Raw genomic sequence first — 43,730 nt, 5'->3', positions numbered from 1 at the left:
AAACGCCCGGTTACATTCCGAACCCGGAAGCTAAGCCTTACAGCGCCGATGGTACTGCAGGGGGGACCCTGTGGGAGAGTAGGACGCCGCCGAACTCCTTTTAGAGCTCTGGCTCTTGGGCATGCAGCCCAAGAGCCAGAGCTTTTTTGCGTTGGGGTAAGGTCAGGGGGCATCGTTGGCACGTTTTCCCACAGGAGGCCCCCGGGTGGAGGTCCAGGAGACCCGCGTCCAGACAGAGCGGGTGCTCACCATCCCGAACATCCTCAGCATGGCGCGCCTGGTCGGCGTACCCATCTTCCTGTGGTTGATCCTCAGGCCCGAGTTCGGTGGCCCCAAGAGCGACGGCTGGGCGCTTCTGGTGCTGATGCTGAGTGGGATCAGCGACTACCTGGACGGCAAGCTCGCGCGGCGCTGGAACCAGATCAGCAGTCTTGGCCGGCTCCTCGATCCCGCCGCGGACCGGCTCTACATTCTCTCGACTCTCGTCGGACTCACCTGGCGCGAGATTCTGCCAATCTGGTTGACCGCCGTACTGCTGGCGCGAGAGCTGGTGCTGCTCGTGGTGGTCGGCATCCTCAGGCGGCACGGCTATCCGCCGCTGCAGGTGAACTTCCTGGGCAAGGCGGCTACGTTCAACCTGATGTACGCGTTCCCGTTGTTGCTGCTCAGTGACGGAAGCGGCTGGCTTCCGTCACTCGCAGCGATTTTCGGATGGGCGTTCGCAGGATGGGGTACAACGCTCTACTGGTGGGCAGGAGTCCTCTACGTGGTACAAGTCCGCCGCCTACTGCGTGCGGACGCCATGGCCGACTGACCTTGCCGATTGGGCGGTAACAGTCGCTCGATGGCCCGTTGCGCAAAAGTGCGGGACAATCTGGACTGGTGAAGTCGGCTAGACCGTCGTCTCGCAGAGGAGGACGCTTCCGACATGAAGGCCGTCGTGATGGCCGGAGGCGAAGGCACACGCCTTCGCCCCATGACCTCAAGCATGCCCAAGCCACTGTTGCCCGTGGTCAATCGACCGATCATGGAGCACGTGCTCAGGCTGCTCAAAAGGCATGGGCTCAATGAGACCGTAGTCACCGTGCAGTTCCTGGCCTCGCTGGTCAAGAACTACTTCGGTGACGGCGAAGAGCTCGGGATGGAGCTCTCGTATGCCAATGAGGAGAAGCCACTCGGTACCGCCGGAAGCGTCAAGAACGCCGAAGAGGCGTTGAAGGACGATGCCTTCCTCGTCATCTCCGGTGATGCCCTGACCGACTTCGACCTCACCGAGCTGATCAATTTCCACAAGGAAAAGGGCGCGCTGGTCACGGTCTGTCTGACCCGGGTGCCCAATCCGCTGGAATTCGGCATCACCATCGTCGACGAAGAGGGAAAGGTCGAGCGTTTCCTTGAGAAGCCGACCTGGGGTCAGGTCTTCTCGGACACCGTGAACACGGGCATCTATGTCATGGAGCCCGAAGTCTTCGACTATGTCGAGGCCGACGTTCCCGTCGACTGGTCCGGCGATGTCTTCCCGCAGCTGATGAAGGAGGGCAAGCCGGTCTACGGCTTTGTCGCCGAAGGCTACTGGGAGGATGTCGGCACGCACGAGAGCTATGTGAAGGCGCAGGCCGATGTCCTGGAGGGCAAGGTCGACGTCGAGATCGACGGCTTCGAGCTGTCGCCGGGCGTGTGGGTGGCCGAGGGCGCCGAGGTGCACCCCGACGCGGTTCTCCGCGGGCCGCTGTACATCGGTGACTACGCCAAGGTCGAGGCCGGCGCCGAAATCCGTGAGTACACCGTCATCGGTTCGAACGTCGTCGTGAAGGCCGGGGCTTTTCTGGACAGGACCGTCGTACACGACAACGTGTACGTGGGTCAGCACAGCAATCTTCGTGGCTGTGTCGTCGGAAAGAACACCGACATCATGCGTGCGGCCCGGATCGAGGACGGCGCGGTCATCGGTGACGAGTGCCTGATCGGTGAAGAATCGATCGTGCAGGGCAATGTGCGGGTCTACCCGTTCAAGACGATCGAAGCCGGTGCCTTCGTCAACACGTCGGTCATCTGGGAGAACAGAGGCCAGGCGCACCTCTTCGGCGCACGCGGTGTGTCCGGGATCCTTAACGTGGAGATCACGCCGGAGCTGGTCGTCCGTCTCGCCGGCGCCTATGCCACGACCCTCAAGAAGGGGTCCACGGTCACCACGGCCCGCGACCACTCCCGAGGCGCTCGTGCGCTCAAGCGGGCGGTGATCTCCGCCTTGCAGACGAGCGCCATCGACGTACGGGACCTGGAGAACGTACCGCTGCCCGTGGCCCGGCAGCAGACAGCGCGGGGCAGTGCCGGCGGGATCATGATCAGGACCACTCCTGGTGTGCCGGACTCCGTCGACATCATGTTCTTCGACAGCCAGGGCGCCGACCTCTCACAGGGGAGTCAGCGCAAGCTGGACCGGGTGTTCGCGCGGCAGGAGTACCGGCGCGCGTTCCCCGGCGAGATCGGGGACCTGCACTTCCCGGCCAGCGTCTTCGACTCGTACACCGGGTCCTTGCTGCGGAATGTCGACACGACCGGGATCGCCGAATCCGGCCTCAAGGTCGTGGTGGACGCGTCGAACGGCAGCGCCGGGCTTGTGCTGCCCAGTCTGCTCGGCAAGCTCGGTGTGGACTCGCTGACGATCAATCCCGGGCTCGACGAGTCCAGGCCGACGGAGACCGCGGACACACGGCGGTCGGGGCTGGTGCGGCTCGGCGAGATCGTGGCCTCCGCGCGGGCCGCGTTCGGGGTGCGGTTCGACCCCGTCGGTGAGCGGCTCTCGCTCGTCGACGAGAAGGGGCGGATCGTCGAGGACGACCGGGCGCTGCTCGTGATGCTCGACCTGGTGGCCGCGGAGCGGCGCAGCGGGCGGGTGGCGCTCCCGGTGACCACCACGAGGATCGCCGAGCAGGTGGCGGCGTATCACGGGACGCAGGTCGAGTGGACGACGACCTCGCCGGACGACCTGACCAGGGTCGGGCGCGACGAGACGACCATCTTCGGCGGGGACGGCAAGGCCGGGTTCATCATCCCGGAGTTCAGCAGTGTCTTCGACGGCGCGGCAGCCTTCGTACGACTCATCGGACTGGTGGCGCGGACGCAGTTGACGCTGAGCCAGATCGACGCCCGGATCCCGCGGGCGCACGTCCTCAAGCGGGACCTGGCGACTCCTTGGGCCGTCAAGGGACTTGTGATGCGGCGGGTCGTGGAGGCCGCCGGCGATCGCTTTGTCGATACGACGGACGGTGTGCGGGTCGTGGAGACGGACGGGCGCTGGGTGATGGTGCTGCCCGACCCCGCCGAGGCGGTCACCCATTTGTGGGCCGAAGGGCCCGACGACGCCTCCGCGCAGGCCCTGTTGGACGAGTGGTCGGCGGTCGTGGACAGCGCCGGACGGTAAAACACGGAGCACGCGCGCGTGCCGGACATGTGTCCCCAAGGGGGCCTGTCCGGCACGCCGGTGGGGCCATTCGGAGGTACAGGCCACCACGTGCGACGATGTGCGGCATGCCGCAGCAGCCCCCCGTTCGGAGCACACCCACGCGCCCTGCGCGCCCGGACGCGTCTATGTCGCTGCTCACCAATGTCATGGACCACAGCCTCGACGACGGCTACGCCGAGGCGGCCGCCCGGAAGAAGGAAGCAGGCGAGAGCGGCATGTCCAAGACCCTCCGGGCGAAGCTCGGTCTCGCCGCCGGCCTGGTGCTGGCGGCCCTGGTCGTGACCGTGGGTGCGGCACAGGCGCGTGTGGCCGCTCCCGTGGTGGCCAAGGAGCGTCAAGAGCTGATCGACCGTATCGACAAGGAGACCACGTCGGCGGACAAGCTGGAGGGCTCCGTCGACACGCTCCGGGACGACGTGAGCGCGCGGCAGCGGGCGGCGCTGAAAACCAGCGGCGGCAGCGGGCAGGCCGACCTGGTGAGCATGCTGTCCGGTGCCACCGCGGTGCACGGCCCCGGTGTGAAGCTTGTCGTCGACGACGCGAAGGAAGCCAGCACCGGCGGGGGCGACAACCCGCGTGAGACCGCCGACTTCTCCGACACCGGGCGGGTGCGCGACCGAGACATGCAGCGCGTCGTCAACGGACTGTGGGCGACGGGCGCCGAGGCCGTCTCCATCAACGGGCAGCGGCTGACGGCGCTGTCCGCGATCAGGGCCGCGGGTGACGCGATACTGGTCGACAACAAGCCACTGGTACCGCCTTACACGGTGCTCGCGGTGGGCGACGGCCAACGGCTGAGCACCAGGTTCCAGAACGCTGCCGACGGGCTCTATCTGCACGCCCTGGAAGACAACTACGGCATCAGGGCGACCATCGCCGTGGAGAGCGATCTCCGGCTGCCCGCCGCGCCGAGTGTGATCGTACGTACAGCACAGCCGAGAACTGAGAAGGGCACATCGTGATCGCCGTACTGGGCCTCATCGTGGGAGTGGTGGCCGGAATCCTGGTCCGGCCTGAGGTGCCGGTGGTCGTCGAGCCCTATCTGCCGATCGCCGTCGTCGCGGCGCTCGACGCGGTCTTCGGCGGGCTGCGGGCCATGCTCGACGGCATCTTCGACGACAAGGTCTTCGTGGTGTCGTTCCTGTCGAACGTGGTCGTGGCCGCCCTGATCGTGTTCCTGGGCGACAAGTTGGGCGTCGGTGCCCAGCTGTCCACGGGTGTCGTGGTTGTCCTCGGCATCCGGATCTTCTCCAACGCCGCGGCCATTCGCCGGCACGTCTTCCGGGCGTGAGGTCGATGAGCAACGAGGACGAGCGGCCGGAACACCGGCTGCGCAGGGAACTGCCCGAAGAGGTACCGGCGTCTGCTTCCTCGGAGGCGCCGATCACCGAGGAGAAGTCCGGGCCCACCGTGACCGGTCGGCAGCGGCTGGTGCAGGGGCTGTGGCCTCCCCGCGCGAGCCGGGCCCAACTCATCGTCGCGGTGCTGCTGTTCGGCCTCGGTTTCGGGCTGGCCGTGCAGGTCGCCTCCAACAGCAACAGCGACAGCGCGCTGCGTGGGGCACGGCAAGAAGATCTTGTGCGCATTCTCGATGAACTGGACGACCGTACTCAGCGTCTTGAAGACGAGAAGCAGGGTCTGCAGAAACAGCGCGACGAGCTGGAGAACAGCTCCGACCAGGCCGAGGAGGCCCGCAAGCAGACGGCCGAGAAGGAGAAGCAACTCGGCATTCTGGCGGGCACCGTGGCCGCGCAGGGGCCCGGCATCACGATGACCATCGACGACACGAAGGGAACGGTCGAGGCGGACATGCTGCTCGACGCGGTCCAGGAGTTGCGCGCGGCCGGCGCGGAGGCGATCCAGGTGAACGACGTCCGGGTCGTGGCCAACACGTATCTGACGGACTCGGGCAAGAGCGTGAGCGTCGACGGGAACAAGATCAACGCCCCCTATCGTTTCAAGGTCATCGGCAAGCCGCAGGATCTCGAACCGGCGCTCAACATCCCTGGAGGCGTGGTGCAGACTCTTGAGAAGGAGCAGGCCACCGTTACCGTCGGGCGGTCGGCCAAGATCGTCGTGGATGCCTTGCGGGCGGCGAAGCAGCCTGACTACGCTCGGTCGTCCTCCCGGTGAACCGCGGGTGCATGGGGGCCGTTGCGCGAGGGCATGAGGTTGCGGGGGGTCGACGCACCGATTGGGTGGTGCGTGGTGGAAACTGTCTGGTGGATACGGACGTTGTGAGGATGTCCGGGTCAACCGGTGTGTTCAATCAGGGTTCGTCCTGCCCCACGGGCGGGTCTGTTTCGGTCAAGGGGAATCGCCCGTGAAGTTGTTTGCGAAGTTGTTCGGCAAGAGTGCGAAAGAGGGCAGCGACAACCAGACCGCTCGCCACCGCGCACAACCGGACGCAGAAGGCCAGCGCCCGCTGTTCCGCGACCAGGTCGCAGGCCAGGGCGCGCCGTCGGTTGACCCTGCGCAGTCCGGCGACATAGGTTTCGGGCAACCGTCAACCTCAAGTACGGGTGGAGGGTTTTCCCCTATGTCGGCCCTGGTGTGTACGAGGTGCGGTAACCGCAACGCGGAGAACAGCCGCTTCTGTTCCAACTGCGGTGCGCCGCTGCGCCCCGGCGCGACCCCGGAGCGTCCGTCCGAGACGACCTCCACGATCTCCATCTCCGGTCTTGAGGCCTACGACGCCGAAGTGACCGGTCAGACGCAGATGCCCACGCTCTCCCCGGAGGCGCAGGCCGCCGTCGACGCCCTGCCGTTGGGCTCGGCGCTGCTGGTGGTGCGGCGCGGTCCGAACTCGGGCAGCCGCTTCCTGCTGGACGGCGAGCTGACCACGGCAGGCCGTCATCCGCAGAGCGACATCTTCCTGGACGACGTGACGGTCTCGCGCCGCCATGTGGAGTTCCGGCGCGGCCAGGACGGCGCGTTCACGGTCGCCGACGTCGGCAGCCTGAACGGCACGTACGTCAACCGCGAGCGCATCGACCAGGTCTCGCTGGCCAACGGTGACGAAGTGCAGATCGGCAAGTACCGGCTGGTGTTCTACGCGAGCCAGCGGGGTTACTGACCCTCCCTCGGACTGGGTCCGGGGGGTTCCCCAGGAAGGTCCATGCTTCAAACACCGAGCGGCGGTGCCGGGCACGGTACCGCCGCCGCGGACACTGGGCTGATGAGCATCGGCACGGTGCTGAACGTGCTGCGCGACGAGTTCCCCGAAGTCACCATCTCCAAGATCCGTTTCCTGGAGTCGGAGGGCCTCATCGAGCCGCAGCGGACCCCTTCCGGGTACCGCAAGTTCAGCCCCGCCGACGTCGAGCGCCTCGGCCATGTCCTGAGGATGCAGCGGGACCACTATCTGCCGCTCAAGGTGATCCGCGAGCATCTCGACGCCATGGAGCGCGGTGAGGCCGCCCCCCTGCCCACGGTGGGGCGTCAGCGGGATGGCGAGGTCGTCCTGGAGCCCGTGGAGGGACCCACGGCGGCCCGGGTCGGGCGGGCCGAGCTGATGGCCGCCGCCGGGATCGGCGAGCAGGAACTCGACGAGTGGGAGTCGTACGGACTCATCGCGCCACTGCCGGACGGGGTTTACGACGCGGAAGCCGTCACCGTGGCCGGACTTGTCCTCGAACTCGGGCGGTTCGGGATCGAGCCGCGGCATCTGCGCGCCATGAAGGCGGCCGCCGACCGTGAGGCGGGGCTTGTCGACCAGGTGGTGGCCCCGCTCAAGCGCCACCGCAATCCGCAGACCAGGGCCCACGCGGAGGCCCGTACGAAGGAACTGGCGGGGCTCACGGCGAAGCTGCACGCCGCTCTGGTGCAGACCGCGCTGGGCGTGCGCCTGCCCTGAGACGGGCGGCTCCGCGGCTGCCTGATCGGTCACCCGTTCTCGGCCCGACTACCCAAACGTCCCGGGCACGGCCTAGGGTTGCTGTGTGAACGAGCTCGATGTCGTAGGTGTCCGGGTCGAAATGCCCTCCAACCAACCGATCGTGCTCCTGCGTGAAGTGGGAGGCGACCGCTACCTCCCCATCTGGATCGGGCCCGGGGAGGCGACGGCGATCGCCTTCGCGCAGCAGGGCATGGCCCCCGCACGACCGCTGACCCACGACCTGTTCAAGGACGTGCTGGAGGCCGTCGGCCAGGAGCTGACCGAAGTGCGCATCACGGATCTGCGGGAGGGCGTCTTCTACGCGGAGCTGGTCTTCGCCAGCGGCGTCGAGGTGAGCGCCCGCCCGTCCGACGCCATAGCGCTGGCACTGCGCACCGGAACGCCGATCTACGGCAGTGACGGTGTGCTCGACGACGCGGGCATCGCGATCCCGGACGAGCAGGAGGACGAGGTGGAGAAGTTCCGCGAGTTCCTCGACCAGATCTCGCCCGAGGACTTCGGCACCAACAGCCAGTGAGAGCCGCGGACGGCGCGAAAATGCCGGCATTTGCCACCGGCGAGTGAGAGCGTCCTGCGGCTCTCCGCGAGCGCATTCGGCTAGCCTTTCCCCGCGGTGGGACACGGGAAACCACTCCTTGGGTGATTATCACTCGGCGTGCCGAGTGTGGCGATCGTTGACGCACCCCTGGTGACTGCCTACCGTCGAGAAGGCAGGTCAAGGACGGAGGTCGGCGTGAGAAGCAGCGGCGACGGTACGGCTGGGGGTGCCCCGGAACGCAGTTTCGGGGACAGAGGCCCGTACCCGCTTCACGGCAGTACGGCCGATCGCATTCCGCAGCGGCCGGCGGCTGTGCCGAGCAGCGGAGGGGCGACGTCCATGGCGTCCGAGGAGATCGGCTACCGGGGCCCTACGGCCTGTGCGGCGGCCGGCATCACCTATCGGCAACTGGACTACTGGGCACGTACCGGGCTCGTCGAGCCCAGCGTGCGGCCCGCACACGGGTCGGGGACACAGCGGCTCTACAGCTTCCGGGATGTCGTCGTCCTGAAGATCGTCAAGCGGTTCCTCGACACGGGTGTGTCGCTGCAGAACATCCGCAGCGCCGTCCTGCACCTGCGGGAGTGCGGCTTCCGTGACCTGGAGCGCATGACGCTGATGAGCGACGGAGCGACGGTCTACGAGTGCACGTCGCCGGACGAGGTCCACGCGCTGCTCCAGGGCGGCCAGGGGGTCTTCGGGATCGCCGTGGGGGTCGTGTGGCGGGATGTCGAGAGCGCCCTGTCGCAGCTGCACGGGGAGCGCGTCGACACCGGTGAGACGCTCGTCGGGGCCAACCCCGCCGACGAGCTGGCCAGGCGGCGCAACCGGGCTGTGTGAGGGCCCGGCGGGAGCCGTAGCGGGGCATTGTCAGTGGCGTAGGGCAGCATCGGAGATGTGAGAAGCGCGCCCACGATCCTGCATCTCGACATGGATGCCTTCTTCGCCTCGGCGGAGCAGGCGTCCAAGCCGAGCCTGCGCGGGAAGGCCGTCGTGGTGGGCGGGCTCGGGCCGCGCGGGGTGGTCGCCACGGCGTCGTACGAGGCGCGGGTCTTCGGGGTGAACTCGGCGATGCCCATGGCCCAGGCGCGCCGGCTCGCTCCGAACGCGGCGTATCTGGTGCCGCGCTTCGGGTTCTACCGGGCGATCAGCGAGCAGGTGATGGGGCTGCTGCGGGCGCTGTCGCCCTTGGTGGAGCCGTTGAGCCTGGACGAGGCGTTCGTGGACCTGGAGGCCGGGGGAGCGGCCTGGGACGCGGAGTCGGCGCAGGTGACCGGGGCACGGCTGCGGGCCGACATACGGGCGGTCACAGGGCTCACGGGATCGGTGGGCCTCGCCGCCTCAAAGATGATCGCGAAGATCGCCTCCGAGCGGGCCAAGCCGGACGGACTCGTGATGATCGAGCCCGGGACCGAGCGGACATTGCTGGGGCCGCTGTCGGTGCGCACGCTGCCGGGGGTCGGACCGGCGACGGGTGATCATCTGCGGCGGGCCGGGATCACCACGGTCGACGAGATCGCCGAGGCGGGTGAGGACGAGCTCGTACGGCTGGTGGGCAAGGCGCACGGGCACGCGCTGTACGCGATGGCGCTGGCGCACGACGAGCGGCCCGTGGTGGCCGAGAGGGAGACCAAGTCGGTGTCGGTCGAGGACACGTACGACGTGGACATCCATGACCGGATCCGGGTGGGCCTGGAGGTGCAGCGGCTCGTCGACCGGTGTGTGCGGCGGCTGCGGGCGGCCGGGTTGTCGGGGCGGACCATCGTGCTGAAGGTGCGGCGGTACGACTTCTCGACGCTGACCCGGTCCGAGACGCTGCGTGGGCCCACCGACGACCCGGGGGTGGTGCGGGAGGCGGCGGCCCGGTTGCTGGACTCCGTGGACACCACGGGTGGGGTACGGCTGCTCGGGGTGGGGGTCTCCGGGCTCGCCGACTACACGCAGGAGGACCTGTTCGCACAGGCGGCGGGGGAACAGGCCGATCTTCTTGAGGAGGAGCACACCGAGGAGGAGGGAGGCGAGGAGCCGGCGGCGCCTGCCGAGCGGCACTGGCCCGCGGGGCACGATGTGCGTCACGCCGGGTTCGGGCATGGGTGGGTACAGGGGAGCGGGCTGGGGCGGGTCACTGTGCGGTTCGAGACGCCGGAGGATTCGGGGCCGGGGCGGGTGCGGACGTTCCGGACCGATGATCCTGAGCTGGAGTCGGCGGAGCCGTTGCCGTTGGTGGCGCGGCGTCCTGATGTGTTGCCGGGTGCGGCGCCTGGGTTGGTGGCGCGAGGTTCTGGTGAACCGTCGGAGGAACCGTTGCCTTTGGCGGGGCGGGAGCCGGGTGACTTGCCTGGGGAGCCGATGCCGACGCGGTTGGCGGCGCCAGGGCCCGACGACCGGCCGAGCGAGTCGTCGGCGTCAATCGCGCGGCGTCCGGATGTCCTGCCTGCGGCGGCGCCGGCGGCCCCGGAGGGCTGAGGCTACGGTGAGCCGTCTGTCGAGCTGCCACCGTCGCTGGGTGAGGAGCTGCCGTTGTCGGCACGGGGTCCTGGTGACTTGCCTGCTAGCCGTCGGCGTCGGCCGCGCGGTGTCCTGACGCCTTGCCTGCGGCGCAGACACCCCTGGACAGCTGAGGCCCCGACCAGCTGGCTGACGCTTCGCTGCCATCGGTTGCGCGGGGTTCTGGTGTCGGGCCTGCTGAGCCGGTGCGGTCGGTGGAGCCAGGTCCCGGTGTTCCGCGGGGCACGCCGCTGTCGTCGGTCGTGCCGAGCCCTGGCGTTCCGCGAGCCGAGCTGCTGCCATCGGTTGCGTGGCGTTCCGACATCGTGCCTTCCACGCTGAGGCCCTTGGCCGAGCCGGGCCCCGGTGTCCCGCAGAGCCAGCCGCCTGCTGTCGGTTGCGCGGGGTTCTGGTGTCGGGCCTGCTGAGCCGCTGCCGTCGGCGGAGCCGAGCCCCGGCGTTTCGCAGGTCGAGCCGGTGTCACCGGACGACGCGTGGCGGTCCAGCGTCGCGCTTGTTGTGCCGATGCCCTTGGTGGCGTCAAGGCCGGATACCCCGCCGCCGTATCAACGCCCCGGACACGTGACGCCCGGATACCCAGCCCGGCGCGTCAACGCCCCCGGAGACTCCAAGGCCCAGCGACGCCCCCGCCCGCCGAAGCCGGTCACGTGTCGTCGGAGCCCGCCAGTTTGCCGAAGTCGTGGTCCGGGAGCGATGGGGGCGGGCCCACGTCGAGGCCGTAGTGGTGGTAGAGCTGGAGTTCCTGGTCCGGGGAGAGGTGGCGGCCTACGCCGAAGTCGGGGGCGTCCTTGATCAGGGAGCGGTCGAAGGGGATGTGCAGGGTGCCCTCGATCAGTTCGCTGGGCTCCAGGGGGACGAAGGCGTCTCTGGAGAACAGGCCGGTGCGTATGGCCGCCCACTCCGGTTCGCCGGTCGCGTCGTCGAGGTAGACCTCGTCGATCGTGCCGATCTTGGCGCCGGTGCGGTCGAACGCCTTGCGGCCGATCAGGTTGCGCGGATCGATATCGGTCTGCACGGGCCCTCCTCCTGGTCGCAACTCATCCGTAAGCACTACAAAAGAGCACATTGGGCAAGGTGGCCACTCGAAAGCTCGGCTTCAACGCTCGCTGGTAGGCTGGCCATCGGCTGCTGACCCCGTGCGGGAGAGTCCTCCAGACTTCATCGGAGGCGCCGAAGGAGCAAATCCTCCCCGGAATCTCTCAGGCTCACGTACCGCACGGACGAGGTCACTCTGGAAAGCAGGGCGGGTGTCGTCGACAATGTCGACGGTTCTCGCTCTCACCGACGGTGAAAACCGGGTTCCTTCGGGATGCCCGGTGAAGCTCTCAGGTTGAGATGACAGAGGGGGAGGCCGTCCGGCACCCCGCTGTCGTGGTGCCCTCGAAGGTCGTGTCCGACCAGGAGGCCTCCCTAATGACTGCCCCTCGCATTCCCCTCTCCGAGCTCGAACAGGGCATCCCGTTCGAGCAGCGCCACATCGGGCCCGACCAGGAAGCGCGGGCCAAGATGCTCGCGCAGGTCGGATACGGCTCACTCGACGAGCTCACGGCCGCCGCGGTCCCGGATGTGATCAAGAACGCCGACGCTCTCGATCTGCCGGGCGCCCGTACCGAGGCCGAGGTGCTGGCCGAGCTGCGGTCCCTCGCGGATCGCAACGAGGTCCTCGGTTCCATGATCGGGCTCGGGTACTACGGGACGTTCACCCCGCCCGTGATCCTGCGCAACGTGATGGAGAACCCGGCTTGGTACACGGCCTACACGCCGTATCAGCCGGAGATCTCCCAGGGGCGGCTCGAAGCCCTGCTGAACTTCCAGACCATGGTCGCCGATCTGACCGGGCTGCCGACCTCCGGTGCCTCCCTGCTCGACGAGGGGACCGCCGCCGCGGAGGCCGTGGCGCTGTCTCGGCGCATGGGCAAGAACAAGAAGGGGCTCTTCCTGGTCGACGCGGACGCGCTGCCGCAGACCATCGCCGTGATCGAGACCCGCGCTGAGCCTGCTGGTGTCGAGGTCGTCGTCGCCGACCTCAGCGAGGGCATCCCGGCCGAGATCGCCGAGCGGGAGATCAACGGCGTGCTCGTCCAGTACCCGGGCGCCTCCGGTGCCGTACGGGACATCAAGCCGCTGATCGAGCAGGCGCACGCGCTCGGTGCGCTCGTCACCGTCGCCGCCGATCTGCTCGCGCTGACGCTGCTGAAGTCGCCGGGCGAGCTGGGGGCGGACATCGCGGTCGGTACGACGCAGCGGTTCGGGGTGCCGATGGGCTTCGGCGGGCCGCACGCCGGTTACATGGCCGTGCGCGAGAAGTTCGCGCGCAGCCTGCCCGGGCGGCTCGTGGGCGTCTCCGTCGACGCCGACGGGCACAAGGCCTACCGCCTCGCCCTGCAGACGCGCGAGCAGCACATCCGCCGGGAGAAGGCCACCAGCAACATCTGCACCGCCCAGGTGCTTCTCGCGGTGATGGCCGGCATGTACGCCGTCTACCACGGGCCCGAGGGGCTGAAGGGCATCGCGCGGCGGACGCATCGGTACGCTACGATCCTCGCCGCCGGTCTCACCGCCGGTGGTGTCGAGGTCGTGCACGGCGGCTACTTCGACACCGTGACCGCGCGCGTTCCGGGCCGAGCCGCCGAGGTCGTCGCGGCCGCCCGTGAGGACGGCGTCAACCTGCGCCTCGTGGACGCCGACCAGGTGTCCATCGCCTGCGACGAGACCACCACGCGTGCCCAACTGGCCGCCGTATGGACCGCGTTCGGGGTCGACGGGGACATCGAGGCGCTCGACGTGTCCGCCGAGGACACGCTGCCCGAGGGGCTGCTGCGTACCGACGCGTACCTCACGCACCCCGTGTTCCGGGACCACCGTTCCGAGACCGCGATGCTGCGGTACCTGCGTCGGCTCGCCGACCGGGACTACGCGCTCGACCGGGGCATGATCCCGCTCGGTTCCTGCACCATGAAGCTCAACGCGACCACCGAGATGGAGCCGGTCACCTGGCCCGAGTTCGGGCAGCTGCACCCCTTCGCGCCCGCCGAGCAGGCGCAGGGATACCTCACGCTCATCCGGGAGTTGGAGGAGCGGCTCGCCGAGGTCACCGGGTACGACAAGGTGTCGTTGCAGCCGAATGCCGGTTCGCAGGGCGAGTTGGCCGGGTTGCTCGCCGTACGCGGGTACCACCGGGCCAATGGCGATGAGCAGCGGACTGTCTGCCTCATCCCGTCGTCCGCGCACGGCACCAATGCCGCGAGTGCTGTGATGGCCGGGATGAAGGTCGTCGTCGTGAAGACCGCCGAGGACGGTGAGATCGACGTCGAGGATCTGCGGGCGAAGATCGAGCAGTACCGCGACGAGCTGTCGGTGCTGATGATCACTTACCCGTCCACGCACGGTGTGTTCGAGGAGCACGTCGCCGACATCTGTGCGCAGGTCCACGAAGCCGGCGGGCAGGTCTACGTCGACGGCGCCAACCTCAACGCCCTTGTGGGGCTTGCCAAGCCGGGGCACTTCGGCGGGGACGTCTCGCATCTGAATCTGCACAAGACGTTCTGCATTCCGCACGGTGGCGGTGGTCCGGGGGTCGGGCCGGTGGGTGTGCGTGCGCACCTCGCGCCGTATCTGCCGAACCACCCGTTGCAGCCGGCGGCCGGGCCCGAGACGGGAGTTGGGCCGATCTCGGCGGCTCCCTGGGGTTCCGCCGGGATCCTGCCGATCTCTTGGGCGTACGTCCGGCTCATGGGCGGCGAGGGGCTGAAGCGGGCCACGCAGGTGGCGGTGCTCAGCGCCAACTACATCGCCAAGCGCCTTGAGCCGCACTACCCCGTGCTCTACACCGGGCCCGGTGGGCTCGTCGCGCACGAGTGCATCATCGATCTGCGGCCGATCAGCAAGGCGACCGGTGTCAGCGTCGACGACATCGCCAAGCGGCTCATCGACTACGGGTTCCACGCGCCGACGATGTCGTTCCCGGTGGCCGGGACGCTGATGATCGAGCCGACCGAGTCCGAGGACCTGATCGAGCTGGACCGGTTCTGCGAGGCGATGATCGCCATTCGTGGGGAGATCGAGAAGGTCGGGGCGGGTGAGTGGCCGGCTGAGGACAACCCGTTGCGGAACGCGCCGCACACCGCGTCTGCGCTCGGCGGGAATTGGGAGCACGCGTACTCGCGCGAGGAGGCTGTCTTCCCGGCCGGGGTGTCCGTCGCCGACAAGTACTGGCCGCCGGTGCGCAGGATCGACCAGGCCTTTGGGGACCGGAACTTGGTGTGTTCCTGCCCGCCGTTGGATGCGTACGAGGACTGAGGTTTCGGAGCTTCGGCTGCGGGTCCGTTGTGGCTGGGCGCGCAGTTCCCCGCGCCCCTTTCGGGGCGCTGTAGCTCAGGTTGGATATGAGTGGGTCTGGGTTGCCTTCACCGCAGCCCAGACCAACGCGCCCTGGTGCAGGTTCAGTTCGGCCGCCGCTACCGTCGTGAGGTCGGCGGTCAGGGGGAGTTCGCCGGTCAGGTCTACGCGGATCTGGTCGCCGTGGGTTTCCAGGCCCGCTACCTCGCAGGGCCAGAGATTGCGGGCGCTGGCGGCGGTAGGGCGGTTGCCGTAGAGAGTTACGCCGCTCGGCGGGAACGCTACGAACACCTCGCCCTGGAGGTCCTCCATCGTCGTGATCGTGGGGCCCGTGTCGAGGGTGACCGTGTGGCCGTCGGATCGGCCCTTGTAGAGGTTGAGGCCTACGAGTTGGGCGATGTAGTCCGTGCGCGGGTGGCGGGCGATGCCAGCGGGGGTGCCCTCCTGGACGATCGTGCCGTGCTCGATCACGACCAGGCGGTCGGCCAGCACCATGGCGTCCAGGGGGTCGTGGGTGACCAGGACCGCCACCGCCTCGAACTCGGCCAGGTGGCGGCGGAGTTGGGCTCGTACGTCGAGGCGGGTGCGGGCGTCCAGGGCGGCCAGGGGTTCGTCGAGGAGGAGCAGGCGCGGGCGGGTCGCCAACGCCCTTGCCACGGCGACGCGTTGGGCCTGGCCGCCGGAGAGTCTGCGGGGCTTGGCGGCCGCGTGCTCGGCGAGGCCCATGCGGTCCAGCCACTCGGCGGCCACCGCACGGGACTCCGCCTTCGTCGCGCCCTGGCAGCGTGGGCCGAAGGCGACGTTGTCCAGCGCGGTCAGGTGGGGGAAGAGGAGGTAGTCCTGGAAGACGACTCCTACCGGGCGGGACTCCGGTGGTGTGCGGTCCAACTCCGCGCCGTCCAGCCGTAGGTGACCGTCCGTCAGGCGGACCAGGCCCGCCAGGGCGCGGAGTGCTGTGGTCTTGCCTGCGCCGTTCGGGCCGAGCAGGGCTACCACGTCTCCGGGGGCGGCGGTCAGTTCTACGTCCAGGCGGAACGTGCCTCGGTCCACGACGAGATGGGCGTCGAGGCCCTGGGCCCCGGTGAGTTCGACGTCGGCGGTGTCGGTCATGACGTGCACGTCCAGGGGGCTGATGTGCGGGCGGTCGTACGGGTGTTGCTCATGACGTGGTCATCCAGCGGTCCCGTAGACCCGCCAGGACCGCGATCGACACGGCCAGGAGGACCAGGCTCAACGCGATGGCCGCTTCCGGGTCGTTCTGCAGGGCCAAGTAGACCGCGAGCGGCATGGTCTGGGTGCGGCCGGGGAAGTTGCCGGCGAAGGTGATCGTCGCGCCGAACTCGCCCAGTGCGCGGGCCCAGGCGAGGACCGCGCCCGCCGCGATGCCCGGGGCGATCAGCGGGAGTGTGACCCGGCGGAACGCGGTGAAGCGGGAGGCGCCCAGGGTTTGGGCCGCCTCCTCGTAGCGGGGGTCCGCGGCGCGCAGGGTGCCCTCGACGCTGATGACCAGGAACGGCATCGCCACGAACGCCTCCGCGACCACGACGCCGGTCGTGGTGAAGGGGAGCGTGATGCCGAACCACGAGTCCAGCCACTGGCCCACGACGCCGTTGCGGCCGAGGGCCAAGAGGAGCGCCACGCCTCCCACCACCGGGGGCAGGACCAGCGGGAGGGTCACCAGGGCGCGGAGGAAGCCGCGGCCCGGGAACTCCGTGCGGGCCAGCACCCAGGCCAGCGGTACGCCCAGGACCAGGCTCACCGCCGTCGCCGCGGTCGCGCTGAACAGGGACAGCTGAAGCGCCTGCCACACCTCCGTGCTGGTCAGCTGGGAGGGGAGGGACCGCCACGGGGCCCGTACGAGAAGGGCGATCAGGGGGAGGAGCAGGAACGCCAGGCCCACGAGCGCGGGGACCAGCAGGGGGAGCGGCACCCCGCGGCCTGTCATCCGGACACGGCGACGCCGCGGACCGCCCTTGAGGGTTTCGGTCGCGGCGTCGGAGGTGTCCAGCTGGGTCACGGCTTGAGGAAGCCCGCCGCGGACAGCACCTTCTGGCCCTCGGCGGACTGCACCAGCGCGATGAACGCCTTGGCGGCGACGGCGTTCGGCGCGTTCTTGAGGAGGACGATCGGGTAGTCGTTGATGGCGTCGGCGGACTCGGGGAACTCCACGCCCTGGACCTTGCTGCCGGCGGCGTGCACATCGGTCTTGTAGACGACCGCCGCGTCGGCCTCCTTGAGCTCCACCTTCGTCAGGGCGCTCTTGACGTCCGCCTCGTAAGACACCGGGGTGAGCTTCAACTTGCTTGCCGTGAGCGCCTTTTGGGCCGCCGCACCGCACGGCACCGTCTTGTCGCAGAGCACGACCTTCAGCGAGGACTTCGTGAGGTCCTTCAGAGAGGCGACCTTGTCGGGGTTGCCCGGCAGGGTGGCGATCTCCAGCTGGTTGCGGACGAAGGTGGCCGGCGTGCCGACGCCGTCGCCCTTGTCCGTGACGATCGCCATGGTCTTGGGACTCGCGGCCGCGAACACGTCGGCCGGGGCGCCGCCGGTGATGCTCGCGGCGAGGGTGTCGCTGCCGCCGAAGTTGAAGGTGACCTTGGTGCCCGGGTTCGCCTTCTCGAACTCCTTGCCCAGGGTCGTGAACGACTCCTGCAGCGAGGCGGCGGCGAAGACGGTGACGGTGCCGGACATCTTCGGGGACGCGGACGCCGAGGAGTCGGACTTCGAGGAGGACGAGTCGTCGCTGGAGGAGCAGGCGCTCAGGGCCAGCAGCGCGGCGGCTCCGGCCCCCGCGACCTGCAGGGTCCGGCGGGTCCGACGCGCGGAACGGGTCATCACGGTTCTACTCCTCTGGTCTCTTCATGAAAGGGGCTCATGAAAGGGGTTGTCGCGCCCTGGGACGACCGCAACGGCCGTGCCGCGATGATACTGCCGCATGTGCAAGGCATAAGTCTCCTGTCGCATCGCATGAGCTGCACCATTCGCTTGCGGGGTGCGCATGTGCGTTTGTACGGGAGTGCTGTACGGGTACCACATTCCGGGAGGTGATGGCTCGTGACGCTCGCGCAGCTCGACCTGACCGGGGACCTCGCCCGCCCGGCCCGGCTGACCGTGCCCGACCTGTTCGACTGGCCGCTGCACCGCGTGCGGGTCAGCTTCGAGTGCGCCACCAGCGGCACCCAGGTGCACCGCTTCGCGGGACCTCGGCTCTACGACGTCCTGTCCTCGGCCGGCCCCGGCTTCGACCCCGTCCGCCGCAAGGACCGGCTGCGTTTCCTCATCGCGGTCAGCGGTGCGGACGGGCACCACGCGCTGCTGTCCTGGGCCGAGATCGACCCCGACTTCGGTCATGCTCCTGTTCTGCTCGCCGTGAGCGTCGACGACACCCCGCTGGACCGTGCCGGACCGCAACTGGTGCTTCCGCAGGACCGTTGCGGGGCCCGGCACATCAGTGGGATCAGTGCGATACGGGTGGACGGGGGATACGGGATGAGTCGGCCAGTGCCAGCCACACCCGGTCTCGGGTCAGCGGAAGTCCGGTGAAGCGCACGCCTGTCGCGTCCCGCAGGGCGTTGGCGAAGGCGGGCGCGACCGGGTTGAAGGGGCTCTCGCTCATCGACTTGGCGCCCAACGGGCCGATGGCGTCCGCCGTTTCCATGAAGTGGACCTCGGTGCGCGGCACATCCGCGTACTGGGGGAGCCGGTAGCGCCGGAACGCGGCCGTCTCCACCCTCCACCTGCCCCCGGCACTGCATCGGGTTCATCACCTTGCCCGCGTCGGCCGCGTGCGCACTGCGCAGGATGCGGATCTCGCCCGTGTCCGGGTCCACGGCGACCCTGAACCACTGCGCGTTGAAGGCCACCGAGCGGGGCGTCCCGCCGAAGTGCCCGTCGGCGCTGAACTCCACCCCGACCGCCGCACCCGCAGCGTGCAGCTCCTTCAGCGTGAGACGGCCGCCCGGGTGCAGTACGGCCTCCTCGGCCAACGCGCAGTCGGAGCACGGGAGTTGCAGATGGGCGGCGGCGAAGCCGAGCAGCTGGTCGGCGAGGGCGCGGGAGGCGCGCAGGGTGGCCTTGCCCGCGACGACCGTGCCCGTGGAGGCGAAGGCGCCCGTGTCGTGCCGTACGACGTCGGTGTCGGACTGCCGGACGGTGATGCGGTCGACGGTGGTGGCGAGTTCACCGGCCGCGATCCGGCGGTGGACCGTGGTCGTTCCGTTGCCGAACTCCGCTGTGCCTACGGCGAGATCGAAGCCGCCGTCGGGGAGGAGGCTCGCCTTCGCGTCGGCGATGTGGCCGCCGGGCGGGCCCGTCGCGATCATCGCCAGGGCGGTGCCCTCGCCCACCAGCCAGCCGTCCGGGGGGAGTTGGGAGACGGGCTCCGCCTGGGCGCGGCGGACGATCGCGAGGCACTGGTCGAGGCCGTAGCTCGCGATGTGCAGGTCCTCCTCCTCGCCGCCGGGGGAGAGCATCGGCTCGCCGGGGCCGATGATGTTCCTCGCTTTGAACTCCAGGAGGTCCAGGTCGAGTTGGCGGGCGAGTTCGTCGAGGGCCGACTCCACGGCGAACATCACCTGGCCGAGGCCGTAGCCGCGGAAGGCGCCCGCCGGGACGGTGTGCGTGCAGACGGAGTAGGCGTCGACCTCCTTGTGCGGGGCGCGGTAGACGGCCATCGTGAACTCCGTGCACTACCGGATCGGGCGCATCGAGCACTTCACCGGCCGTGACCTCTCCCGGCTCTACGACCGACTCGACCTGTGGGCAGCCCTGTTGTGCCGGGCGGACAGCGCCTAACCTGCACGTCAGGGGAGGTTGGGCATGTTGCTGCGTCAGCTGGAGTATCTCGTCGCGCTCGCCCGTGAACGGCACTTCGCGCGCGCGGCGGCGGCCTGCTATGTCTCACAGCCCTCGCTGTCGGCCGCGATCCGGCGCCTGGAACACGAGTTGGACGTGCCGATCGTGCGGCGCGGCAGACGGTACGAGGGGCTCACCCCGGAGGGTGAGGTGGTGCTCGCCTGGGCGCACCGCATCCTGGCCGAACGGGACGCGCTGCACCAGGAGTTGTCGGTGCTGCGGGGCGGACTGACCGGCACGCTGCGGCTGGGCGTGGTCCCGACCGCGCTGCCCGCCGCGTCCCTCCTCACCACCCCGTTCTGCGTACGCCATCCCCGGGCCCGCGTCGCCCTGGAGTCGCTGTCGTCCGTCGGCATCACCCAGGGCCTCGCCGAGTTCGAGCTGGACGCGGCGATGACGTACCTGGACGACGACACCCTGCGCAATGTCCGCCGCCTTCCGCTCTACGAGGAGCGGTACGTGCTCCTCACGCCCGTCGACGGGCCGCTTGCCGGTGTCTCCAAGGCCAGTTGGGCTCAGGCGGCCACGCTTCCCCTCTGCCTGCTCAACTCGCGGATGCGCAACCGCCGCATCATCGACGAGTGCTTCGCGGCCGAGGGTGCGACGGCCTCCCCGGCGATCGAGTCGGACAGCGTCGCCGGGCTCTACACCCTGCTGCCCGGCGGCCGTTGGTCCAGCGTGATCTCCCATGCGTGGCTGCACATGTTCGACGTACCGGACGGCATGCGGGTCGTACCGCTGAACGGGCCCGCGCACGGGCCGCGGGTCGGACTGGTCGTCGCCCGCAGCGAGCCCCGATCGGTGCTGGCGGAGGCGTTGTTGAAGGTGGCCAGGGAGGCGGGCGTACGGGACGCGCTCGACGAGCTGCTGCACACGTACCTGGGCGGCAGCTGATAGGAGCGGGCTATCTGGACATAGCAACGTTCGCTTTGACCAGGGCGATCGACCCCGAGGATCGTGAAGTCCACCTTCCGACAACGGAGTTGAGGAGCCGCGACATGGCCAAGGTTCTCTGTGTCCTGTACGACGACCCGATCGACGGATACCCGACCTCGTACGCCCGCGACGACCTGCCGGTGATCGACCACTACCCCGGCGGTCAGACCACCCCCACTCCCGAGGCGGTCGACTTCACCCCGGGCCAGCTGCTCGGCAGCGTCTCCGGTGAACTCGGCCTGCGCGCCTACCTGGAGGCGGCCGGGCACACCCTCGTCGTCACCTCCGACAAGGACGGCGAGGGCTCGGTCTTCGACCGCGAACTGGTCGACGCCGACATCGTGATCTCGCAGCCGTTCTGGCCCGCGTACCTCACCCCGGAGCGCATCGCCGCCGCCAAGAACCTCAAGCTCGCGGTCACCGCCGGCATCGGCTCCGACCACGTCGACCTCGACTCGGCGATCTCGCACGGCGTGACGGTCGCCGAGGTGACGTACTGCAACAGCATCAGCGTCGCCGAACACGTCGTGATGATGACGCTGTCCCTCGTGCGCAACTACCTGCCGTCCCACCAGGTGGTGCTCGACGGCGGCTGGAACATCGCGGACTGCGTGGCCCGTTCGTACGACCTCGAAGGCATGCACGTCGGGACGGTCGCCGCCGGGCGGATCGGGCTCGCGGTGCTGCGGCGGCTCGCGCCCTTCGACGTCGAGCTGCACTACACCGACCGGCACCGGCTTCCCGAGGACGTGGAGCGTGAGTTGGGGCTGACGTGGCACGAGAGCGCCGAGGACATGGTGCCGCACTGCGACGTCGTGACCATCAACGCGCCGCTGCACCCCGAGACGGAGGGGCTGTTCGGGGACAAGCTGCTCGCGCAGATGAAGCGCGGCGCCTATCTCATCAACACCGCGCGGGCGAAGATCGTCGACCGGGACGCCGTCGACCGGGCCCTGCGCAGTGGGCAGTTGGCGGGCTACGCAGGTGACGTGTGGTTCCCGCAGCCCGCTCCGGCGGACCACCCGTGGCGCACCATGCCGCACCACGGGATGACCCCGCACATCTCCGGTTCTTCGCTGTCGGCGCAGGCACGGTACGCGGCGGGCACGCGGGAGATCCTGGAGGCGTTCTTCGCGGGGCGACCGATCCGGGACGAGTATCTGATCGTGGACGGCGGAGCGTTGGCGGGTACCGGCGCGCACTCCTACTCGGTCAACAAGTGACGGACGGAGGCCACGGCCCGCTCTTCACACCCGGTCGATGTGCACGTTCGTCGACTTCACGCGGGCGGTGGCCTCCATGCCGACCTCCAGGCCGAGTTCCTCGACGGCCTCGCGGGTCAGCAGGGAGACCAGCCGGTGCGGGCCCGCCTGGATCTCGACCTGGGCGGCGACGTCGCCGAGCTTGATCGCGGTGACGATGCCGGGGAAGGCGTTGCGCACCGAGGTGTAGGAGGGGTCCTCCTCGACACCGCCGGCCTTCGCCAACTCGACCGAGAACGCGGCCAGATCGATCCCGTCGATGAGGCGGCGCCCGCCCTCGTCACGGTGGGTCGTCACCCGGCCCGCGTCCGCCCACCGGCGCGCGGTGTCCGGGCTCACGCCGAGCAGCCGCGCCGCCTGGCCGATTGTGTAGGACTGCATACGCGCCACCCTAGGGCCAGAAACGCAATGCGGTGGACGGGGGGACGGCTCTGGGGTATAACGCGATATAGCGTCAGGCCGTCGATCGGGGTGAAGGTATGTCGGGTGAGCTGACCAGCACGACCGGGTTGCGGGCCTCGCATGCGGACCGGGACCGCGTCGTGGACGTGCTGACCGGCGCGGCAGGCGACGGACGGTTGACCGCCGACGAACTCGACGAGCGCGTCGAGGCCGCCCTGACCGCCCGCACGATGGGCGAGTTGGCGGTCCTGACGGCCGACCTGCCTGCGGTGGCCGGTGCGGTCGCGGCCGAGGTCAGGGACGTCGTCCGCATCGAGCAGCACGGCGGTTCGGCGCACCGAGGCGAGGGCTGGGTGGTGCCGCGCAGGCTGGAGATCCAGTCGCACCTGGGCGATGTGACCCTCGATTTCACGCAGGCGGTGATCACCCAGGGCGTTCTGCGCATCGACCTGGACATGCACCTGGGTGCGCTGCGGCTGCTGATCCCGCCGGGCATCGTGGTGGACACCGACTCCCTGGTGTTCAGCTACGGAAAGATCAAGACGCGCGGGCGGGCCGAGGCGGGAGTGCCGGTCGACCTGCGGATCGAGGTCGTCGGGCAGATACGGCTCGGGAAGGTCCTGGTGCGCCGGACGCGGCGCGGGATCAGGAAATCCCCGACGCCCTGAGGACCGACCGCGCGGTCTCGTCGTCGATCAGATGCTCCAGGTGACGCCGGACATCGGTGCCCTGGCGCAGGGTGCCGCGTTCCGTCGAGTGCCGCATGCCCGTGTCCAGCTCGTGCCAGAGCAGGGGGTTGGCGACCAGGACACGGGGGTCCAGTTCGAGCCATTGACCGTACGTGTCCCGCAGGACCAGGCGTGCGGAGACGTCGCCGTACTGCCGTACGACGGTCAGCGCGTCCGTGTGCACCGTGCGCCTCAGCAGCGGGCTGTCCACGGTGAGCCAGCCGGGGCCCGCGGTGACGCGGTGCGGCAGCAGGACGACGAAGAGCACCGCCGACAGGGCGAACCACAGCAGCGCGCGGGTCAGGGTGAGGGTTCCGGCTTCCCCGTCGACCAGCAGGGTCATGACGAGGAAGCCGAGCGCGCAGCCCGTCGCCAGCCGGGCGTCACCACGCCAGTGGCGGTCGCCGGCCGGGTCCGGTGGGAGGGTGCTGTGCCGCATGAGGCCGACGGTAGGCCGCCACGAGCGCGTCGCGCGGGCCGCTGACGGGGCTCTTACACACCGGTGCCGGATTTTGTCGTATCTCTTACGGTGACGTCGGCTCGGGGGGTCTGCGAACGGTCGCCGGTGTGCACACGCGGGCGCCGCGTGCCGGTCAGCCGGTGTGGACGCGCGGGCGTCGGGCGCGGTCCGGTTCCGCCTCGCGGAGGACCTCGCGGGTGACTGGGGCGACCTCGCCCTGGCCGAAGAGGAAGAAGCGCAGGAAGTTGGCGAAGGGGTTGCCCTCGGTCCACTCGAAGTAGATGTGCGGGGTGCGGCCCGTCGTGTCGCGGACGTGCAGCATCAGGGCGGCCAGGGCGTTGGGGATGGAGGACGACTCCAGGGTCAGGACGCGGTAACGGCCGTGCAGCACCTCGCCCCGCACCGTCAGGCCCGCCTCGAACTCGGAGGCGTCGAGGACCGTCACCTCGACGAACACGAAGTCCTCGCCGGGGATGTCGTTGTCGTTGCGGATCTGCTCGATCTTGTCCCGGTACTCGGCCTTGTCGCGGCGGTCGGGCTCGTTGGCGACGAAGCGGATCTTCCGGCTGGCCATGTCGCGGATGAATCGTTCCGCCATGGAGTCCAACTGCACGCTCGTCACACGGAGTTCGAAGGCGCGGGCCAGCCGGGACAGCAGGGAGACCAGGATGATGCCGGCGATGAAGCAGGCGCCGATCTTCACGCCGTCGGGACGTTCGATGACGTTCACGACCGTGACGTAGAGGAGGACCGCCGAGACGACGCCGAAGGCGACGGTCCAGTTGCGCTGCTGGGCGCGGCGGGCCGCGATGGTCACCGCGATCGCGGCGGAGGACATGAGGACCAGGACGCCGGTGGCGTAGGCGCCGCCCTGGGCGTCGACGCTGGCGTCGAAGATCCAGGTGACCAGGAACGCGACCAGCGTGAAGACGATCACCATCGGGCGGACGGCGCGGGCCCAGTGCGGGGCCATGCCGTAGCGGGGCAGATAGCGCGGCATCAGGTTGAGGAGGCCGGCCATCGCGGAGGCGCCGGCGAACCACAGGATGGCGATGGTGGAGAGGTCGTAGACCGTGCCGAAGGCGTTGCCCAGGTACTCGTGCGCGAGGTAGGCGAGCGCGCGGCCGTTGGCCTGGCCGCCCGCCTTGAACTCCTTCTCCGGGATGAGCACGGTCGTGATGAAGCTGGTGGCGATCAGGAACACGCTCATGATGAGCGCGGCGGTCGTCAGCAGCTTCTTGGTGTCGCGGATACGGCCCTTGGGGTTGTCGTGGGTGTCGTCCGGGTCGCCCTCGACGTGTGGCATGACGGCCACGCCGGTCTCGAAACCGGAGAGGCCGAGCGCCAGCTTGGGGAAGACCAGCAGGGAGACGCCGATCATCGCGAAGACGTTGCCGTGTTCGGTGGTCAGGGCGCTGGTCCAGTCGGTGACCACGTGCTCCGCGGTGAGCACGTGCCACATGCCGACGGCTACGACCACGAGGTTGAGGCTCAGGTAGGCCGCCACCAGGTACACGGCGACGCCGATCGCCTCCAGGAAGCCCTTCAGGAACACCGCGCCGAGCAGGGCCACCAGGATCAGCGTGATCAGCATCTGCTTGTCGTGCAGCATGCTCGTCAGGTGCGGGTTCTCCACGAGGTGGGTGGAGGCGTCCGCCGCCGACAGGGTGATCGTGATCAGGAAGTCCGTCGCCGCGAACCCGAGCAGGGTCAGGACGAACAGCTTGCCCTTCCAGAACGACAGCAGCCGCTCCAGCATCGCGATGGAGCCCTCGCCGTGCGGGCTCTCCTCGGCGACGCGGCGGTACACGGGGAGGGCGCCGGCCAGGGTGACGATCACGAGCACGATCGTCGCGACGGGGGAGAGCAGGCCGGCGGCGAGGGCGGCGATGCCCGGCTGGTAGCCGAGGGTGGAGAAGTAGTCGACACCGGTCAGGCACATCACCCGCCACCAGCGCTGGCCCTGGTGGACGTGCTGCTGGGGTTCCGGTGCGGTCTGCGCGACCTGGTGGCTGCCCTTGCCCATGTCGGCCAGGCCCTCCAGCATCCAGGCGCGCATACGACTGGGAGGGTGTTCGGTCGTGGCCATCGGCGTGCTCCTGGAGTGCGGGTCAGCGTGTGGTCTTTGGCCATCACGCGGACGGCGGCACCAGCGTAAGCGGAGAGTGACGCGTGGGCCCACGGATGCGGGGGCCTTCGGCGTCAATCTTGCGTTAAGACTGGCCGGGTTGGTGGTGGGGGCGCATCAGGAAAGGGGGGATGGGGCTGGTTGGGGGTGCGTTGGGCTGTATGGGGGTGGGGAGGGGGTGGTTGGGGATGGTGGATACCCAGCGTTACGGGGGTGGGGGGCTTGGGGGGCTGGTGTTTCGGCGCCTTGGGGGGTGGGGGGTTCTGTTGTTGGGCGGGTGCGGGTGTGTTGGGGCTGGTCGCGCAGTTCCCCGCGCCCCTAGGGGGGTGCAGGGGGCGGGGTGGGGATGTGGGCGGGGCGGCGTGCGGTCTGGCACGGGTGCGGCAGGGGTACCGGAGTGGTGTGCCGGGTCTCGGTGTCCGTTATTCGGCAGGGAATCGGCGCCGGGAGCTGCCCCGGCGGTTGGGCCCCGCAGGACATGAGGCCTACCTCGCTCGGGTCCGCGCGGACTGCCGCGCCCCGCTCGGAGTCCGCTGGGCCCCTCGTTTGGCGGAAGCCCGGGGTCAACCCGGGAGGACTCTCGAACAACCCTGCCTGGCAAGGCAGTTGCGGACCCGCGTCGACCCCGACGGCAACCCCGTCAAGGCCCCGTCAATCTCGCTCGGGGGCGCGTCAGGAGTCTGTCAACGCGCGTCGTCCCTGGCCTGATCCGGTTCCAGACTGGCGGACGCGAGGGGCGGGGTACGGCCGCCGTCCGGGGCATGGCAGGGGGAGCACCGTGACGATCACGGCTGGAACATCGCGGAGGCCCAAGAGGCCGGCCCCTTCACCGCCACCGGTGCGACCGCCGGTTGTTCCGGTCGGGGGGTGTTCCGGTCCGGCTCCGGCACGGCACCGCCTCCACCAGCAGGCCGTGGCCGCGTGGGCCGGTCTCCGCCGTCGTTACTGGGCCACCGTGCCCGCTCGGCTGCGTCTCCTGCGTGCGGTCACGGTCCTGATCGCCGGCGCCCTCGCCGTGCTCCTCGCGCTGGCCGGTCTCTCCGCCTCCGGTACCTGGAACACCGTGGCCGGCCGCGACGCACCCCGTACCACCAGCGCCGCCGACCTCGAACTCGCCCTCAACGACATGGACGCCCAGGTCGCCAACCTCCTGCTGGCCAACGGCGACGCGGGCAAGGGGCGGCTGCGGACACCGTACGCGAAGGCGGTCGGGTTCTACGGTGATGCCCGGGATGAGATCGGGCATGATCTGCGCGCCCTTGCCGTGGCGGCGCAGGGGGATCGCGCCGATGAGCGGACCGTGGAGTCCCTCACCGACTCGGACGTCGGCGAGCTGCTGCCCGCCGCACTCGGAACCCTCCTCGCGGCGGCCGCGCTCACCGTCCTCGGGCTGCGGGCGCGGTTCGCCGAGTTCCGGTGAGCGGTCAGGCGTCCGCCAGCCTGGCCTCCTCCAGGTCCAGGGACCGCTGGAGGCGCCTGCGGGTCGTGTCGCTGATGGTGTGGTCGTCGTAGAGGCGCTGTAGTTCGACCGTCTCCACGGCGATCAGGTCGCGGCGGAGCTGGCGGTAGACCAGGTCGGCCGATTCGGCGTGCGCCGCTTGGCCGTTGTTGTCGGAGAGGCGGTCGCGGGCGTCGTCGAGGCGGGCGTTGAGGCCGCGGCGGAGGCGGTCGAGGACGACGTCCGGGACCGCCTCCAGCTCGGCCAGTTCGTCCAGGCGGCGGATGCCCGCGTCGGCCAACCGGCAGCGGGCGGACGCCTCTTCGCGTTCCGTGTGGTCGGGTTCCAGGGCGATTCCGGAGCGGCGGACGACCGGCGCGAGGGTGAAGCCCTGGACGACGAGGGTGACGACCACGACCGAGGTGGTGAGGACCAGGACGAGGGGGCGGTCGGTCAGGGTGGCGCCGGTCTTGGTGACCTCCGGGATCGACAGGGCCGCCGCCAGCGGGAGGACACCCCGGGTGCCCGCCCACGTCAGGACCATCGGCACCCGCCAATTCACCCTGTGCACACCGCCCTTGCGCTGCACCACCGCCGACAGCGGCGCCAGCCACAGCAGTCGTACGGCGATCAGGGTGCCCGCCACCGCGAGCGCGTACAGGGGCCACGCGCGGTCGCCGTCGGACAGCGCCCGCACCTGTGCGGGCAGCGCGAGGCCGATCAGGGAGAACACCACGCTCTCCAGCAGGAACACCACCGTGCCGTAGACGGCGTGCAGTTGGAGCCGGATGCGGGCGTTGGTGAGGCGGTCGCCGCGACCGCCGAGGACGACCCCGGCGACCACGACCGAGGTCACGCCGGACGTGTGGGCGCCCTCCGCCAGGACGTAGGCCGCGTACGGCGTGACCAGGGAGATCACCGTCTCCAGGACCGGGTCCTCGGTGCGCCGCCGGATCAGGGTGACGACGTAGGCGACGGCCGCCCCGATGACCGTGCCGCCGCCCGCGAGGACGACGAACTCCCCTCCCGCCGCACCCCAGTTGGCCGCCGCCGAGGCCACGGCGACGCTCACCGCGACCCGGAACAGGACCAGCGAGGTCGCGTCGTTGAAGAGGGACTCCGCCTGGACCAGGACCTGGACCCGGGGCGGCAGGGCGAGCCGGCGGCCCAGCGCGGTGACGGCGACCGGGTCGGTGCTGGCGAGGACCGACCCGAGCACGAGCGCCATCTGCCAGGAGAGCGGGGTGACCGTCGACGCCACCCAGCCCACGGCTGCCGCCGATGCGAGGACCAGGCCGATCGCCAGGATCCCGACCGGCTTCCACACCGCCTTCAGCTCGCGCCACGACATCTCCTCGGCGCTGGCGTACAGGAGCGGCGGCAGGACGACCAGGCCGATCACGTCCGGGCTGATCTCGATCGACGGGGTCCCCGGCAGCAGGGCCACGGCGAGACCGGCGACCACGAGCAGGGAGGGGGCGGGAATCCGCCACCGGCGGGCGAAGGTCGCGACCAGCGTCGCCAGAACCACGAGTGCCAGAACCGTACCGATGCCGCGCATGCCGTCCCCCTGGGGCCTGGACGAGCCCATGTGGACTCCCCGCCGACCAGACTTCCCGGCACACCGCGCTCACCCTAACCCGGCCGGGCGCCGTCAAAACAGTGTCAACGTCCTCGCGGGCGGCGCCGGAGACGCGTCAAGAAGCCTGCCTGAGCGGCTGCGGGGCGCTTGTCCGGGAGGCGCTGAACGACGTACGACGCGGGCGGCTGAAGGGCTGCCTCGGGGCGGCCCCGGATGTCGACAAGACCTACCGCACGCTCGACGAGGCACGGCGGGCCGCCGCCTCTCTCGGCGACGAGGTGCGCGCGGTCGCGGTCTGCTGCCCGGACCCCGAGGACCGCGCCAACCTCCACTCACGGACATCCCGGTCGCGGGGCGCGCGCCCGGTTCGTGGCCCCGCCGTAAGAGTCGCGTCAAAGGCGTATGCGCCGCCGTAAGGGACCCGTCAACGGCGGCCGAATCCGGTCACGGGCGCGGTTACCTCTAAGCGTCCGTTCCATCCGAACCTCATTCCAGGAGCTCACGATGGCCGATCTGGCCTTCGTCGTCACCACGATCGCGGTCTTCGCGCTGGTGGCCCTCGTCGCCAAGGGGGTGACGAAGCTGTGACCGCCGAGAACATTGTCGGCCTCGTCGTGGCCGTCGCCCTGCTGGGCTATCTCGTCCTCGCCCTGATCTTCCCGGAGAGGTTCTGAGTCACCACATGGGTCCGGTACTCGCAGGCGTCCTCCAGCTGCTCGCCCTCATAGGCGCGCTGGCACTCGCCTACATCCCCCTCGGCACCTACATGGCCAGGGTCTACTCCTCCGACAAGCACCTGCGCGTCGAGAAGTGGATCTACAAGGGCATCGGTGCCGACCCGAACACCGAGATGCGCTGGCCCGCGTACCTGCGCGGCGTGCTCGCCTTCTCGGCGGTCGGCGTTCTCTTCCTGTATCTCCTCCAGCGGATCCAGGGCATCCTGCCCGGCTCGCTGGGCTTCTCCTCGGTCAACCCGGCGCAGTCGTTCGACACGGCCGTGTCGTTCGTGACGAACACCAACTGGCAGTCGTACTACGGCGAGCAGACCATGGGTCACGTCGTGCAGACCGCCGGTCTTGCCGTGCAGAACTTCGTCTCCGCGGCCGTCGGCATCGCCGTCGCGGTGGCCCTCGTACGGGGCTTCGCGCGCTCGCGCACCGGTGAACTCGGCAACTTCTGGGCCGACTTGGTGCGTGGCGTCATCCGCATCCTGGTGCCCGGCTCGGTCATCGCCGCGATCGTGCTGGTCGCCTGCGGCGCCATCCAGAACTTCTCCGGCATCCATGAAGTCGGGCAGTTCATGGGAGGGCAGCAGCAGTGGAACGGCGGTGCGGCCGCCTCGCAGGAGGCCATCAAGGAGTTCGGCACCAACGGCGGCGGCTACTTCAACGCCAACAGCGCCCACCCCTTCGAGAACCCGACGCCCTTCACCAACCTGTTCGAGATCTTCCTGCTGCTGGTCATCCCGTTCGCGCTGACCCGCACCTTCGGCGTGATGGTCGGCTCGATCAAGCAGGGGTACGCGATCCTCGCCACCATGGCCACCATCTGGGTCGGCTTCGTCGCCCTCATGATGTGGACCGAGTTCGCCCACCACGGCGCGGCGCTCCAGGCCGCCGGCGGTGCGATGGAGGGCAAGGAGACCCGGATCGGCGTCGGCGCCTCCTCGATCTTCGCGGTGTCGACCACCCTGACCTCGACGGGCGCGGTGGACTCCTTCCACTCCTCGTTCACCGGTCTCGGCGGCGGAATCACCATCCTGGGCATGCAGCTGGGCGAGATCGCACCCGGTGGTACCGGCTCCGGTCTCTACGGAATGCTGATCATGGCGGTCATCGCGGTGTTCATCGCCGGTCTGATGGTCGGCCGTACGCCCGAGTATCTGGGCAAGAAGATCGGCACCCGCGAGATGAAGCTCGCGGCCTGCTACATCCTGATCACCCCGGCCCTGGTGCTGATCTTCGCGGCCGCCTCCATGGCGCTGCCGACCCCGCCGCACTCCATGCTGAACTCCGGCGCGCACGGCTTCTCCGAGGTGCTGTACGCCTTCACCTCCGCCGCCAACAACAACGGCTCCGCCTTCGCAGGTCTGAACGCGAACACCGACTGGTTCAACACCATGACCGGACTCGCGATGGTGCTCGGCCGCTTCCTGCCGATGGTGTTCGTGCTGGCCCTGGCCGGTTCGCTCGCCGAGCAGAAGCCGGTGCCGGTCACGGCAGGAACCCTGCGTACCGAGAAGCCGCTGTTCACCGGTCTGCTGGTGGGCGCGATCCTCATCATCACCGGTCTGACCTACTTCCCGGCGCTGGCGCTGGGCCCGCTGGCCGAGGGGCTGGCGTCATGAGCACCCGTATAGACAACCAAGAAAACCAAGAGGACTCGATGTCCACTGCCACTCCGACCCGGGCGCCGCACAGCGATGTGCCGACCGGTCACAAGGACGAGGGACGTGTCGGCGCGGGCCTCTTCGACCCGAAGCAGCTGATCAGGTCCCTGCCCGACGCCTGCCGCAAGCTCGACCCGCGGGTGATGGTCAAGTCGCCCGTGATGTTCGTGGTGTGGATCGGGTCCGTGCTGACCACGGTCTTCTCCTTCAAGGACCCGGGGGACTGGTTCGGCTGGGCGATCAGCGTCTGGCTGTGGCTGACCGTCATCTTCGCCAACCTGGCGGAGGCGGTCGCCGAGGGCCGCGGCAAGGCGCAGGCCGACACCCTGCGCAAGGCCAAGACCGACACGGTGGCCCGGCGGCTGAACGGCACGACCGAGGAACAGATCCCCGGCACCGAGCTGCGCATCGGCGACCTGGTGGTCTGCGAGGCCGGCGACATCATCCCCGGCGACGGTGACGTCGTAGAGGGAGTGGCGAGTGTCGACGAGTCGGCCATCACCGGTGAGTCCGCGCCCGTCATCCGCGAGTCCGGCGGCGACCGCTCGGCCGTCACCGGCGGTACGAAGGTCCTCTCCGACCGCATCGTCATCAAGATCACGACGAAGCCCGGCGAGACCTTCATCGACCGGATGATCGCCCTGGTCGAGGGCGCCGCCCGGCAGAAGACTCCCAACGAGATCGCGCTGAACATCCTGCTCGCCTCGCTGACGATCGTCTTCCTGCTCGCGGTGGCGACCCTGCCCCCGTTCGCGGACTACGCGGGCACCCACCTCACGATGATCGTGCTGGTGGCCCTCCTGGTCTGTCTGATCCCGACGACGATCGGCGCGCTGCTCTCCGCGATCGGCATCGCGGGCATGGACCGGCTGGTGCAGCGCAACGTACTGGCCATGTCCGGCAGGGCAGTTGAGGCTGCCGGTGACGTCTCGACGCTGCTGCTCGACAAGACCGGCACCATCACCCTCGGCAACCGCCAGGCCTCCGAGTTCGTGCCGGTCACCGGCACCACCGAGGCCGAGGTCGCCGACGCCGCCCAGCTCTCCTCGCTGGCCGACGAGACGCCCGAGGGCCGTTCCATCGTCGTCCTGGCGAAGGAGAAGTACGGTCTGCGCGAGCGCCACCAGGGCGAGTTGGCCCACGCCGAGTGGATCGCCTTCACCGCGCAGACCCGTATGTCGGGTGTGGACGTCGACGGGCGCAAGATCCGCAAGGGCGCGGCCGGTTCGGTCGTCACCTGGGTCCGGGAGCGGGGCGGCGAGGTGTCCGAGGACGCCGGCGCGCTCACCGACCGGATCTCCGCGGCCGGCGGCACCCCGCTGCTCGTGGCGGTCGAAGACGCCGACGGCGCACGGGTGTTGGGCGTCATCCACCTCAAGGACGTCGTCAAGGCGGGCATGCGCGAGCGGTTCGACGAGCTGCGCCGCATGGGCATCAAGACCGTCATGATCACGGGCGACAACCCGCTGACCGCCAAGGCGATCGCCGAGGAGGCGGGCGTCGACGACTTCCTCGCGGAGGCGACTCCCGAGGACAAGATGGCGCTCATCAAGCGGGAGCAGGCCGGCGGCAAGCTGGTCGCGATGACCGGCGACGGCACGAACGACGCGCCCGCGCTGGCCCAGGCGGACGTCGGCGTCGCGATGAACACCGGTACGTCGGCCGCGAAGGAGGCCGGCAACATGGTCGACCTCGACTCGAACCCGACCAAGCTCATCGAGATCGTCGAGATCGGCAAGCAACTCCTCATCACCCGGGGCGCGTTGACGACGTTCTCCATCGCCAACGACGTCGCGAAGTACTTCGCGATCATCCCGGCGCTGTTCGCGGCCGTCTACCCCGGCCTGGACAAGCTCAACATCATGCACCTGGCCTCGCCGGACTCCGCGATCCTGTCGGCCGTCATCTTCAACGCGCTGGTCATCATCGCGCTGGTGCCGCTCTCCCTGCGGGGCGTGCAGTACCGGCCGGTCAGCGCCGACAAGATGCTCCGGCGCAACCTCGGGATCTACGGCATCGGCGGACTGATCGCCCCCTTCATCGGCATCAAGATCATCGACCTCCTCATCTCCCTCATCCCCGGGCTGTAACTTTTTGAAAGCGTGCTGATCGGCTATGAACAACTCGGTATCCAACACAGCCCGGTTGCTCTGGGCGGGGCTGCGCGCCCTGCTCGTGCTGACCCTGGTGACGGGCGTCATCTACCCGCTGGCGGTGACAGGTGTGGCCCAGGCGCTGTTCGACAACAAGGCGAACGGCTCGGAGATCAAGGCGGACGGCAAGGTCGTCGGTTCCTCGCTCATCGGTCAGCAGGGCTACAGCCTGGACTACTTCCAGGGGCGCCCCGCCAACGGACTGGGCACGAACTCGATCAACACCCAGTACAAGCTGATCCTCTCCGGCGCCACCAACCTCTCCGCCGACAGCAAGGTGCTCGTCAAGCAGGTGGAGGACGCCAAGGCGGCGGTCGTGAAGAACAACTCCACGGCCGACTACAAGGTCAAGCCCTCCCAGGTACCGGCCGACGCCGTCACCTCCTCCGGATCCGGCCTCGACCCGGACATCTCCCCGGCCTACGCCGAACTCCAGGTCCACCGGGTCGCCGAACGGAACCACCTCTCCGTCACCCAGGTGGAGAAGCTGGTCGAGGACCACACCGACGGCCGCACCCTCGGCTTCATCGGCGAACCCACGGTGAACGTCCTCGAACTCAACATCGCGCTCAAGTCCCTTGTGACGAAGAGCTGATGGCGTTACACGACCGGCAGGGGAGTGGGGGGGGGGGGGGGGCGCCGCCGCCCCCCCCCCCCCCCCCCCCCCCCCCCCCCCCCGCCGCCATGCCAGGGACCACACGAAAGGCACACCCCCATGACACGGGTGCTGGTGGTGGAGGACGACCCGCAGCTCGTACGGGCCCTCGTGATCAACATGCAGGCCCGGCAGTACGGCGTCGACGCCGCCCCCGACGGCGCCACCGCGCTCCGGCTCGCGGCCGCGCGACAGCCCGACGTCGTGATGCTCGACCTCGGACTGCCCGACATGGACGGCGTCGACGTCATCAAGGCGCTGCGCGGCTGGACCCGGGTCCCGATCCTGGTGCTGTCGGCGCGGCAGGCCTCGGACGAGAAGGTCGCCGCCCTCGACGCGGGCGCCGACGACTACATCACCAAGCCGTTCAGCATGGACGAACTCCTGGCCCGGCTACGGGCCGCGGTCCGCCGCGTCGAGGACGTGCCGCTCGCCCCGACGACCACCCTCGTCACCACCGACGACTTCACCATCGACCTGCTCGCCAAGAAGGCCACCCGCGACGGACACGACATCCGGCTCACCCCCACCGAGTGGCATCTGTTGGAGATCCTGGTCACCAACCCGGGCCGTCTGATCACCCAGAAGTACCTGCTGCAGGAGGTGTGGGGGGTGACCCAGAGCAACAAGACCAACTATCTCCGGGTCTACATGGCCCAGTTGCGCCGCAAGCTGGAGGGGGACCCGTCGAGCCCCCGCTATCTGATCACCGAGCCCGGCATGGGCTACCGCTTCGAAGGATGACATGGGACGCGGCAAGCTCCGGATCTACCTCGGCGCGGCACCGGGCGTCGGCAAGACGTACGCGATGCTGTCCGAGGCGCACCGGCGAACCGAGCGGGGCACCGACTGCGTGGTCGCCTTCGTGGAACACCACAGCAGACCGCGCACCGAGGTGATGCTGCACGGCCTGGAGGAGATCCCGCGCCGCGAACTCGCCTACCGGGACACGACGTTCACCGAGATGGACGTCGACGCGGTCCTCGCCCGCCACCCCGAGGTCGCCCTCGTCGACGAACTGCCGCACACCAACATCCCCGGCTCCCGCAACGCCAAGCGCTGGCAGGACATCGAAGAGCTGCTGGCGGCGGGCATCGACGTGATCTCGACCGTCAACATCCAACACCTGGAATCCCTGGGCGACATCGTCGAGTCCATCACCGGCGTCCGCCAACAGGAGACAGTCCCGGACGAAGTGGTGCGCCGCGCCGACCAGATCGAGCTGGTCGACATGTCACCGCCCGCGCTACGGCGCCGGATGGCCCACGGCAACATCTACAAACCGGACAAGGTCGACGCGGCCCTCTCCAACTACTTCCGGCCCGGAAACCTCACCGCCCTACGGGAGTTGGCGCTGCTCTGGCTCGCCGACCGGGTCGACGCCTACCTCCAGGAGTACCGCAGCGAACACCGCGTCTCGGCGATCTGGGGCTCGCGGGAGCGGATCGTCGTGGGACTGACCGGCGGCCCCGAGGGACGCACCCTGATCCGCAGGGCCGCGCGCCTCGCCGAAAAGGGCGCGGGCGGCGAGGTGTTGGCGGTCTACATCTCCCGCAGCGACGGCCTGACCTCGGCCTCCCCGAAGGAACTCGCCCAACAGCGCACCCTGGTCGAGGACTTGGGCGGCACCTTCCACCACGTCGTCGGCGAGGACATACCGGCAGCCCTGCTGGACTTCGCCCGCGGCGTCAACGCCACCCAGATCGTCCTCGGTGTCTCCCGCCGCAAGGGCTGGCAGTACGTCTTCGGGCCCGGCGTCGGCTCGACGGTCGCCCGCGAGTCCGGCCCCGATCTCGACGTCCACCTCATCACCCACGACGAGGCCGGCAAGGGGCGTGGCCTGCCTGTGAACCGGGGGACGCGGCTCGGGCGGGCCCGGATCGTCTGGGGCTGGCTGACCGGAATCGGCGGACCGCTGCTGCTGACCTGGCTGTTGAGCGGCGTCGCCCCCGAAGTCGGCCTGGCCAACGACATGTTGCTGTTCCTGTCCCTGACGGTGGCGGCGGCCCTGCTCGGCGGACTCTTCCCGGCACTGGCCTCGGCGGCGGTCGGATCGCTGCTCCTGAACTGGTACTTCACCCCGCCCGTGCACACCTTCACCATCGCCGACCCCAAGAACATCGTGGCCATCGCGATCTTCGTGGCCGTGGCGGTGTCGGTCGCGTCGGTGGTCGACCTGGCGGCCCGTCGCACCCACCAAGCCGCACGGCTGCGCGCCGAGTCGGAGATCCTCTCCTACCTCGCGGGCAACGTGCTGCGCGGTGAGACCAGCCTTGAGGCACTCCTGGAACGGGTCCGGGAGACCTTCGGCATGGAGTCCGCCGCCCTGCTGGAGCGCGCGAGCGACGTCGAACCCTGGACCTGCGCGGGCAGCGTGGGCCCCCGCCCCTGCCAGAACCCGGAGGACGCGGACGTCGGCGTACCGGTCGGCGACCACATGGCCCTCGCCCTCTCCGGCCGGGTCCTGCCCGCCGAGGACCGCCGCGTCCTGGCAGCCTTCGCCGCACAGGCAGCCGTGGTCCTGGACCGCCGCCGCCTCCGCGAAGAGGCGGACCAGGCAAGGGCGTTGGCGGAAGGCAACCGCATCCGCACGGCACTCCTGGCCGCCGTGAGCCACGACCTGCGCACACCCCTCGCCGGCATCAAAGCGGCGGTGTCCTCGCTCCGTTCCGAGGACGTCGCCTGGTCGGACGAGGACCAGGCCGAGCTGCTGGCCGGCATCGAGGACGGCGCCGACCGCCTCGACAACCTCGTCGGGAACCTCCTCGACATGTCCCGCCTCCAGACCGGCACGGTCACCCCGATCATCCGCGAGGCGGACCTCGACGAGGTGATCCCGATGGCGCTGGGCGGGGTCCCCGAGGACAGCGTCGAACTCGACATCCCCGAAAGCCTGCCCATGGTCCCCGTCGACAAGGGCCTGCTGGAACGCGCCGTCGCCAACATCGTCGAGAACGCGGTGAAGCACAGCCCGGAGCGAACTCCCGTACTGGTCACGGCAAGTGCCATCGTCGACCGCGTCGAGATCCGGGTGATCGACCGCGGCCCGGGCGTCCCCGACGAGGCCAAGAACCACATCTTCGAACCCTTCCAGCGCTACGGCGACGCCCCGCGCGGCGCCGGAGTAGGCCTCGGCCTCGCGGTCGCCCGCGGCTTCACCGAAGCCCTCGGCGGCACGCTGAGCGCCGAGGACACCCCGGGCGGCGGCCTCACGATGGTCCTCAGCCTCCACCTCGCCCCCGCACCCGCCCTTGCCCCCGCCGAAGGTTCCACCTACAGTCCGGCTCCGTAATATTCGGCATACGGCCCGAAACTTTCGAGCACGGGCCGGACGGAGGGGCGGAGACCCATGCGGACCTACGACAACCCGGTCATCGGCGGCTTCCACCCCGACCCCAGCGTGTGCCGGGTCGGCGAGGACTACTACCTCGCGTGCTCCAGCTTCGAGTACTTCCCCGGGGTCCCGCTCTTCCACAGCCGGGACCTGGTGCACTGGCGTCAGATCGGCAACGTCCTTGACCGGCCAGGGCAGTTGGACCTCCCGGACGACACCCCCGCCTCGGCCGGCATCTACGCCCCCACCCTCCGCCACCACGACGGCCGCTTCTACCTGATCACCACCGACGTGCGCGGCAAGGGCACCTTCCTCGTCACCGCCGACCGGCCCGAGGGCCCCTGGTCGGACCCGGTGCTGGTCGACGTGCCCGGCATCGACCCCGACCTGGCCTGGGACGAGGACGGCACCTGCTGGTGCGCCGTCGCCGGGGTGACGGTGTTCCGCATCGACCCGGCGACCGGCAAGGTCCTGGAAGGCCCGCTCCCGATCTGGTCCGGCACCGGACTCCAGCACCCGGAGGCCCCGCACCTCTACCGCGTCGGCGACTGGTGGTACCTGATGATCGCCGAGGGCGGCACCGCGGACGGCCACAGCGTCTCCATCGCCCGCGCCCGCTCCCCGCGCGGCCCCTGGGAACCGGGCCCCGCCAACCCGATCCTCTCCCACCGCAGCACCGACCTCCCCATCCAGAGCACCGGCCACGCCGACCTGGTCGGCGCCCCCGACGGCACCTGGTGGATGGTCCTGCTCGGCACCCGGCCCCGGGGCTGGTTCCCCGGCTTCCACGTGCTCGGCCGCGAGACGTTCCTGACCCCGGTGGAGTGGGCGGACGGCTGGCCGAGGGTCGGCCCGGTACGGGAACAGCAGCCGGCACCGGAGGCCTGGCACCCCTTCCAACTCCCGCCGGTACGCGACGACTTCGACGCCCCGGCCCTCGCCCACTCCTGGATCTCCCCGCGCAGCAGGCCGGACGACAGCTGGTCCCTGACCGAGCGCCCGGGCTGGCTGACCCTCGCCGCGAAGTCCGCCCCGGTGTTCTTCGGCCGCCGCCAACAGCACCCCGACTGCCGTGTATCCACTCGGATCGAACCCGGCTCCGGCCCGGCCGGCCTCTCCGTCCGCATGGACGAGGCGCATCACTACGACATCGAGGTCGCCGGGGGAGTGGTGAGCGTGGTCGCGCGGATCGGCCCTGTACGGCAACGGGTCGCTGAGCATCCGGTGGCGCCGGGCCCGGTCGTCCTGGCCGTCGACATCACCGCGACCGATGCCGAGACACGAGCCCCCGACACCCTCGCCTTCTCCGTGGAGGGTCCCGAAGGCGCCGTAGAACTGGCCGAGTTGGACGGACGCTATCTGTCCACGCAAGTGGCAGGGGGATTCACCGGGCGGGTGATCGGCATGTACGTCACTGAGGGGGAGGCGGCATTCGACTGGTTCGACTATCAGGAGGCACTCCGACAGTGGCCGACTACGTAGGGTGACCAACCCCGGAAATGCGTCGGGGCCGGTGCGCACCTCATGTGTGCGGCCGGCCCCTCATGTCCCTGAAATGCTCACGCGGGAAATGCTCAAGCGGCTGTCACCACTTGGCGGTGCGGGGCGATGATCTGCCCGTCGGGCAGGAGCTCACCGGTGTCCTCGAACAGGAGAACGCCGTTGCACAGCAGGCTCCAGCCCTGTTCCGGGTGGTGCGCCATGAGGCGGGCGGATTCCCGGTCGGCGGATTCGGCTGTGGGACACGGTGGCTGGTGCTTGCACATTGGTGGGATCTCTCGCTCTGTTGTGGTCATGTCCGTCCCCCGTGGTGTTGAGTCGGTCCGAACCCAGTGTTGCCCCATGGACGTCAATCCGCAGGGATTTAGCAGCACCGCTTCTCACAGGTTCAAGACGCGTCACCCGCGCGGACGGTTCATCCCAATTCCCAGCTCGTACGAGCTTTTTCGTGCTCGGACGAGCGTTGCGAGCGTGAAAGGGTCGGAAACGCGATCGTACCCCGCTGCCGGGAATTCGGCGGCGGGGTACGGGGGTGACGGCGGGGGAAAGTCAGGCGGGAGAACCGAGCAGCGGCGCGGGAGTCACCCGATGGGTCAGCATCGGCAGCAACTCGGCGACCCGGTGCGGACGATGGGCCGCGATGCCGGGCGGTGCGGGGGCCAGTGGGACCAGCAGATCGGACGCGGCAGGGCGGCCGCCGGCGCCGTCGTCGGTGAGGTCGCCGTGCAGCCAGAGCGTGAGCATGTAGAGGCCGGGCACGGAGAGGAGGCGCGGCTGGTAGGCGCCCTTCATGTTCTCGGCCTGGCGCAGCGCCCGCTCGGTGGAGGCGATGTAGGGGCCCTCGAAGAAGTGCGAGAACGCCCAGCCGTCGGGGGTCAGCATGGTCTCGGCCGCGGCGACCGCGCGGTCCCCGCAGCGGATCAGGAAACGCCATCCGGCCAGCCGGGTGACGGCCGTCCCGTCCGCGGACACGCGGTCCAACACATGCAGGGGCAGCGGGAGTTCGGGTGTTGCCGGTCCCTGGGCCGCGCGCAGGGAGGGCGTTTTGGCCTCGCGGACCGCGGTGGGGGAACCGAGTGCCGTGAGAACGGAGCGCAGGGCGGGCGCGGGAGCCGGGGGGACATGCAGCGGCATGGTGGGTCGCCTCTCATTCGACAGGCACTGATGGCGCGAGGGCGGGGCGGGGGCGGACGGCGCTGTCAGCTCTCGGGGTCAGGGAGGCCGGGCCGGGTTCCGTGAACATGGGTACGGCCTGCCGCACGTCGCCTAGACGGCAGGTTCCAGGACCGGGGCGCCAACCTTCTGCCTTGTTCGCGGAGTTTATACGACACGGGTTCAGACGATGTTTCGTCTAACCGTTTCCCGTATGAACAACAAGGACCTATTAGGCCAGCGATTCACGGGAATCATCCCGGTTCCGAACGGGCCCTACGGCGATGACCTCGGGATATGTCACCCATGGGGTCGGCCAATTCTCGTCGGCGTTTTTCACGAGGTTCTCATTGCGCGGGAACTGCTCGCTGCCGCATGCCTCGTGAATGTGCCGCGGGTCACGTTCGACCAGAGTAGCGGGCGCCGGGCCGGTCCGGGGACGTTATCGATCGCCAGGTCTGGGCATCATCCTTCCTGACCCGGGGACGAGTGGGACGAGGAGGTGACGCATCATGGGGGAGAAGGTCGTGGCGGGAGGATCGTTCGAGCTCGCCGACCGTCAGCGCTACCGCGCCAAGCTGCGGCGCTGTCTGGCGGGGCTGGAGCGGCTGCTGGCCGAGAAGCGGTTCGACCGCCCGAAGAACCTCATGGGGCTGGAGATCGAACTGAACCTCGTCGGCTCCGACGGCATGCCGAGAATGCTGAATGGCGAGGTGCTGGAACGCATCGCGAGCCGAGATTTCCAAACAGAACTCGCCATGTTCAATCTGGAAGTCAACATTGCCCCACACCGATTGGAGGGCCGGGTATTCGACCGGCTCGCCGAGGAGATCCGTACGTCACTGGCATATGCCCATCGGAAAGCGGGCGAGGTCGACGCCGGAATACTGATGATCGGCATTCTGCCGACGCTCGACCGGGACGACCTGGTCTCCTCGAACCTCTCCGCGGTCGACCGGTACACCCTGCTCAACGACCAGATCATGGCCGCCCGCGGCGAGGATTTCGTCCTCGACATCGACGGCGTCGAGCACCTCACCTGCACCTCGGGCTCCATCGCGCCCGAAGCCGCCTGCACCTCCGTGCAGCTGCACCTCCAGGTCACCCCGGACCGCTTCGCCGACGTGTGGAACGCGGCCCAGGCCGTCGCCGCCGTCCAGGTCGCCGTGGGCGCCAACTCGCCCTTCCTGTTCGGCCGTGAGCTGTGGCACGAGTCCCGGCCCCCGCTCTTCCAGCAGGCCACCGACACCCGCCCGCCCGAACTCCAGGCCCAGGGTGTCCGCCCCCGCACCTGGTTCGGCGAGCGCTGGGTCACGTCGGCGTACGACCTCTTCGAGGAGAACCTGCGCTTCTTCCCGCCCCTGCTCCCGATCCCCGACGACGAGGAACCCCTCGACGTCCTCGACGCGGGCGGCATCCCCACCCTCGCCGAACTCGTCCTGCACAACGGCACGGTGTACCGCTGGAACCGCCCGGTCTACGGCATCGCCGACGGCGTCCCGCACCTGCGCGTCGAGAACCGCGTCCTGCCGGCCGGCCCCACGGTCACCGACGTCATCGCCAACACCGCGTTCTACTACGGCGTCGTCCGCGCCCTCGCCGAGGAGTCGCGCCCGGTGTGGACCCGGCTGCCCTTCGAGGCCGCCGCCGCCAACTTCGACACCGCGTGCCGCCACGGCATCGACGCCCGCCTGCTCTGGCCCCGGCGCGGACGCCTCGGCGGCACCACCGAGATCGACGCGGTGGCCCTCGTACGCGACGAACTGCTGCCGCTCGCGGAGGCCGGCCTGGACGCGTGGGGGGTCGAACCGGCAGACCGGGACCTGTACTTGGGCGTGATCGACGAGCGCTGCCGCCGCCGTGCCAACGGCGCGACCTGGCAGTCCGCCACCTTCCACCGCGCACGGGAACAGGGCCTCGGCAGGGAAGCCGCGCTGGCCGCGACCACCCGCCGCTACAGCGAGTTGATGCACCTCGGGGAGCCGGTCCACACGTGGCCGGTGGGGCTGCCGGAGCCGGTGCCGCTGGGGTGAACTGCGGTTGTTTCAGCCCGCGTTGGCCGATGCGCCCGACGCGCCCGCCGCCACGATGGCGTGGAGGATCACCGATTGGATCTGGGCCGGGTCGGTCACCTCGTGGCCCGAGCCGCCGGTCGCCTCGGCGATCTGCCGGGCCTCCTCCTTGTCGGCCTCCGGACCCACCCCGATCATGATGAGCGGCACCGGCCGCTCGGGGCTGGCGAGTTGCCGCAACTGCTTGATGAGCGTGGAACGCGAGATGCTGCCCGGGTCCTGGTTGACCCCGTCGGTCAGGATGACCAGCGCGTTGAACTTCCCCTTCGCGTAAGAGGACGTGGCCGCCTTGTACGCGGCGAGCGTGGTGTCGTAGAGCCCGGTCGCCCCGTTCGGCACCGGCTTCAGCGAGCCGAACGCCGCTGACAGGGCGTCCCGTTGGGTGCCGTCGCCCGTGCGGTCGCCGAGCCGCTCGGTCGGCACCAGGACGCGGTAGTCCTTGTCGCCGTCGAGCTTCGTCGAGAACTCCCACAGCCCGATCTCGTCCTCCGGCGTGAACGTGGCCAGCGCCTGCAGCAGCGAGGCCTTGGTGACGTCCATGCGCGACTGCCCGGTCCCCGGCACCGTCTCCGCCATCGAGCCGGACGCGTCGACGACCGTGGTGATCCGCGCGCTCTGCACCGTGATCGTCCAGGTGCCCAGGGCCTCTTGGAGCGCCGCGTCGGAGGCGGGCTCGGCCGCCGCCAGGGCGTACGGCTGCGGACTGCTGCCACCGGCCTTCGCGACCACGGTCTTCGGCGCGGCGTCGTCATCGGTGCGGAAGCCGTACTTCTCCATCAGCTTCTGCTGCGCCGGCTGGCTCAGATACGTCATGAACCGGATCGCGGCCCGGCTCTGGTCCGTGGTCAGCCGCTCCTGGTCGACCAGGTTGTACGGGTAGTCGAGCCGTGGGGAGCCGTCCTTCGGATAGAACAGGTCGAGACTCCCGGCGCCGCCGGCCGACGCGTTGTACGCGAACGCCGACTGCTCGCTGAGGACCAGCGCCTGGTTGCGCTTCGGATTGCCCTGCTCGGTGCCGGACGAGTCGCGCGGCAGGGTGTCCAGGACCTGGCTGTCGGTGTCCGAGGTCCGCTGCGACAGCGTCTTCATCATCGCCGCCGCCTGCGTGGCCCCGCCCTTGACCTTCGCGGCGGCCGTACTCAGCTGCGTGAGCGCCAGCAGCCCGGTCGCGCTGCGCGCCGGGTCGGCCGCGCCCAGCCGCAGCGAGTCGTCCGTGAGGGTGGCCCCGGCCAGGTCCAGCCAGCTGTACGTCTTCTTCGGCCACCCGAGCGACTTCGCGGCGGCCGGGACCATCGCCACCCCGACCGGCGTCGACGCCACGTTGCCCGCGGAAGTGACCTCCGTGGCGTCGCTGTCGGCGGCCGACGAGACCTCGTTCACCCACAGCTCCGAGTCGGGCACCCACACCTGCGCGTCGGGGTGCCTGCCCGCCTTGAGCGTGTCCGCGAACTTGTACGACTCCTGGGCGGTCACCGAGATGTTCAGACACTGCCCGTCGGATGTGATGCCCTCGTCGCGCGCCTGTCCGGCCGCCGCGCGCAGAGCGGGAGTCAGGTCGGGGGAGGCGGCGATTCTCAGCCGTACCGCGTCCTTCCGGCAGGAGGAACCGAAGGAGAGCAACCCGCTCTGCACCGCCACGGCGGTACCGCCGGCGACGGTCAGCACGAGCACCGTGGCGATGGCCACCGTACGGCGGCGCGCACGAGGACGGGGGTCGCTGCCGCCCGCCCCGTACTGATCGGGCAAGCTGTGACGTCCCATGACGGTGATGCCCCTCCCTGTTGAACCACGTGCCGGTATGCGGCCGTATGGCAGACATGGGGGAGGTACGCCCCGAATCGCGTCCGTCCCCCCAACGGCCTGTCACGCACGATCTTCGTAAGTTCTTTCGAGACCCTAGCGGGGCGAAGATGGGCATGAGGCGGGATTTCCGAACT

Annotated in this window: 37 protein-coding genes, 1 rRNA gene, 2 pseudogenes and 1 riboswitch; of the genes and pseudogenes, 28 read left to right on the top strand and 12 right to left on the bottom strand. The window is 69.5% G+C overall.

What is annotated here, in order from left to right; translation table 11 throughout:
- The 11 genes from rrf to ACGFY9_RS13590 all read left to right on the top strand — a co-directional run.
- Nucleotides 1–95, top strand: a 5S ribosomal RNA gene (gene rrf / locus ACGFY9_RS13640); the annotation flags it as partial.
- 110 nt (nucleotides 96–205) lie between these two features.
- A complete protein-coding gene (locus ACGFY9_RS13635; protein ID WP_033287014.1) occupies nucleotides 206–814 on the top strand; it encodes a CDP-alcohol phosphatidyltransferase family protein in 609 nt (202 codons plus the stop codon).
- A 114-nt stretch (nucleotides 815–928) separates the two neighbouring features.
- On the top strand, nucleotides 929–3,424 hold the full coding sequence (locus ACGFY9_RS13630; protein ID WP_327405537.1) for a mannose-1-phosphate guanyltransferase: 2,496 nt from the start codon (nucleotides 929–931) through the stop codon (nucleotides 3,422–3,424).
- 167 nt (nucleotides 3,425–3,591) lie between these two features.
- Nucleotides 3,592–4,428 carry a DUF881 domain-containing protein gene (locus tag ACGFY9_RS13625; protein WP_393753876.1) on the top strand — a complete coding sequence of 279 codons (837 nt, stop codon included), beginning with the start codon at nucleotides 3,592–3,594 and terminating at the stop codon, nucleotides 4,426–4,428.
- Nucleotides 4,425–4,757 (top strand): small basic family protein, encoded by a 333-nt coding sequence (locus ACGFY9_RS13620; protein ID WP_019059351.1) that lies wholly within the window; start codon nucleotides 4,425–4,427, stop codon nucleotides 4,755–4,757. The genes ACGFY9_RS13625 and ACGFY9_RS13620 overlap by 4 nt, the downstream gene beginning before the upstream one ends.
- 5 nt (nucleotides 4,758–4,762) lie before the next feature.
- Complete coding sequence (locus ACGFY9_RS13615; RefSeq protein WP_393753875.1) at nucleotides 4,763–5,599, top strand: DUF881 domain-containing protein; 837 nt, start codon at nucleotides 4,763–4,765, stop codon at nucleotides 5,597–5,599.
- A 61-nt stretch (nucleotides 5,600–5,660) separates the two neighbouring features.
- On the top strand, nucleotides 5,661–6,542 hold the full coding sequence (locus ACGFY9_RS13610) for an FHA domain-containing protein (protein ID WP_393753874.1): 882 nt from the start codon (nucleotides 5,661–5,663) through the stop codon (nucleotides 6,540–6,542).
- 42 nt (nucleotides 6,543–6,584) lie between these two features.
- Complete coding sequence (locus ACGFY9_RS13605) at nucleotides 6,585–7,322, top strand: MerR family transcriptional regulator (protein WP_393753873.1); 738 nt, start codon at nucleotides 6,585–6,587, stop codon at nucleotides 7,320–7,322.
- A gap of 85 nt (nucleotides 7,323–7,407) precedes the next feature.
- Complete coding sequence (locus tag ACGFY9_RS13600; protein ID WP_006123076.1) at nucleotides 7,408–7,881, top strand: bifunctional nuclease family protein; 474 nt, start codon at nucleotides 7,408–7,410, stop codon at nucleotides 7,879–7,881.
- 216 nt (nucleotides 7,882–8,097) lie between these two features.
- On the top strand, nucleotides 8,098–8,742 hold the full coding sequence (locus ACGFY9_RS13595) for a MerR family transcriptional regulator (RefSeq protein ID WP_365307478.1): 645 nt from the start codon (nucleotides 8,098–8,100) through the stop codon (nucleotides 8,740–8,742).
- Between the two features lie 57 nt (nucleotides 8,743–8,799).
- The gene (locus tag ACGFY9_RS13590; protein WP_393753872.1) at nucleotides 8,800–10,368 is read left to right on the top strand and encodes a DNA polymerase IV; all 1,569 of its coding nucleotides are present in this window, start codon (nucleotides 8,800–8,802) and stop codon (nucleotides 10,366–10,368) included.
- A 685-nt stretch (nucleotides 10,369–11,053) separates the two neighbouring features.
- On the opposite strand, the gene ACGFY9_RS13585 is transcribed toward ACGFY9_RS13590, so the two are convergent.
- Nucleotides 11,054–11,425: a PRC-barrel domain-containing protein gene (locus ACGFY9_RS13585; RefSeq protein ID WP_318015068.1), complete on the bottom strand. Its 372-nt coding sequence runs from the start codon at nucleotides 11,423–11,425 to the stop codon at nucleotides 11,054–11,056.
- A gap of 114 nt (nucleotides 11,426–11,539) precedes the next feature.
- Nucleotides 11,540–11,635: riboswitch (glycine riboswitch) on the top strand.
- A 188-nt stretch (nucleotides 11,636–11,823) separates the two neighbouring features.
- Between ACGFY9_RS13585 and gcvP the strand changes: the two genes are divergently transcribed.
- Nucleotides 11,824–14,709 (top strand): aminomethyl-transferring glycine dehydrogenase, encoded by a 2,886-nt coding sequence (gene gcvP / locus ACGFY9_RS13580; RefSeq protein ID WP_393753871.1) that lies wholly within the window; start codon nucleotides 11,824–11,826, stop codon nucleotides 14,707–14,709.
- 75 nt (nucleotides 14,710–14,784) lie between these two features.
- Here gcvP and ACGFY9_RS13575 read toward each other — a convergent pair whose 3' ends face one another.
- The 3 genes from ACGFY9_RS13575 to modA are packed head-to-tail and all read right to left on the bottom strand — an operon-like array spanning nucleotide 14,785 to nucleotide 17,583.
- Complete coding sequence (locus ACGFY9_RS13575) at nucleotides 14,785–15,858, bottom strand: ABC transporter ATP-binding protein (protein ID WP_393753870.1); 1,074 nt, start codon at nucleotides 15,856–15,858, stop codon at nucleotides 14,785–14,787.
- A gap of 49 nt (nucleotides 15,859–15,907) precedes the next feature.
- Complete coding sequence (gene modB / locus ACGFY9_RS13570; RefSeq protein WP_393753869.1) at nucleotides 15,908–16,765, bottom strand: molybdate ABC transporter permease subunit; 858 nt, start codon at nucleotides 16,763–16,765, stop codon at nucleotides 15,908–15,910.
- Nucleotides 16,762–17,583 (bottom strand): molybdate ABC transporter substrate-binding protein, encoded by an 822-nt coding sequence (gene modA / locus ACGFY9_RS13565; protein WP_393753868.1) that lies wholly within the window; start codon nucleotides 17,581–17,583, stop codon nucleotides 16,762–16,764. Before modA ends, modB begins: the two co-directional genes overlap by 4 nt.
- A 219-nt stretch (nucleotides 17,584–17,802) precedes the next feature.
- Here modA and ACGFY9_RS13560 point away from each other — a divergent pair, with 219 nt between their 5' ends.
- Nucleotides 17,803–18,291: a molybdopterin-dependent oxidoreductase gene (locus ACGFY9_RS13560; RefSeq protein ID WP_393753867.1), complete on the top strand. Its 489-nt coding sequence runs from the start codon at nucleotides 17,803–17,805 to the stop codon at nucleotides 18,289–18,291.
- Here the strand turns inward: ACGFY9_RS13560 and ACGFY9_RS13555 are convergent.
- Nucleotides 18,206–19,424 (bottom strand): annotated as a pseudogene (locus tag ACGFY9_RS13555) (xanthine dehydrogenase family protein molybdopterin-binding subunit); the annotation flags it as partial. The gene ACGFY9_RS13560 and the pseudogene ACGFY9_RS13555 overlap by 86 nt on opposite strands.
- Here ACGFY9_RS13555 and ACGFY9_RS13550 point away from each other — a divergent pair.
- The 3 genes and pseudogenes from ACGFY9_RS13550 to ACGFY9_RS13540 form a co-directional block, all read left to right on the top strand.
- Nucleotides 19,423–19,542: pseudogene (locus tag ACGFY9_RS13550) on the top strand (helix-turn-helix domain-containing protein); the annotation flags it as partial. The pseudogenes ACGFY9_RS13555 and ACGFY9_RS13550 overlap by 2 nt on opposite strands.
- 24 nt (nucleotides 19,543–19,566) lie before the next feature.
- On the top strand, nucleotides 19,567–20,496 hold the full coding sequence (locus ACGFY9_RS13545; RefSeq protein ID WP_393753866.1) for a LysR substrate-binding domain-containing protein: 930 nt from the start codon (nucleotides 19,567–19,569) through the stop codon (nucleotides 20,494–20,496).
- 104 nt (nucleotides 20,497–20,600) lie between these two features.
- Nucleotides 20,601–21,761 (top strand): NAD-dependent formate dehydrogenase, encoded by a 1,161-nt coding sequence (locus tag ACGFY9_RS13540; protein WP_393753865.1) that lies wholly within the window; start codon nucleotides 20,601–20,603, stop codon nucleotides 21,759–21,761.
- 24 nt (nucleotides 21,762–21,785) lie between these two features.
- Here ACGFY9_RS13540 and ACGFY9_RS13535 read toward each other — a convergent pair whose 3' ends face one another.
- Nucleotides 21,786–22,181 (bottom strand): molybdopterin-binding protein, encoded by a 396-nt coding sequence (locus ACGFY9_RS13535; RefSeq protein WP_033286997.1) that lies wholly within the window; start codon nucleotides 22,179–22,181, stop codon nucleotides 21,786–21,788.
- 98 nt (nucleotides 22,182–22,279) lie between these two features.
- Here ACGFY9_RS13535 and ACGFY9_RS13530 point away from each other — a divergent pair, with 98 nt between their 5' ends.
- On the top strand, nucleotides 22,280–22,870 hold the full coding sequence (locus tag ACGFY9_RS13530; RefSeq protein WP_393753864.1) for a DUF1707 domain-containing protein: 591 nt from the start codon (nucleotides 22,280–22,282) through the stop codon (nucleotides 22,868–22,870).
- On the opposite strand, the gene ACGFY9_RS13525 is transcribed toward ACGFY9_RS13530, so the two are convergent.
- Nucleotides 22,848–23,369, bottom strand: coding sequence for a hypothetical protein (locus ACGFY9_RS13525; protein ID WP_393753863.1), 522 nt, complete (start codon nucleotides 23,367–23,369; stop codon nucleotides 22,848–22,850). The two genes, ACGFY9_RS13530 and ACGFY9_RS13525, sit on opposite strands and share 23 nt — an antisense overlap.
- 154 nt (nucleotides 23,370–23,523) lie before the next feature.
- Nucleotides 23,524–25,479 carry an amino acid transporter gene (locus tag ACGFY9_RS13520; protein ID WP_393753862.1) on the bottom strand — a complete coding sequence of 652 codons (1,956 nt, stop codon included), beginning with the start codon at nucleotides 25,477–25,479 and terminating at the stop codon, nucleotides 23,524–23,526.
- 952 nt (nucleotides 25,480–26,431) lie between these two features.
- Between ACGFY9_RS13520 and ACGFY9_RS13515 the strand changes: the two genes are divergently transcribed.
- Nucleotides 26,432–26,938 carry a hypothetical protein gene (locus ACGFY9_RS13515; protein WP_393753861.1) on the top strand — a complete coding sequence of 169 codons (507 nt, stop codon included), beginning with the start codon at nucleotides 26,432–26,434 and terminating at the stop codon, nucleotides 26,936–26,938.
- A 4-nt stretch (nucleotides 26,939–26,942) separates the two neighbouring features.
- On the opposite strand, the gene ACGFY9_RS13510 is transcribed toward ACGFY9_RS13515, so the two are convergent.
- Nucleotides 26,943–28,547, bottom strand: a complete 1,605-nt coding sequence (locus tag ACGFY9_RS13510; protein WP_393753860.1) for a Na+/H+ antiporter — start codon at nucleotides 28,545–28,547, stop codon at nucleotides 26,943–26,945.
- Nucleotides 28,548–28,618: 71 nt separating this feature from the next.
- Between ACGFY9_RS13510 and ACGFY9_RS13505 the strand changes: the two genes are divergently transcribed.
- From ACGFY9_RS13505 to ACGFY9_RS13465, 9 genes are all read left to right on the top strand, one after another.
- On the top strand, nucleotides 28,619–28,954 hold the full coding sequence (locus tag ACGFY9_RS13505; RefSeq protein WP_393753859.1) for a hypothetical protein: 336 nt from the start codon (nucleotides 28,619–28,621) through the stop codon (nucleotides 28,952–28,954).
- Nucleotides 28,941–29,126, top strand: coding sequence for a hypothetical protein (locus tag ACGFY9_RS13500; RefSeq protein ID WP_384169531.1), 186 nt, complete (start codon nucleotides 28,941–28,943; stop codon nucleotides 29,124–29,126). The genes ACGFY9_RS13505 and ACGFY9_RS13500 overlap by 14 nt, the downstream gene beginning before the upstream one ends.
- Nucleotides 29,123–29,212 carry a K(+)-transporting ATPase subunit F gene (gene kdpF / locus ACGFY9_RS13495; RefSeq protein ID WP_016434100.1) on the top strand — a complete coding sequence of 30 codons (90 nt, stop codon included), beginning with the start codon at nucleotides 29,123–29,125 and terminating at the stop codon, nucleotides 29,210–29,212. The genes ACGFY9_RS13500 and kdpF overlap by 4 nt, the downstream gene beginning before the upstream one ends.
- Before the next feature lie 8 nt (nucleotides 29,213–29,220).
- The gene (gene kdpA, locus ACGFY9_RS13490) at nucleotides 29,221–30,885 is read left to right on the top strand and encodes a potassium-transporting ATPase subunit KdpA (protein ID WP_393753858.1); all 1,665 of its coding nucleotides are present in this window, start codon (nucleotides 29,221–29,223) and stop codon (nucleotides 30,883–30,885) included.
- Between the two features lie 38 nt (nucleotides 30,886–30,923).
- Nucleotides 30,924–33,017, top strand: coding sequence for a potassium-transporting ATPase subunit KdpB (gene kdpB / locus ACGFY9_RS13485; protein ID WP_393753857.1), 2,094 nt, complete (start codon nucleotides 30,924–30,926; stop codon nucleotides 33,015–33,017).
- A gap of 25 nt (nucleotides 33,018–33,042) precedes the next feature.
- On the top strand, nucleotides 33,043–33,675 hold the full coding sequence (locus tag ACGFY9_RS13480) for a potassium-transporting ATPase subunit C (protein WP_393753856.1): 633 nt from the start codon (nucleotides 33,043–33,045) through the stop codon (nucleotides 33,673–33,675).
- Nucleotides 33,676–33,795: 120 nt separating this feature from the next.
- Nucleotides 33,796–34,479, top strand: coding sequence for a response regulator (locus tag ACGFY9_RS13475; protein WP_393753855.1), 684 nt, complete (start codon nucleotides 33,796–33,798; stop codon nucleotides 34,477–34,479).
- 1 nt (nucleotide 34,480) lies between these two features.
- A complete protein-coding gene (locus ACGFY9_RS13470; RefSeq protein WP_393753854.1) occupies nucleotides 34,481–37,027 on the top strand; it encodes an ATP-binding protein in 2,547 nt (848 codons plus the stop codon).
- Between the two features lie 57 nt (nucleotides 37,028–37,084).
- Nucleotides 37,085–38,551: a glycoside hydrolase family 43 protein gene (locus ACGFY9_RS13465; protein ID WP_393753853.1), complete on the top strand. Its 1,467-nt coding sequence runs from the start codon at nucleotides 37,085–37,087 to the stop codon at nucleotides 38,549–38,551.
- A gap of 92 nt (nucleotides 38,552–38,643) precedes the next feature.
- Here the strand turns inward: ACGFY9_RS13465 and ACGFY9_RS13460 are convergent, their stop codons facing one another.
- Complete coding sequence (locus ACGFY9_RS13460) at nucleotides 38,644–38,835, bottom strand: DUF5999 family protein (RefSeq protein ID WP_033283380.1); 192 nt, start codon at nucleotides 38,833–38,835, stop codon at nucleotides 38,644–38,646.
- 283 nt (nucleotides 38,836–39,118) lie between these two features.
- Nucleotides 39,119–39,703 (bottom strand): hypothetical protein, encoded by a 585-nt coding sequence (locus ACGFY9_RS13455; protein ID WP_393753852.1) that lies wholly within the window; start codon nucleotides 39,701–39,703, stop codon nucleotides 39,119–39,121.
- 530 nt (nucleotides 39,704–40,233) lie between these two features.
- Here ACGFY9_RS13455 and ACGFY9_RS13450 point away from each other — a divergent pair.
- Complete coding sequence (locus ACGFY9_RS13450; protein ID WP_393753851.1) at nucleotides 40,234–41,754, top strand: glutamate-cysteine ligase family protein; 1,521 nt, start codon at nucleotides 40,234–40,236, stop codon at nucleotides 41,752–41,754.
- A gap of 12 nt (nucleotides 41,755–41,766) precedes the next feature.
- Here ACGFY9_RS13450 and ACGFY9_RS13445 read toward each other — a convergent pair whose 3' ends face one another.
- Nucleotides 41,767–43,554, bottom strand: a complete 1,788-nt coding sequence (locus ACGFY9_RS13445) for a substrate-binding and VWA domain-containing protein (protein WP_393753850.1) — start codon at nucleotides 43,552–43,554, stop codon at nucleotides 41,767–41,769.
- Nucleotides 43,555–43,730 lie beyond the last annotated feature (176 nt).

Source organism: Streptomyces sp. NPDC048504 (genome assembly GCF_043200035.1).
Lineage (GTDB): Bacteria > Actinomycetota > Actinomycetes > Streptomycetales > Streptomycetaceae > Streptomyces.
This window is presented reverse-complemented; position numbering and strand designations above follow the sequence as displayed.

Excerpts from the sequence above, each read along its gene's own strand:
- ACGFY9_RS13445 (WP_393753850.1), bottom strand. The coding sequence starts at position 43,554 with ATGGGACGTCACAGCTTGCCCGATCAGTACGGGGCGGGCGGCAGCGAC.
- ACGFY9_RS13525 (WP_393753863.1), bottom strand. The coding sequence starts at position 23,369 with ATGCGGCACAGCACCCTCCCACCGGACCCGGCCGGCGACCGCCACTGG.
- ACGFY9_RS13465 (WP_393753853.1), top strand. The coding sequence starts at position 37,085 with ATGCGGACCTACGACAACCCGGTCATCGGCGGCTTCCACCCCGACCCC.
- kdpB (WP_393753857.1), top strand. The coding sequence starts at position 30,924 with ATGTCCACTGCCACTCCGACCCGGGCGCCGCACAGCGATGTGCCGACC.
- modA (WP_393753868.1), bottom strand. The coding sequence starts at position 17,583 with ATGACCCGTTCCGCGCGTCGGACCCGCCGGACCCTGCAGGTCGCGGGG.
- ACGFY9_RS13480 (WP_393753856.1), top strand. The coding sequence starts at position 33,043 with ATGAACAACTCGGTATCCAACACAGCCCGGTTGCTCTGGGCGGGGCTG.
- ACGFY9_RS13545 (WP_393753866.1), top strand. The coding sequence starts at position 19,567 with ATGTTGCTGCGTCAGCTGGAGTATCTCGTCGCGCTCGCCCGTGAACGG.
- ACGFY9_RS13540 (WP_393753865.1), top strand. The coding sequence starts at position 20,601 with ATGGCCAAGGTTCTCTGTGTCCTGTACGACGACCCGATCGACGGATAC.
- ACGFY9_RS13455 (WP_393753852.1), bottom strand. The coding sequence starts at position 39,703 with ATGCCGCTGCATGTCCCCCCGGCTCCCGCGCCCGCCCTGCGCTCCGTT.
- ACGFY9_RS13520 (WP_393753862.1), bottom strand. The coding sequence starts at position 25,479 with ATGGCCACGACCGAACACCCTCCCAGTCGTATGCGCGCCTGGATGCTG.
- gcvP (WP_393753871.1), top strand. The coding sequence starts at position 11,824 with ATGACTGCCCCTCGCATTCCCCTCTCCGAGCTCGAACAGGGCATCCCG.
- ACGFY9_RS13470 (WP_393753854.1), top strand. The coding sequence starts at position 34,481 with ATGGGACGCGGCAAGCTCCGGATCTACCTCGGCGCGGCACCGGGCGTC.
- ACGFY9_RS13510 (WP_393753860.1), bottom strand. The coding sequence starts at position 28,547 with ATGGGCTCGTCCAGGCCCCAGGGGGACGGCATGCGCGGCATCGGTACG.
- ACGFY9_RS13630 (WP_327405537.1), top strand. The coding sequence starts at position 929 with ATGAAGGCCGTCGTGATGGCCGGAGGCGAAGGCACACGCCTTCGCCCC.
- ACGFY9_RS13450 (WP_393753851.1), top strand. The coding sequence starts at position 40,234 with ATGGGGGAGAAGGTCGTGGCGGGAGGATCGTTCGAGCTCGCCGACCGT.
- kdpA (WP_393753858.1), top strand. The coding sequence starts at position 29,221 with ATGGGTCCGGTACTCGCAGGCGTCCTCCAGCTGCTCGCCCTCATAGGC.
- ACGFY9_RS13575 (WP_393753870.1), bottom strand. The coding sequence starts at position 15,858 with ATGACCGACACCGCCGACGTCGAACTCACCGGGGCCCAGGGCCTCGAC.
- ACGFY9_RS13615 (WP_393753875.1), top strand. The coding sequence starts at position 4,763 with ATGAGCAACGAGGACGAGCGGCCGGAACACCGGCTGCGCAGGGAACTG.
- ACGFY9_RS13500 (WP_384169531.1), top strand. The coding sequence starts at position 28,941 with ATGCGCCGCCGTAAGGGACCCGTCAACGGCGGCCGAATCCGGTCACGG.
- ACGFY9_RS13605 (WP_393753873.1), top strand. The coding sequence starts at position 6,585 with ATGCTTCAAACACCGAGCGGCGGTGCCGGGCACGGTACCGCCGCCGCG.
- ACGFY9_RS13475 (WP_393753855.1), top strand. The coding sequence starts at position 33,796 with ATGACACGGGTGCTGGTGGTGGAGGACGACCCGCAGCTCGTACGGGCC.
- ACGFY9_RS13535 (WP_033286997.1), bottom strand. The coding sequence starts at position 22,181 with ATGCAGTCCTACACAATCGGCCAGGCGGCGCGGCTGCTCGGCGTGAGC.
- ACGFY9_RS13625 (WP_393753876.1), top strand. The coding sequence starts at position 3,592 with ATGTCGCTGCTCACCAATGTCATGGACCACAGCCTCGACGACGGCTAC.
- ACGFY9_RS13460 (WP_033283380.1), bottom strand. The coding sequence starts at position 38,835 with ATGTGCAAGCACCAGCCACCGTGTCCCACAGCCGAATCCGCCGACCGG.
- ACGFY9_RS13530 (WP_393753864.1), top strand. The coding sequence starts at position 22,280 with ATGTCGGGTGAGCTGACCAGCACGACCGGGTTGCGGGCCTCGCATGCG.